At 41.3% G+C, this 57,671-nt stretch carries 61 protein-coding genes and 1 riboswitch (2 of these 62 running past the window's edge); of the genes, 48 read left to right on the top strand and 13 right to left on the bottom strand.

What is annotated here, in order from left to right; all coding sequences use genetic code 11:
- The 10 genes from KVT11_RS06620 to pdxA form a co-directional block, all read left to right on the top strand.
- A protein-coding gene (locus KVT11_RS06620) for an ABC transporter substrate-binding protein (RefSeq protein ID WP_008347105.1) crosses the window boundary here: on the top strand, window positions 1–428 show its 3' portion. Its footprint begins 523 nt before the window's first position; the window shows 428 of its 951 coding nt (coding positions 524–951); its start codon lies beyond the left edge, outside the window; it ends in the stop codon at window positions 426–428.
- A complete protein-coding gene (locus KVT11_RS06615; protein WP_019743893.1) occupies window positions 394–1,452 on the top strand; it encodes a FecCD family ABC transporter permease in 1,059 nt (352 codons plus the stop codon). The genes KVT11_RS06620 and KVT11_RS06615 overlap by 35 nt, the downstream gene beginning before the upstream one ends.
- Window positions 1,449–2,735 (top strand): heme ABC transporter ATP-binding protein, encoded by a 1,287-nt coding sequence (locus tag KVT11_RS06610; protein ID WP_144739540.1) that lies wholly within the window; start codon window positions 1,449–1,451, stop codon window positions 2,733–2,735. Before KVT11_RS06615 ends, KVT11_RS06610 begins: the two co-directional genes overlap by 4 nt.
- A gap of 179 nt (window positions 2,736–2,914) precedes the next feature.
- Entirely contained in the window at window positions 2,915–3,817 is a 903-nt protein-coding gene (gene dapA, locus KVT11_RS06605) for a 4-hydroxy-tetrahydrodipicolinate synthase (protein WP_210552207.1), read from the top strand.
- 4 nt (window positions 3,818–3,821) lie between these two features.
- On the top strand, window positions 3,822–4,994 hold the full coding sequence (locus tag KVT11_RS06600) for an iron-containing alcohol dehydrogenase (RefSeq protein ID WP_210552206.1): 1,173 nt from the start codon (window positions 3,822–3,824) through the stop codon (window positions 4,992–4,994).
- Window positions 4,995–5,065: 71 nt separating this feature from the next.
- On the top strand, window positions 5,066–6,469 hold the full coding sequence (locus KVT11_RS06595) for a sodium:solute symporter family protein (RefSeq protein WP_025207958.1): 1,404 nt from the start codon (window positions 5,066–5,068) through the stop codon (window positions 6,467–6,469).
- On the top strand, window positions 6,469–7,644 hold the full coding sequence (locus KVT11_RS06590) for a sialidase family protein (RefSeq protein ID WP_052320879.1): 1,176 nt from the start codon (window positions 6,469–6,471) through the stop codon (window positions 7,642–7,644). The genes KVT11_RS06595 and KVT11_RS06590 overlap by 1 nt, the downstream gene beginning before the upstream one ends.
- A 146-nt stretch (window positions 7,645–7,790) precedes the next feature.
- A complete protein-coding gene (locus KVT11_RS06585; RefSeq protein ID WP_187349930.1) occupies window positions 7,791–9,575 on the top strand; it encodes a sigma-54-dependent Fis family transcriptional regulator in 1,785 nt (594 codons plus the stop codon).
- Window positions 9,576–9,600: 25 nt separating this feature from the next.
- Window positions 9,601–10,947, top strand: a complete 1,347-nt coding sequence (locus KVT11_RS06580) for a four-carbon acid sugar kinase family protein (RefSeq protein ID WP_210552205.1) — start codon at window positions 9,601–9,603, stop codon at window positions 10,945–10,947.
- Window positions 10,923–11,927 carry a 4-hydroxythreonine-4-phosphate dehydrogenase PdxA gene (gene pdxA / locus KVT11_RS06575; RefSeq protein WP_048003202.1) on the top strand — a complete coding sequence of 335 codons (1,005 nt, stop codon included), beginning with the start codon at window positions 10,923–10,925 and terminating at the stop codon, window positions 11,925–11,927. The genes KVT11_RS06580 and pdxA overlap by 25 nt, the downstream gene beginning before the upstream one ends.
- A 36-nt stretch (window positions 11,928–11,963) precedes the next feature.
- On the opposite strand, the gene KVT11_RS06570 is transcribed toward pdxA, so the two are convergent.
- Window positions 11,964–12,710, bottom strand: coding sequence for an SDR family NAD(P)-dependent oxidoreductase (locus KVT11_RS06570; protein WP_041091885.1), 747 nt, complete (start codon window positions 12,708–12,710; stop codon window positions 11,964–11,966).
- A 186-nt stretch (window positions 12,711–12,896) separates the two neighbouring features.
- Between KVT11_RS06570 and KVT11_RS06565 the strand changes: the two genes are divergently transcribed.
- The 7 genes from KVT11_RS06565 to liaR all read left to right on the top strand — a co-directional run bounded on the left by KVT11_RS06565 (window position 12,897) and on the right by liaR (window position 18,377).
- Window positions 12,897–13,466, top strand: a complete 570-nt coding sequence (locus KVT11_RS06565) for a cob(I)yrinic acid a,c-diamide adenosyltransferase (RefSeq protein WP_210552204.1) — start codon at window positions 12,897–12,899, stop codon at window positions 13,464–13,466.
- A 365-nt stretch (window positions 13,467–13,831) separates the two neighbouring features.
- Window positions 13,832–14,227, top strand: coding sequence for a hypothetical protein (locus tag KVT11_RS06560; RefSeq protein ID WP_035701334.1), 396 nt, complete (start codon window positions 13,832–13,834; stop codon window positions 14,225–14,227).
- A gap of 15 nt (window positions 14,228–14,242) precedes the next feature.
- A complete protein-coding gene (liaH, locus tag KVT11_RS06555) occupies window positions 14,243–14,908 on the top strand; it encodes a stress responsive protein LiaH (protein WP_035701331.1) in 666 nt (221 codons plus the stop codon).
- Between the two features lie 111 nt (window positions 14,909–15,019).
- Window positions 15,020–15,889 (top strand): LiaG family protein, encoded by an 870-nt coding sequence (gene liaG, locus KVT11_RS06550; protein WP_048003425.1) that lies wholly within the window; start codon window positions 15,020–15,022, stop codon window positions 15,887–15,889.
- 30 nt (window positions 15,890–15,919) lie between these two features.
- Window positions 15,920–16,684 (top strand): cell wall-active antibiotics response protein LiaF, encoded by a 765-nt coding sequence (gene liaF, locus KVT11_RS06545; RefSeq protein ID WP_007500301.1) that lies wholly within the window; start codon window positions 15,920–15,922, stop codon window positions 16,682–16,684.
- The gene (gene liaS / locus KVT11_RS06540) at window positions 16,681–17,745 is read left to right on the top strand and encodes a two-component system sensor histidine kinase LiaS (RefSeq protein WP_007500303.1); all 1,065 of its coding nucleotides are present in this window, start codon (window positions 16,681–16,683) and stop codon (window positions 17,743–17,745) included. Before liaF ends, liaS begins: the two co-directional genes overlap by 4 nt.
- Window positions 17,742–18,377, top strand: a complete 636-nt coding sequence (gene liaR, locus KVT11_RS06535) for a two-component system response regulator LiaR (protein WP_007500305.1) — start codon at window positions 17,742–17,744, stop codon at window positions 18,375–18,377. The genes liaS and liaR overlap by 4 nt, the downstream gene beginning before the upstream one ends.
- A 42-nt stretch (window positions 18,378–18,419) precedes the next feature.
- Here liaR and KVT11_RS06530 read toward each other — a convergent pair whose 3' ends face one another.
- From KVT11_RS06530 to KVT11_RS06515, 4 genes are read right to left on the bottom strand one after another with little or no spacing between them, the layout of a single operon-like run.
- Window positions 18,420–18,788 carry a hypothetical protein gene (locus KVT11_RS06530; RefSeq protein ID WP_007500307.1) on the bottom strand — a complete coding sequence of 123 codons (369 nt, stop codon included), beginning with the start codon at window positions 18,786–18,788 and terminating at the stop codon, window positions 18,420–18,422.
- 40 nt (window positions 18,789–18,828) lie between these two features.
- Window positions 18,829–19,947 (bottom strand): Ger(x)C family spore germination protein, encoded by a 1,119-nt coding sequence (locus KVT11_RS06525; RefSeq protein WP_008347083.1) that lies wholly within the window; start codon window positions 19,945–19,947, stop codon window positions 18,829–18,831.
- Entirely contained in the window at window positions 19,944–21,038 is a 1,095-nt protein-coding gene (locus tag KVT11_RS06520; RefSeq protein WP_008347081.1) for a GerAB/ArcD/ProY family transporter, read from the bottom strand. Before KVT11_RS06520 ends, KVT11_RS06525 begins: the two co-directional genes overlap by 4 nt.
- Window positions 21,025–22,449, bottom strand: a complete 1,425-nt coding sequence (locus tag KVT11_RS06515; protein WP_206115725.1) for a spore germination protein — start codon at window positions 22,447–22,449, stop codon at window positions 21,025–21,027. Before KVT11_RS06515 ends, KVT11_RS06520 begins: the two co-directional genes overlap by 14 nt.
- A gap of 113 nt (window positions 22,450–22,562) precedes the next feature.
- Between KVT11_RS06515 and KVT11_RS06510 the strand changes: the two genes are divergently transcribed.
- Together KVT11_RS06510 and fumC are read left to right on the top strand one after the other, a co-directional pair.
- Window positions 22,563–22,730: a YvzF family protein gene (locus tag KVT11_RS06510; protein ID WP_017359274.1), complete on the top strand. Its 168-nt coding sequence runs from the start codon at window positions 22,563–22,565 to the stop codon at window positions 22,728–22,730.
- A gap of 87 nt (window positions 22,731–22,817) precedes the next feature.
- A complete protein-coding gene (fumC, locus tag KVT11_RS06505; RefSeq protein WP_017359275.1) occupies window positions 22,818–24,212 on the top strand; it encodes a class II fumarate hydratase in 1,395 nt (464 codons plus the stop codon).
- A 113-nt stretch (window positions 24,213–24,325) separates the two neighbouring features.
- Here fumC and KVT11_RS06500 read toward each other — a convergent pair whose 3' ends face one another.
- Window positions 24,326–25,204 carry a TetR/AcrR family transcriptional regulator gene (locus KVT11_RS06500; RefSeq protein WP_017359276.1) on the bottom strand — a complete coding sequence of 293 codons (879 nt, stop codon included), beginning with the start codon at window positions 25,202–25,204 and terminating at the stop codon, window positions 24,326–24,328.
- 191 nt (window positions 25,205–25,395) lie between these two features.
- Here KVT11_RS06500 and spxO point away from each other — a divergent pair, with 191 nt between their 5' ends.
- Complete coding sequence (spxO, locus tag KVT11_RS06495) at window positions 25,396–25,560, top strand: anti-adapter protein SpxO (protein WP_008347070.1); 165 nt, start codon at window positions 25,396–25,398, stop codon at window positions 25,558–25,560.
- Window positions 25,561–25,581: 21 nt separating this feature from the next.
- On the opposite strand, the gene KVT11_RS06490 is transcribed toward spxO, so the two are convergent.
- On the bottom strand, window positions 25,582–26,913 hold the full coding sequence (locus tag KVT11_RS06490; protein ID WP_007500323.1) for a HAMP domain-containing sensor histidine kinase: 1,332 nt from the start codon (window positions 26,911–26,913) through the stop codon (window positions 25,582–25,584).
- Window positions 26,910–27,584: a response regulator transcription factor gene (locus tag KVT11_RS06485; RefSeq protein ID WP_008347066.1), complete on the bottom strand. Its 675-nt coding sequence runs from the start codon at window positions 27,582–27,584 to the stop codon at window positions 26,910–26,912. Before KVT11_RS06485 ends, KVT11_RS06490 begins: the two co-directional genes overlap by 4 nt.
- Before the next feature lie 337 nt (window positions 27,585–27,921).
- On the opposite strand from KVT11_RS06485, the gene KVT11_RS06480 reads away from it, so the two are divergent.
- Window positions 27,922–29,292 (top strand): S1C family serine protease, encoded by a 1,371-nt coding sequence (locus tag KVT11_RS06480; RefSeq protein ID WP_217608990.1) that lies wholly within the window; start codon window positions 27,922–27,924, stop codon window positions 29,290–29,292.
- Between the two features lie 244 nt (window positions 29,293–29,536).
- Here KVT11_RS06480 and KVT11_RS06475 read toward each other — a convergent pair whose 3' ends face one another.
- Window positions 29,537–30,379 (bottom strand): oxidoreductase, encoded by an 843-nt coding sequence (locus KVT11_RS06475; RefSeq protein WP_025207949.1) that lies wholly within the window; start codon window positions 30,377–30,379, stop codon window positions 29,537–29,539.
- A 113-nt stretch (window positions 30,380–30,492) separates the two neighbouring features.
- On the opposite strand from KVT11_RS06475, the gene KVT11_RS06470 reads away from it, so the two are divergent.
- The 3 genes from KVT11_RS06470 to KVT11_RS06460 all read left to right on the top strand — a co-directional run bounded on the left by KVT11_RS06470 (window position 30,493) and on the right by KVT11_RS06460 (window position 32,239).
- Complete coding sequence (locus tag KVT11_RS06470; protein WP_170916856.1) at window positions 30,493–30,939, top strand: YusW family protein; 447 nt, start codon at window positions 30,493–30,495, stop codon at window positions 30,937–30,939.
- 145 nt (window positions 30,940–31,084) lie between these two features.
- Window positions 31,085–31,915, top strand: coding sequence for an ABC transporter ATP-binding protein (locus KVT11_RS06465; RefSeq protein WP_008347057.1), 831 nt, complete (start codon window positions 31,085–31,087; stop codon window positions 31,913–31,915).
- A 72-nt stretch (window positions 31,916–31,987) separates the two neighbouring features.
- On the top strand, window positions 31,988–32,239 hold the full coding sequence (locus tag KVT11_RS06460; protein ID WP_050826597.1) for a YusU family protein: 252 nt from the start codon (window positions 31,988–31,990) through the stop codon (window positions 32,237–32,239).
- A gap of 232 nt (window positions 32,240–32,471) precedes the next feature.
- On the opposite strand, the gene KVT11_RS06455 is transcribed toward KVT11_RS06460, so the two are convergent.
- Genes KVT11_RS06455 through KVT11_RS06445 form a run of 3 tightly spaced genes read right to left on the bottom strand, consistent with a single transcriptional unit; the run spans window position 32,472 to window position 33,231 of the window.
- Window positions 32,472–32,819 carry a spore coat protein gene (locus tag KVT11_RS06455; protein WP_008347053.1) on the bottom strand — a complete coding sequence of 116 codons (348 nt, stop codon included), beginning with the start codon at window positions 32,817–32,819 and terminating at the stop codon, window positions 32,472–32,474.
- Window positions 32,820–32,831: 12 nt separating this feature from the next.
- Window positions 32,832–33,083, bottom strand: a complete 252-nt coding sequence (locus KVT11_RS06450; protein ID WP_060698253.1) for a hypothetical protein — start codon at window positions 33,081–33,083, stop codon at window positions 32,832–32,834.
- Window positions 33,084–33,093: 10 nt separating this feature from the next.
- Window positions 33,094–33,231: a YuzL family protein gene (locus tag KVT11_RS06445; RefSeq protein ID WP_008347049.1), complete on the bottom strand. Its 138-nt coding sequence runs from the start codon at window positions 33,229–33,231 to the stop codon at window positions 33,094–33,096.
- A 199-nt stretch (window positions 33,232–33,430) separates the two neighbouring features.
- Between KVT11_RS06445 and KVT11_RS06440 the strand changes: the two genes are divergently transcribed.
- The 22 genes from KVT11_RS06440 (at window position 33,431) to KVT11_RS06335 (ending at window position 54,002) form a co-directional block, all read left to right on the top strand.
- A complete protein-coding gene (locus KVT11_RS06440) occupies window positions 33,431–35,818 on the top strand; it encodes a 3-hydroxyacyl-CoA dehydrogenase/enoyl-CoA hydratase family protein (RefSeq protein ID WP_210552202.1) in 2,388 nt (795 codons plus the stop codon).
- A 12-nt stretch (window positions 35,819–35,830) separates the two neighbouring features.
- Entirely contained in the window at window positions 35,831–37,006 is a 1,176-nt protein-coding gene (locus tag KVT11_RS06435) for an acetyl-CoA C-acetyltransferase (RefSeq protein ID WP_019743167.1), read from the top strand.
- Between the two features lie 14 nt (window positions 37,007–37,020).
- Window positions 37,021–38,802, top strand: coding sequence for an acyl-CoA dehydrogenase family protein (locus tag KVT11_RS06430; protein WP_017359285.1), 1,782 nt, complete (start codon window positions 37,021–37,023; stop codon window positions 38,800–38,802).
- Window positions 38,803–38,912: 110 nt separating this feature from the next.
- Complete coding sequence (locus tag KVT11_RS06425; protein ID WP_008356673.1) at window positions 38,913–39,269, top strand: arsenate reductase family protein; 357 nt, start codon at window positions 38,913–38,915, stop codon at window positions 39,267–39,269.
- Window positions 39,270–39,335: 66 nt separating this feature from the next.
- Window positions 39,336–39,719: a glycine cleavage system protein GcvH gene (gene gcvH, locus KVT11_RS06420; protein WP_008347039.1), complete on the top strand. Its 384-nt coding sequence runs from the start codon at window positions 39,336–39,338 to the stop codon at window positions 39,717–39,719.
- A 44-nt stretch (window positions 39,720–39,763) separates the two neighbouring features.
- Window positions 39,764–40,000: a YusG family protein gene (locus KVT11_RS06415; protein WP_008347037.1), complete on the top strand. Its 237-nt coding sequence runs from the start codon at window positions 39,764–39,766 to the stop codon at window positions 39,998–40,000.
- 131 nt (window positions 40,001–40,131) lie between these two features.
- Entirely contained in the window at window positions 40,132–40,476 is a 345-nt protein-coding gene (locus tag KVT11_RS06410) for a toprim domain-containing protein (RefSeq protein ID WP_008347035.1), read from the top strand.
- Window positions 40,477–40,487: 11 nt separating this feature from the next.
- Window positions 40,488–40,790 (top strand): thioredoxin family protein, encoded by a 303-nt coding sequence (locus KVT11_RS06405; RefSeq protein WP_007500346.1) that lies wholly within the window; start codon window positions 40,488–40,490, stop codon window positions 40,788–40,790.
- Window positions 40,791–40,910: 120 nt separating this feature from the next.
- The gene (locus tag KVT11_RS06400; RefSeq protein WP_008347033.1) at window positions 40,911–41,252 is read left to right on the top strand and encodes an SCP2 sterol-binding domain-containing protein; all 342 of its coding nucleotides are present in this window, start codon (window positions 40,911–40,913) and stop codon (window positions 41,250–41,252) included.
- A gap of 102 nt (window positions 41,253–41,354) precedes the next feature.
- Window positions 41,355–41,463, top strand: a riboswitch (SAM riboswitch).
- A 155-nt stretch (window positions 41,464–41,618) separates the two neighbouring features.
- On the top strand, window positions 41,619–42,644 hold the full coding sequence (locus KVT11_RS06395; RefSeq protein WP_017359288.1) for a methionine ABC transporter ATP-binding protein: 1,026 nt from the start codon (window positions 41,619–41,621) through the stop codon (window positions 42,642–42,644).
- Window positions 42,637–43,305 (top strand): methionine ABC transporter permease, encoded by a 669-nt coding sequence (locus KVT11_RS06390; protein WP_025207943.1) that lies wholly within the window; start codon window positions 42,637–42,639, stop codon window positions 43,303–43,305. The genes KVT11_RS06395 and KVT11_RS06390 overlap by 8 nt, the downstream gene beginning before the upstream one ends.
- 14 nt (window positions 43,306–43,319) lie before the next feature.
- Window positions 43,320–44,141 (top strand): methionine ABC transporter substrate-binding lipoprotein MetQ, encoded by an 822-nt coding sequence (gene metQ, locus KVT11_RS06385; protein WP_007500351.1) that lies wholly within the window; start codon window positions 43,320–43,322, stop codon window positions 44,139–44,141.
- Between the two features lie 103 nt (window positions 44,142–44,244).
- Window positions 44,245–44,613, top strand: a complete 369-nt coding sequence (locus KVT11_RS06380) for a carboxymuconolactone decarboxylase family protein (RefSeq protein ID WP_003212803.1) — start codon at window positions 44,245–44,247, stop codon at window positions 44,611–44,613.
- A 215-nt stretch (window positions 44,614–44,828) separates the two neighbouring features.
- On the top strand, window positions 44,829–44,966 hold the full coding sequence (locus KVT11_RS06375) for a YuzK family famiily protein (RefSeq protein ID WP_210552480.1): 138 nt from the start codon (window positions 44,829–44,831) through the stop codon (window positions 44,964–44,966).
- A gap of 210 nt (window positions 44,967–45,176) precedes the next feature.
- On the top strand, window positions 45,177–45,962 hold the full coding sequence (sufC, locus tag KVT11_RS06370) for a Fe-S cluster assembly ATPase SufC (RefSeq protein ID WP_007500355.1): 786 nt from the start codon (window positions 45,177–45,179) through the stop codon (window positions 45,960–45,962).
- An 18-nt stretch (window positions 45,963–45,980) separates the two neighbouring features.
- Window positions 45,981–47,294, top strand: coding sequence for a Fe-S cluster assembly protein SufD (gene sufD, locus KVT11_RS06365; protein WP_017359290.1), 1,314 nt, complete (start codon window positions 45,981–45,983; stop codon window positions 47,292–47,294).
- Entirely contained in the window at window positions 47,294–48,514 is a 1,221-nt protein-coding gene (locus tag KVT11_RS06360) for a cysteine desulfurase (protein WP_007500359.1), read from the top strand. The genes sufD and KVT11_RS06360 overlap by 1 nt, the downstream gene beginning before the upstream one ends.
- Window positions 48,504–48,950 (top strand): Fe-S cluster assembly sulfur transfer protein SufU, encoded by a 447-nt coding sequence (gene sufU / locus KVT11_RS06355; RefSeq protein WP_008347017.1) that lies wholly within the window; start codon window positions 48,504–48,506, stop codon window positions 48,948–48,950. Before KVT11_RS06360 ends, sufU begins: the two co-directional genes overlap by 11 nt.
- Window positions 48,951–48,967: 17 nt before the next feature.
- Window positions 48,968–50,365 carry a Fe-S cluster assembly protein SufB gene (gene sufB / locus KVT11_RS06350; RefSeq protein WP_007500362.1) on the top strand — a complete coding sequence of 466 codons (1,398 nt, stop codon included), beginning with the start codon at window positions 48,968–48,970 and terminating at the stop codon, window positions 50,363–50,365.
- Window positions 50,366–50,771: 406 nt separating this feature from the next.
- Complete coding sequence (locus KVT11_RS06345; RefSeq protein WP_046526625.1) at window positions 50,772–51,374, top strand: DUF3885 domain-containing protein; 603 nt, start codon at window positions 50,772–50,774, stop codon at window positions 51,372–51,374.
- A 146-nt stretch (window positions 51,375–51,520) separates the two neighbouring features.
- A complete protein-coding gene (locus KVT11_RS06340) occupies window positions 51,521–52,087 on the top strand; it encodes a TetR/AcrR family transcriptional regulator (protein WP_116306182.1) in 567 nt (188 codons plus the stop codon).
- A 58-nt stretch (window positions 52,088–52,145) separates the two neighbouring features.
- Window positions 52,146–54,002, top strand: a complete 1,857-nt coding sequence (locus KVT11_RS06335) for an alpha/beta fold hydrolase (RefSeq protein ID WP_116306180.1) — start codon at window positions 52,146–52,148, stop codon at window positions 54,000–54,002.
- 77 nt (window positions 54,003–54,079) lie between these two features.
- Here KVT11_RS06335 and KVT11_RS06330 read toward each other — a convergent pair whose 3' ends face one another.
- Window positions 54,080–54,724, bottom strand: coding sequence for an FMN-dependent NADH-azoreductase (locus KVT11_RS06330; RefSeq protein ID WP_116306178.1), 645 nt, complete (start codon window positions 54,722–54,724; stop codon window positions 54,080–54,082).
- 83 nt (window positions 54,725–54,807) lie between these two features.
- On the opposite strand from KVT11_RS06330, the gene KVT11_RS06325 reads away from it, so the two are divergent.
- Window positions 54,808–55,740: a helix-turn-helix transcriptional regulator gene (locus KVT11_RS06325; protein WP_116306176.1), complete on the top strand. Its 933-nt coding sequence runs from the start codon at window positions 54,808–54,810 to the stop codon at window positions 55,738–55,740.
- A gap of 183 nt (window positions 55,741–55,923) precedes the next feature.
- Window positions 55,924–57,671, top strand: partial view of a DUF6270 domain-containing protein gene (locus tag KVT11_RS06320; RefSeq protein ID WP_116306174.1) — the 5' portion only. It continues 259 nt past the right edge of the window; the window shows 1,748 of its 2,007 coding nt (coding positions 1–1,748); it begins with the start codon at window positions 55,924–55,926; its stop codon lies beyond the right edge, outside the window.

Here is a 57,671-nt window from a genome sequence, read left to right as displayed (position 1 = left end):
AGCTTGTAGATGAGATGAAATCAAAACTGAATGACATCAAAAAACAAGCAGAATCCATCTCCAAAGACAAACAAAAAACAGTTTTTGTCGAAGTATCAGGTGCGCCTGAAATTTATACAACAGGTAAACAAACGTTTATGGACGAAATGTTGTCTGTCATTCATGCAAAAAATGCTGCTGGCGACCAAACAGGCTGGGTGCAAATGACGGAAGAATCAATTATTAAACGAAATCCTGATGCCATCGTTACGATTGATGGCGCAAGTTTAGCTGATCTGAAAAAAAGAGACGGCTGGAAGGCGATCAAAGCAGTCAAAGAAAAACAAGTCTTTCAATTGAATACGGATCTGGCATCACGACCGGGACCGCGATTGGTTGAAGGAGTGGAGGCTCTTGCGAAAAGCATCTATCCTGACACGTTCAAATAAAATCATCATCGCATACACAGCAAGTGCTTTACTTCTTGTGGTGAGCATTGGAATGGGAATCTCATTTGGCAGCTTAGGGATTCCCATTCCTTCTATACTTCGGATCTTTGTTCATGAAGTATTTGGAATCGAGGCCGGAACCATTGATGCAATTGACCGCAATATTATGATGAATATCCGGCTGCCGAGAGTGATATTAGCGGCGTTAGTCGGAGCAGCTCTGGCGTTATCTGGTGCAGCCTTTCAAGGTTTATTAAAAAATCCTCTCGCTGACCCTTATACACTTGGGGTATCTCAAGGGGCATCTGTGGGGGCTGTAGCCACATTGTTTTTCAGTTTGCAGTTTCCTTTGCTTGGCAGTTTTACACTGCCTTTTTTGAGTATGACAACAGCGCTTGTCACACTATGTCTCGTCCTCTTTTTTGCCCGTCTGGTTCACCGAGGAATGAGCATTTCTTCTTTAATTTTGACGGGGGTCATCTTCAGCTCTTTTTTAGGAGCGCTCATTTCATTAATGATTGCGTTAACAGGTGATGATTTAAAAGAGATTATTCATTGGCTTCTAGGCAGTGTGTCTATGAGAGGTTGGCGATATATTGCTCTTTTCCTTCCTTTTTTCCTCATTGGTACATTTGCACTCATCCTGATGGGAAGAGATTTAAATGTGATGACATATGGCGAAGAAAAGGCAAAACTGTTAGGGGTTCATGTGAAACGGAGCAAATATGTGGTGTTGCTTGCTGGTTCGATTCTGACTGGCAGTGCGGTGGCTGTGTCAGGAACGATCGGATTTGTCGGACTGGTGATTCCACATTTTATCCGTCTTTTATCCATTACGGATCATCGTCATTTGCTGCCTTTGTCGATGCTGAATGGTGCTTCCTTTCTCGTTTTAGCAGATGTGCTCTCCCGTACGATCATTGAACCGACTGAATTGCCTATTGGCATCATTACAGCGTTAATTGGTGCACCTGTCTTTGGCATCATCCTCATCCGCAGATATAGAGGAGGGACGCATCTATGATTCAAGTGAAGGAAGTTAGAGGAGGATATGGTGAAAAAGAGGTCATTCACGGCGTGAGTTTTGAAGTGGAGCGAGGGGAATTCCTCGGCATCCTTGGTCCAAATGGGAGCGGTAAGACGACACTGCTTAAAATGATCGCAGGTATTTTAGCACCTGAGAGCGGCCAAGTAACACTAAGTGGTCATCCAGTTCAATCCTACCGGCCAAAGGCACTTGCGCAAAAATTGGCGGTTCTCCCCCAGAAGACCGATCAAGCCTTTTCATTTACAGTGGAAGAAACGGTCCAGTTTGGGCGTTATCCTTATCAGAAAGGATGGCTACAATCTGTTACAAAAGAAGATATCGAGATTGTCAGCAAGGTGATGGACCAAACAGATATTGCTCAATTTAAGGATCAATCCATCCATGAGTTAAGCGGAGGAGAACAGCAGCGGGTTTACTTAGCTCAAGCGCTGGCTCAGTGCCCTGATTATTTATTGCTGGATGAACCAACCAGTTTTCTTGATTTAGCTTATCAAAAAGAGTTACTCGATTTGATTAAACAAGAGACCGCTTCCTCTAACTTAACGGTGATCGGTGTGCTTCATGATGTGAACATTGCCAGTTTGTATTGTGACCGTCTGCTTTTGCTGAATGAAGGAAAGACGGACATGCTGGGAGAACCGCATCATGTGTTGACCACCGAACGGGTGAACCGGGTGTATGAAACAGATGTAACACCTCTCCAACATCCACTGCGGGCAAACCCTCAGCTGGTAATTGAACCTGCGTCCATCTCTGAACATTCAAGGCTGAACTTAGCGGATCGGTGGAAAACATATGGCGCAAACGGAATGACATTTTCTACTCATCAGCCATTGCGCATCCTTTCATCACATGAGAAAAGCGGGGGTTTCTTTTGGACACGGTCCCTTGGAACGGGAACTGAAGCACTCCATGACATGCTGGATGATGAGGAAGGGTACTTATTTCTTGGTCAATCTGATGGGCCGAAGCAATACGCCGCTGAAGATGATGATGAAGATGTCCTTCTTTATGGGATGTATCAAGAAGGAGAGCTGTCCGTTTGGCTTGTGCTGAAAGGAACGATATCAGATGGTGCGTCTGTCCAGCTAATGGGCGAGCTGATGCACTTCATTAAACAAGAGACAAGTATCCAGGTACATCATCTTTGTATCGCTGCTGCCAATGCAGAAGAAAAGGAGCATACTGCTCATTTACATGAAAGAGTCAGACTGAAAGTGAAGCATCTTCTTCATACATTGAATGCTATGAAAAAGTGAACCGGCTGGTTCACTTTTTTTGTTGAAAACATCAACATCTACTTATGTCATCCACTGAATATTTGAAAAAAACGAAAAATATGTTGCTAAATAAATCATATTACTTTTATAATAAGAATCATGAAAGCGTTTTAATAATTAATTGTTTAAAAATGCAACAACCGGAAGGGGAGGATCATTTGAACATTCAAGGAATCATTCCAGCTATTTTGACACCGCTTACAGAAGAAGAGCATTTTCATCCAGAAGTGACAAAGCAACTTATTGATCATTTAATCGACTCAGGTGTGCACGGCATCTTTGCTTTAGGGACAAACGGCGAATTTCATTTGTTTTCAGAGGAAGAAAAGCTTCAAATTGCTGAAACTGTTGTAAAGGCTGCGGGCGGCAGGGTGCCTGTATACATGGGAGCAGGTGAGAATAGCACTAAGGCAACCATTAAGCTGTCAAACATGTTCGCAGATTTAGGCGTAGATGTCTTGTCGGTTATCACCCCTTATTTTGTTGCGCCATCACAAGAGGAGCTGTATGAGCATTTTCGTCATATTTCAGAAAATGTGACCATCCCCATCTTACTTTATAACATTCCATCAAGAACAGGTGTGTCACTTGCGCCAGAGACGGTTTCAAGGCTCAGCGTCCTACCGAATGTGTTAGGTATTAAAGACAGTAGTGGAGATATTGCCAATATCAAAGCGTATCTCGATGTCACAAAGGATGAAGAGTTTGTGGTGCTTGCAGGAACGGATTCCCTCATTTTAGAGACATTGAAGCTAGGCGGAACAGGTGCAGTGGCGGCAACGGCAAATGTGCTTCCCAAAACCGTCGTTGGCATTTATGAATCGTTTCTGCAAGGAAATCTTGACCAAAGTGAGCAATTTCAGCAGCAGCTGCAGCCGTTAAGAGCCACATTCACATTAGGAACGTTACCAGCACCTTTGAAAAAAGCAGCTGAACTTTCGGGGATTCCTGTAGGTCCGCCAAAAAGCCCGGTCAAAGCATTATCCGGCGAAGCTTTAGAAGCTGTGGTGAACATGATGGAGAATTATCGGATACAAGCAAAAGCAGCAAAGGAGTCGTGAAGAGATGACAATATCACAATATCACTTTCAAACGGCATCACACATTGTTTCTGGCGCTCACTCTCTAGAGCTCCTTGGGGAGAAGCTAGAGCTATTAGGACTTAGCAAGTTGAGATCCATTTTTATTTTAACGCAGCCATCCATCGTATCTCTTGGTTACGCAGATCAAATCAAAACAGAACTTGCGAAAAAAGGGATTGCGAGTGAGATCAGCACAGAGATTAAGCCTGAACCAACGGAAGAAAATATCGAGGACGTCTTCCAGACATTTTTAAAAGGGGAGCATGAAGCCGTTATTGGGATTGGTGGCGGGAGTGTGCTGGATGCGGCCAAAATATTAGCCGTTCTAAAGACGAATGATCAGCCAATTTCTGATCTCGTTGGCACGAACCTTGTTAAAAAAAGAGGAGTTCCAACGATTCTCATTCCAACAACCTCAGGTACGGGATCAGAAGTGACACCAAACGCGATTGTTACCTTTCCGGAAAAAGAATTAAAAATTGGCATGGTCAGCCCATACCTTTTGCCTGATCTTGTGATCTTAGATCCCTCACTGACACTCAAATTGCCAAAAGCCATTACCGCAGCTACAGGGATGGATGCGTTTACGCATGCGCTTGAATCGTATATTTCAAATAAAGCCAATCCATTTAGTGATATGTTTGCACTCGAATCGATGAGGCTCATTTCAGGAAGTATTCAGGAGGCCTATCATCACGGGGATAACATGAAGGCAAGGGAAGATATGCTGATTGGTGCCATGTATGGGGGAATGGCGCTCACAAGTGCCGGAACTGCTGCGGTTCATGCAATGGCTTATCCGTTAGGGGGGAAATTCAAAATGTCACACGGTGTCGCTAATTCCATGCTGCTTCCTCATGTCACGGCGTTTAATGCAGATCATATCAAAGATCGACTTGAAGATATTGCTAGAGTGATAGGGATCGAAGAGAAAGGCTCAAAGCATACGCTTGCGGAGCAAGTGATTCGTCAAATTGAAGAGTGGACAGCGGATTTACACATTCCTCAACAACTCAAAGCCTTCGGTGTGTCAAAAGAAGATGTACCGGCACTTGCTGAAGCTGCTTCAGAGGTGAAGAGATTAATGGATAACAACCCGAAGCCGATGTCTGTCTCTGATATTGAACAGGTCTACATGAAACTGCTCCACATTTAACACTTCATACGTCACTGGGATGGGACATGAGAAGTTGCTTCATACGGCTTGCACACAAAGGGGGATTTTAAGTGAATGTCTTAAGTAGTTCTGTCATCACATTTATTTTAATCGTCATTATTCTCTATATTCTGTTTACGACCTGGCTGACGATGCGTTTCCGTAGTAAGTCTAACTCAGAATTTAACAATGCCGCTAAGTCACTTCCAGCTATTGTGGTCGGTATTTTGTTAATGAGTGAATTCATTGGGACGAAGTCAACTGTCGGAACAGCTGAATCTGCTTTTACACACGGACTTTCCGCTTCATGGTCTGTTATCACAGTTGCTATTGCTTTTTTTATTTTTTCCTTTTTCTTAGTGGGAAAGTTTTATCGAACAGGACAATACACGATTTCAGGTATTATTGATCAAAAATTTGGGAAATCAACAAAGCTTGTTGTCTCTGTCATTATGATTGCAGCCCTGCTCTTGGTGAATCTAGGAAACTATTTAAGTGGTTCAGCTGCCATTGCATCCATTCTTGGTCTTCCTTTAATGACCTGTGCCATCATCACGGCGGTTGTGAGTACATTTTATTTTACTTTCGGAGGAATGAAGGGGGTTGCATGGGTCACGATCCTTCATTCAATTGTGAAGTATGCGGGGATTTTAATTACACTAGGGGTAGCCCTTTATTTAACAAAAGGCTTTGAGCCAATGAAACAAACATTACCCGACCATTTCTTTACATGGGATGGGACCATCGGTTGGGGAACGATTGGAGCCTGGTTTATAGGAAACATGGGGGCCATTTTTGCGACGCAGTTTATCATTCAAGCGATCACCTCGTCGAAAAGTGAACGAGAAGCGAAAAAATCGACCCTGTATGCAGCACTCCTTTGTTTGCCGCTTGCCATTGCGATCGGGATCATCGGTGTCGCAGCCCGTTATTTGTATCCAGACATTGATCCTATTTATGCTTTCCCTGTCTTTTTACAGCATATGAATCCGATTTTGAGCGCTATTGTGGCAACATCGCTTGTCGCATCCATTTTTGTTGGTGTCTCGACGGTTGCACTTGCTACAACCACGTTGATTATTGATGACTTTTATGTACCGAAAAAGAAACCATCACCAGAGCAGCGTATGAAGGTGACTCGGTATGTAGCTGTCATGGTTGGGATTGTGCCGCTTGTGGGGGTCGCACTTGCACCAGAGTTGCTGTCACTTTCCTTTTTTACACGAGCACTTCGAACATCGATTGCAGTTGTAGCAGCAATGGGCTTTTACTTGCCATACTTTAATTCAAATAGAGGAGCAACCATTGGTCTTGCCGCTTCAGGCATCGCCACGACGGTGTGGTATTTACTCGATAATCCATTTGGAATCGATAATATGTATGTGGCCATTATCATTCCTTTCCTAGTTCTGGTGATGGATCGATGGATCAGCCCGCCAGCTAAAAAGGATCAATCACTGAAAGGAGAATTATGATGACAAATGAAGACATCATGATCAAAATAGATGGAAAATTGCGACAAAATGAACAAGACGCAGCTAGAAAAGAAGCCTTTTTACCAACAGATTGCGTGCAAAACCATGCGGCTAATCTCATCGAACTGGATAATGGAGATTTGCTGTGTGTATGGTTTGGCGGTACGCAAGAAGGAATTCCTGATATCTCTATCTATATGTCAAGGCTCAAGCAAGGAAGTAATCAATGGACGAAGGCTGTGAAGCTGTCTGATGATTCTACACGATCTGAACAAAATCCAGTTCTTTTTCAAGAGAAAGATGGCAGGCTGTGGCTGCTTTATACAGCACAACTTTCTGGCAATCAAGATACAGCTCTTGTGAGATATCGTTTATCGGAGGATAGAGGAGAGACTTGGGGAGAGATTGGTACTTTATTTGATCAGCCGGGGACGTTTATACGACAGCCTATTGTTGTATTGGATAATGATGATTGGCTCCTTCCGGTGTTCTATTGTAAAACGATTCCTGGCGTAAAATGGACAGGAAACCGTGATGTCAGTGCTGTGAAGATTTCCTCAGATCAAGGGAAGACCTGGGAAGAGGTCACTGTGCCCAACAGTACTGGCTGTGTTCATATGAATATCGGAAAATGTGCGGATGGTTCCCTGCTTGCTCTCTTTAGAAGCCGGTTTGCTGATTCGATTTATATGAGCCGTTCAGTGGATCATGGACGGACATGGTCTGAGCCAAAAGCAACAGAGCTGCCAAACAATAACTCATCCATTCAATTTACGGTGCTCCATAATGGTCATCTTGCCCTCGTTTATAACCATATCAATGCGGATGATCAAACAGAAAGAAGGGCGTCCTTATATGATGAGATTGAGGATGAAGGCGATACACGCACGGCCATTGATACGGAGGCACGTCCAGCCTTTTGGGGAACACCTCGTGCGCCAATGACACTTGCCATCTCGACGGATGATGGTGCGACATGGCCCATCAGACGTAACCTTGAAATTGGTGATGGATATGCCATGACAAACAACTCAAAGGACAAATTGAATCGAGAGTATTCCTATCCATCCATCACAGAAGGAAAAGATGGTAGTCTGCACATTGCGTTTACTTTTTACCGGCAGGCCATCAAGTATGTGTGTGTGAAAGAAGAATGGACTCATCACACGTCTTAACCGCAAGGGATCAGTGTTTCCGTGAATTGTAACCCTCATTTTCTTCATTTATAATTGATGTTTGGAGGGTTGTCCCAATTTGCTAACATTTGGACTCCCTCAACGTATGTCTCACGATGAAGAGATAAAAAATGGGGGTCCTTTTCATGAATATAAAAGTATTAGGTATTGCGCCGTATAAAGGATTAGGCGATGTATTAATCGACCTTGCCAAAGACGAAAAAAGCATCACATTCCAGCTTGAAGTCGGAGATCTTAGGTCTGGTGTTGCACTGGCAGAACAGGCCGAGGCTCAAGGAATGGATATTATTATGAGCCGCGGGGGGACAGCTGCGCTTATTCAAAAACACGTCAACATTCCAGTGGTGGATATCCCTGTGTCAGGCTACGACTTGCTTCGTGCCCTGACGCTGATTAAAGATTACCAAGGGAAAAAAGCAGTAGTTGGATTTGAAAATATTACACAAGGTGTACGCACCATCGGAGAGTTATACGGGATCAAAATTGATATTTATACAATACAGCAAGAGGAAGAAGTGTGGGATCTTTTACAGCAGTTACAGGAGCAAGGGACACAGGTTGTACTGGGTGATGTGGTTACAGATAAAGCGGCCAAGGAGTTGGGGATGCAAAGCATGCTCATTACCTCAGGACGTGAATCTGTCAAAGAAGCGTTTCATCAAGCAAAACAAATGTACCGTTTATATAAAGAGGCGACAGCTGAGCAGCGCCTCTTTCGTGAAATGATTGACCAAGAGTCAAAAGGGATGCTGATCATTGATCAGCACAATCAGCTTTATTTTATCAATCAGCAAATGAAAGAATGGACAGAAAAAGGGTTATTTGCACCGTTTACGTCTCATGTTGATGTGATGGATTGGTGCCCGGCGCTTGAACCAGCAGTAAAAGCAGTTCGAGAAGGAAAACAAAATGGATATTCTCAAATCTCCTTTCAGCAGCAAGTGTGGCATGTCAAAGGAAGCTTATTATCTAAAGGTGAGCTACTTTTGACGATTGAGAAGCCTTCTGCTGTGATTAATAGGGAGGGGCAGCGTATATGGACGCTGGCTGCACCTGTTCATTCAGCACATCCATTTGCTCTTTTTACTGAGCAGAGTTCAAATATGAAAGATGTGATTAAAAGGGCAAAGGCGTTCAGCCAAACAGATCGATCGATTTGTCTCTATGGTGAACAAGGAACTGGTAAATCAAGCCTTGCTTTTGCTATTCACCAAATGAGCGAGAGGAAAAATGAGAGCTTTATGACGGTGCATTGCAGCCGTTTGACTGAATTAGATGATGTAAACATAATTCCGGTGCATCAAAAAGGGACGATCTTTTTGAAAGATATTGATCGTGTCCCAATGGCTATGCAGCCCCTCATGGCCGAGCGGCTTATTCATCATCAGCAGAACATTCGCTGGATGGCTGCATCTACAGTTGATTTGTTCAAATTGATGCAATCTGGGGCGTTTCATGAAGACCTATATACGTGTTTGCAGGAGCTCGTCATTCATGTCCCGCCGTTATCTGAACGGGCAGAAGATATTGAGGATATGAGCAGGTTATTTATAGCTGAATTAAATTCTCTTTATGGGACGCAGGTTGTTGGGCTGTCAGCAGATGTGATTGCCGCCTTTCAAAACGAGCGATTTAGAGAAAATGTCCGGCAGTTCAAGCGGATTATGGAGGAACTGGTGCTGACAACAAAAAGTGGATATATCACGTTGAGTAAAGCAAAGCCGGCAATTGAGCAACTTGCTTCTGAGAATGAAGAAAAACAGCTGTCCAGCTATTTACATGGCACGCTTGACGAGATTGAAAGACGAATCATTCGGACGGTACTGGAAGAAGAAAATATGAATCAATCAAAAGCAGCAAAGCGGCTGAATATTAACCGCACGACGCTGTGGAGAAAGTTAAAGGAATAATATGCAATGAGACCGAGGTGTCTAAATGACAAACGATCTATTAAAAAAAGGAGCGAACTTAGAGCAAAAGGTGATCATTGTGGCTGATGATTTAACAGGCGCAAGTGATACAGGTGTTCAATTTGTGAAGGCCGGTTTAAAAGCCTCTGTGCTGTTCCAGCCGTCATTTGAGGATATGAGCCGGTACAAGGAGGAAGATGTATTGATTGTCGATACAGACTCACGAAGTATGTCTTCTGAAAGAGCGTATAATGAGGTCAGTCAAGTGGTCCAGCCGTTTCTACAAGGGGGTTCACACCTTTTCTTTAAAAAAATAGATTCAACGTTAAGAGGAAATATAGGAATAGAGCTTCAGGCACTAATGGATCTTGGCCGGTTTGATGCGGCAGTCATTGCCCCCGCTTACCCCGATGCGAATAGATCTACGGCCTATGGGATTCATTATGTGGAGGGTGTGCCTGTTCATCTATCAGAAGCAGCGAAGGACCCAAAAACGCCTGTCCTGACATCCAGTATTTCAGACTTAATTGACGAGCAGACAAACATCAAGCCAAAACATCTTTCGCAGCAAGCGATCTATTCAGAGCTAAACGAAACGAGTCATGACGTTTCATCTTTATTAAAACATGGTCATCAATGGTTTGTGTGTGATGCAGAAACGAACAATGATTTAACACAGATCGTTGATTTGTTTATGAAGATCAATCAAAGAGTGCTTTGGGTCGGGTCAGCCGGACTCGCTGGCGCATTATCATCCTATGTCGCGAAACACCGCAATCTTTCTCATGCAAAAAAGCATGAATCTGTTCTCATCGTTTCAGGAAGTGCTTCTCAAAAAACAAATGAGCAGTTTGCTTTTTTAAGAGAAAAACACGATTGTCTCGAGGTGAAAGTGAACCCGTTGAATGTATTAAACGGCCGTGAAGCATGGGAAAGGAAATCAGTCATGGATCAGCTGCTCATGCGTCAGGATGAAGATATTCTCCTTTATACAGACGCAAGGCCAGAAATGGTTGAACAGATGTTGGCATACGGTGAAGCGAATGGCATGACAAGACAAGAAGTAGGAAGTACCTTATCTGTCTGTCTTGGTAAGATCACAAAAGACATTGTTGAATTAACAGGGGTGAAACGCCTTTTTTTAACTGGTGGAGATACGGCGCGTGCGATATGCCATGAGCTTGGAGCAGGCGGGATTCAGCTGTTGAAAGAAATTGAACCCGGCATCCCGCTTGGGCGGCTCGTTGATACGAGTGTATATGCGGTCACAAAAGCAGGGGCATATGGTCAAAAAGATTCTGTGCTCCATGCGGTTGAAGTGTTGAAAAACATAGAGGGGGTAGACGAATGGCAAAACCAATCATTGCTGTAACGATGGGAGATGCTTCTGGGGTTGGTCCTGAAATTATTTTAAAAGCCTTCCAGCAAAGCCGTTTACATGAAGAAGCCGTTCTATTTGTCATTGGAGACACCCATATATTAAATAGGGCGAAAGATTTTGTGAATACAGATGTGGAGATTGTCAGTATTAAAGAACCGGAGGAAGCGGAACAAGTAAAAGCTGGTGCCGTTCCTTGTCTTGATCTTCATCTATTAACAAGCGATATTCCAGTAGGAGAGATTTCAAAAGAAGCAGGGAAAGCCGCTTTTCGATATCTTGAAAAAGCCATTACACTTGCGAATGACTGTAGAATTGACGGCATTTGTACAGCACCGTTAAACAAGGAAGCACTTCATAAGGCTGGTCATATGTATCCAGGGCATACAGAAATTTTAGCTGACCTGACAGGTACGGACGATTATGCCATGATGCTGGCAGCTCCTAATTTAAAAGTGGTGCATGTGACGACACATATCGGATTAATGGATGCCATCTTAAAAATCAATCCTGAGCGTGTATACACAACGATTAAACTGGCTCATGATACCCTCGTTCGGTCTGGTATCCCTGCACCTAGAATTGCTGTGTGCGGGATTAATCCACATGCCGGGGAGAATGGTCTGTTTGGAAACGGAGAAGAAGAGGAGAAGATCATTCCAGCGGTAGAACGAGCACAGGATGAAGGGGTTCAAGTATTTGGCCCGCTACCAGCTGATACACTGTTCTTTAGGGCGACAAGAGGCGACTTTGATATCGTTGTGGCGATGTATCATGATCAAGGGCATGGACCAATCAAGGTGCTTGGCTTAGAATCAGGCGTTAATATCACAGTTGGATTGCCTATAATCCGTACAAGTGTCGATCATGGGACAGCATTTGATATTGCAGGAACAGGAAAGGCTGATTCTGCGAGTATGGAAGAAGCCATTCGGCAGGCAATCATGCTTTCTGGTACGAGAGAGAACCGATAGTAAAAGTGAAAGAGCCTTCCAATGGAGGCTCTTTCTTTAGTTCATATACGTTCCGCCATTCATATTGATGGTTTCCCCTGTGATGAAATCTGACTGATCAGAGGCTAAAAAGGTGACGGCGTTTGCGACTTGCTGCGGTGTTCCAATTGTTTTCAGAGGAATTCTTTCTAAAACAGATCTACGGTATTCATCACTCCACTGTTTGCTCATGTCTGTCTCAATTGGCCCAGGACAGACAGCATTTACATGAATGTGATGTGCTGCTAATTCTTTGGCAAGATGCATCGTTAAGTAATTGATACCTGCCTTTGAAACGCCGTAAGCAGGTGATGCATTGTGATGAGGGGTTTTGCCAGTAGTTGAACTCATGTTGACAATCTTCCCGCCTTGCTGTTTGATCATGTCAGGAATGACTGCTTGACACATGAGAAACGTACCCGTCAAATTAATATCAATTAGTCTTTTCCATTCATCAACAGATGTATCGACTGTTGATTTCCGCAAATTGATCCCAGCATTATTGACCAATATATCAATCTGTCCGAAATGTTCTTTCGCCTTCTCAACGAGGGAGGCAGCTGTCTCTGGTAAACTCGCATCACCAGCGACATAAACAGCGCGTGGTTCTTCTTTATTCATAGAGGAGCAAACGTCTTGCAATAGTACTTCATTCGTTCCGTTCAGCACCACTTTAGCTCCTTTAGAGACAAATGCCTCCGCAATGGCGCGGCCAATCCCTCTGCTTGCACCAGTAATAATTGCTACTTTGTTTTGTAAAGTCATCTATCATCCCGCCCATCTATCATAATTAAAAAGCGCTTTCATTTATTATAAAATGTGATGTTTCATCATTCAACATATAAAGTGGAAATGAAGAGGTTTTGGATAAAAGTGTTTCATAATAAAACAAATACATCTTTTCCACTTCAGGGTATACTAAAAGGAACAAGCAATAGAGGGGGAAAACAGGTGAAACTTTATACAAAAACCGGAGATCAAGGTCAAACAGGCTTGATTGGCGGACGGGCTGATAAAGATGACGCAAGAGTAGAAGCGTACGGTACATTAGATGAGGCGAATAGTTTGATTGGACTTGCCCAGGCAAACTTGAGGCAGCATGGCGAATTGTTTCAAGATGTTCTGTCAGAGCTGATGGTCATACAGCATGAACTGTTTGACTGCGGCGGTGATTTAGCAGCGGTGAAACCACCGAAAGAAGGCAAGTTAACAGAAGAATCTGTGACAGTCCTTGAAAAGCGAATGGACGTGTATGTAGAAGAAGCCGCACCGCTGACTAAATTTATTTTACCTGGCGGCCAGGAAGGCGCTGCCCTCTTACATGTGGCTCGAACAGTTGTCAGGAGAGCCGAGCGGCATATTGTGACACTCGCAAAGCAGGAGGAAATTCCAGCAGTTACGCTCACATATGTGAACCGTCTATCCGACTATTTATTTGCTGCCGCCCGTATTGTGAATCATCGGCTTGGTGAAGCAGATGTTGAATATGAACGAAGTGCCAACGTGTTTCGTTCCAAATGAGGAAAAGCACTCTTCTAGTCGAAGAGTGTTCAGCGTGTAGGCAAACCCTCGCATTCTTTGTCAGTCCTGCGTGCCGGTGCTCACGAATGTCCAATTCGCTCCGCAAAAGTAACTGTTCTTCCTAGACTGCAAAGGTTTTCTATCACACTGAAAAGAAGACAAAGAGCTAAAATAAAGTTCATTTTAGCCCTTTGTCAATAATCTGAGCACTCTTCTAGTCGAAGAGTGCTTTTTCTATAGATTCAACCGCTCAGTCTGAGCCATGTTACGACTCTGGTCGCAACCAAAGATCAATCTACGACACGTTTTGCCGGCTTCCTTTTTTGACTATAGTTAAAGCAAGGAGCAAGAAAGGAGGCATGAAGATGAAAATCACAAGTAAAACCATCATCGGTTCAATCCTGATGTTTATCGGTTTATCCATCTTCTTTGGTGGTTCATTGGGCGGGCTGATCCCGACTTTGATTGGGGCCTGGCTCATTTATGTAGGTGTCAAAAAATATGATAAAGGCAGTAAAACAACAGGGGTCATACTCACTATTATCGGTGTATTGCTCGTCGCACAGTCGCTGCCATTTTTACTCGGAATCGCATTTGCTGGAGTACTTCTCTACTTTGGCTGGAAGATGATCAATGGTGAATCTGCAAAGGAATCATCCGGCAGAACAACATATATGGAGCCAAACACGGCACCGAACATGGAAGAATCTATGCACACGTCATTTGATCAAGAATGGGAAGATTTTTTAAAGAAAAAATAAAGGGAGGAATATGAAATGGTATTAAGAAGAGTACGTGATATGTTTGTTGCAACAGTCAATGAAGGCTTAGATAAATTGGAGAATCCGCGTGTCATGCTGAATCAATATGTTCGTGATATGGAGGACGATATTGCCAAAGCGAAACATGCGATCATTAAACAGCAAACCATTCAGCAAGGTTTCTTGAGAAAAGCAGAAGAAACAGAAGCATTTGCTGATAAGCGAAAGAAACAGGCGGAGCTGGCGTTTCAGGCAGGAGAAGAAGAACTTGTACGGAAAGCACTGACTGAAATGAAGTATTTTGAAGAAAAGCACAACGAATATCAAGAAGCCTATCAGCAATCTGTTAAACAGCTGAAAGAGCTGAAAGAACAGTTGCAGCATCTAGAAACAAAACTGCGTGATGTTAAAGACAAGAAGCAAGCGCTGATTGCAAGAGCCAATGCCGCACAGGCAAAGCAGCATATGAATGAATCTATGAATAAGGTTGATAGTGAAAGTGCTTATAAAGAATTTCTACGCATGGAGAATCGTATAGAGGAAATGGAGACAAAAGCGGGCAGCTATGCACAATTTGCCGATCAGGGTGCTTATGCTCATCTTGATTACGCTGATGAGGTTGAAAAGGAATGGCAAAAGCTTCAACGATCAAAGCAGCCTGAGAAACAGCCGGCAAACTAATGGAAATGTGTCAAAACGGAAGAAAAACAGGATTTTTCTTCCGTTATTTGATTTCTTTCTGTTTCGCTTTTCCTTATAATAAAAAGGTCAAAGGATAAAGGGATGGTATAAATGAAACGGTTCATTGGTCTAATTTGTATACTTGTTGGTGTTTTTTTGATGATTGGGATGCTTTTCAAAAATGGAGATCTCTTTCATTTGAGCTTTTCTCGTGATAAAGCGGTCACAACAGCTTCAGCGAAAAAGGATGAGGTTGAACAATTAGATATCTCTCTTTCTGGATTTCGCATCAAGGTGAAGCCGGAAGATCGTTCGGATATTTCTGTGATGGTTGTGAATGGAAAAGGGAAAATGTATGCGGAACAAACAGGCGGAACATTCAAAGTCCGTGCTGAAAATAAAGGATTTTTGTTTTTCTCTGCATTTGAAAAAGGAGAACTCTTAGTCAAAATTCCAACAGGTTATCATAAAGATGTGAAAATAACAGGTGGAATCGGCGTGAGCGAAGTAAATGGCGAAGGAAAGCTGTCTCTTCAAGATGTGACGCTCAAATCAACGAGCGGAAACCTCACAGCTGAGAACTTCTCAGCAAATCGAGTGGAAATCAAGGCGACTTCTGGCAGACTCTCAGTGTCTCATATTGATGCGAAGGAAAGTGATATTGGTGCCACTTCTGGTCGTGCTGATATTCAAGATGTAAAAGGAAAGCTGCAATTAGGCATGACAAGCGGCAGGCTGACAGCAAGCTTTGATACAATTGATTCACCAGTCGACTTTCACATGACATCAGGCAGTGCGAAATTGAACTTGCCAGATGAGGGAGATTTCAAAGTCCAAGTGAAAAAAACGAGTGGACGTATTGATCATTCGTATGGTTTTGACCAAGCGGATAGTGAAGGCCGAGGTTTTACAGGCACGCATGGGAAAGGGACACACTTAGTCGATATTGAGATGACAAGCGGAAACTTAAAATTGCGGTAAACAAACGTAAAAAGGAAGGAGGCGAGTCAACTGCGTTTTTCTAGAAATCAAATTTTAGGCATCATTGTGGTGATTTTCGGTATTAATCTTTTTCTCAAAATTATTGGGATTGGGGCAGACCTATTTTGGCCAGTGTTTTTTGCTCTAGCTGGTTATTGGCTGCACTCTCGATCTAAACGTTGGCTCGGTTCGGTTTCCTATATTTTTGCAGGCTTTCTCTTCTTGAAGTTTCTACTAAATATCACGTTTAGTTTGACTGGGTATTTATTTGCTGCCTTTTTGATCTATGCGGGCTATCGTTTATTGAAAAACAAACCTGTTTTTGATGTCGATAAAAAGGAATCATCAGACGATGGAAAGCCTTCACTGAAAGTCAATCTTGAAAAAGAGGGCGATCAGAAGAAAACAAAAAGCCAGACAAAGCCGCGCAAAGAACATGATTTCTTCATCGGTGAAGTCAGGCTGATGAAAAAACCATTTCAATTAAGCGATTTGACCATTTCAGGTTTTATTGGCGATGTCAAAATCGACTTATCAAAGGCAATCATTGCTGAGGAAGAGAGTACGATCGTCATTAGTGGACTCATCGGAGATGTCGATATTTATGTACCGCAGGATATTGAAGTGTGTGTGAGTGCTTCGGCGGCGATTGGTGATATGAAAATCATTGATGAAAAAAGAAGCGGGTTCGGCAGTAAAGTGTATGTCATGACAAATGATTATGATGAGAGCAAGCGAAAAGTGAAAATCTCCATTTCTCTCCTGATAGGGGATGTGGATGTGAGGTACTTATGAGGAAACTGCATTTAGGCATCCAGTGGCAATCTGTTCGTCTTGCAGTCGGTATCTCGCTTGGTGTTGTCATCATGACGACACTCCCGATGTTTTTTTATTACCAGCTTGATCCCATGATTTTACTGTCTACGCGGTGGTTCGGCATCCCGTTTTTTTGTATTTTGCTCATTATTAGTCTCGCCATTGGTGTATCAGCGGGGCATGTGTTTGGCTATCAGCATAAGAAGCGGCTGGATCAGCTTGTAGAGTCGATTTTGAAGTTTGAAAATGGGAATTTTGCCTATAGACTGCCTTCTCTAGGTGATGATGAAATTGGTTTGGCGGCAGATCAATTAAATGAAATGGCGAAACGAGTGGAAGGGCAAGTAGCCTCCTTACAAAAGCTCTCAAATGAGCGAGCTGAATGGCAGGTTCAAATGAAAAAATCGGTTGTCTCAGAAGAGCGTCAGCGTCTAGCGCGTGAGCTGCATGATGCAGTCAGCCAGCAGCTATTCGCCATTTCGATGATGACGTCTGCGATTCTTGAAGGGATGAAGGAAAAGGATGAAAAGATTTTAAAGCAAATGCGTCTTGTGGAACGAATGGCTGGCGATGCACAAAATGAGATGCGTGCACTCCTTTTGCATTTAAGACCGATCACCCTTGAAGGAAAAGACTTGAAAAAAGGCTTGATTGAGCTACTCAATGAATTTCAGGCAAAGCAGCCAATTGATATTGATTGGGAAATAGAAGATGATGCTCCGCTGTCTAAAGGGGTGGAGGACCATCTGTTCCGAATTGTGCAAGAAGCCCTTTCCAATGTGTTTAGGCATGCAAAGGCGACAAAGGTGACAGTACGTCTGCTTATTCGGAACCGTCAAGTTCAATTGAAAATTATCGACAACGGGATTGGTTTTCAAACAGATCATGTGAAGACTGCTTCCTACGGACTTGAATCGATACGAGAAAGAACAAGTGAAGTAGGCGGTGTCGCAGAGATTATGTCATTTGAGGGAAAAGGCACACAAATTGATGTGAAGGTTCCCATTTTTGATGAAGGAAAAGGAGAGAACGTTCGATGATTCGAGTGCTTTTAATTGACGATCACGAAATGGTGAGAATGGGTCTTGCTGCTTTTTTAGAGGCACAGGCGGATATTGAAGTCATCGGTGAAGCGTCAGATGGACAAAAAGGTGTAGAACTAGCGGTTGAATTAAAGCCAGACGTGATTTTAATGGACCTTGTCATGGAAGGCATGGATGGCATCGAAGCAACGAAAAGAATTTGTCAGGAAATAGAGGATGCCCGGATTATTGTACTGACGAGCTTTATTGATGATGATAAAGTGTATCCAGTGATTGAGGCTGGTGCTTTAAGCTATCTTTTAAAAACATCGAAAGCAGGAGAAATTGCTGATGCCATCAGGTCTGCAAGTATCGGCGAACCAAGGCTTGAATCAAAAGTAGCTGGAAAGGTCATGAACAAACTCCGCCATTCATCAAATGGGTCCATTCTGCACGATTCGTTAACCGCAAGAGAAATGGAAATATTAAAGCTGATTGCCGATGGGAAATCGAATAAGGTCATTGCTGAGGAATTGTTTATTACCATCAAAACAGTCAAGACGCATATTACCAACATTCTTTCCAAGCTTGATGTAGAAGACCGCACACAAGCGGCCGTGTATGCACATCGCCATAAGCTGATTCAATAAAAAAACAGCTTTCAAATGAAAGCTGCTGGAACATGCACAAAATTAGTCCTTCTGTCCTGTGATTGGACGTTCGGATAGTTGATGGAGCTCAGGAACTGGAAAAGCCTCCTGCTCCTCGGCCGATTTGTCTTCCAGGGTTTTCTTCATCTCGGAAAGCAGCTTGACGCTTTCCTTTGCCACTGCAGCTTTTTTCTCTTGCAAATCAATGATCTGTGAAAGTCCAACAAATAAACCGCCTCCAATCAGAAGGAGCGCAGGGGTTTGTCCATAATAAATCACGATCAAAAATGTGCTTGAAAAGCTGTCGGCTTCAATGAAGAAATCTTCTTTTGATTGCATGAATACCACGACTAACAGAAGTATTCCTAGAATCAAAAATAGAATGCCGGCCGAAAGTAAAGCTCGTTTCATGATTGACACCCTTTTTTTCTTACCATTTTAACATACTCTATTAGGATTGTGTTGCGCCCTTAGTCCCGAAGTCACGGATTTTCACATTTACCTTGTAACGAATATCCGATTCACTAAAAATGTCATCCCAATGTTTTGCTTCTTTTCGGAATTCCTTCGGATAGGCAATACTCGCTTTTTGATAAAATCCACAAATATCTGCTTTGATCTCATGCTGTAATTCCCCGATAAAATCTTTTACATTTTCCTCAAGTCGATGTGCCACGACTTTCTCAATTTCTTGGAGGTATTTTTCATTAAATGAATTTTCCCGTTCATTCCAATCCTCAGACAATCTTCCATCAAGCTCCACTGACACATCAAATTCATATTTGCCACTGGCTGTTTTATGGGTGTCAATGTTGTGTTTGATTTTAAAGATCTCAAAAGAATAAATGCTATGTTCATATTGGAATTCAATCACTCCGCCTGTTGCATCTCCAGTCAGCAGGTTGTAGGACTGCACCGCTAAAGGAGAGATGTTGGTGAGAAATCGTTTGTTCTGAATAATCGAGGCACCATCCAGCATTAATTTGCCCTGACTGACACTGACTTTCGGAATGGCAAAGGATACGTTGTTTTGCATAGCAGAAGAAATATCTCCTAAGGAAACGGGCTTGAACATACGAATGGTCGTTTTTGTATTCGAAGAAATATCGTATAAGGTGGAAGCGGCAGGCTGGCCGTCGTCATTGATTTTCAGCATATCTCCAGGCTTCTCAGAGGCCATAAAGACAAGGCTTCCTCTTCGTGTTTCATTGTCCCGAATGAATTGATTGATGACCAAATCGAAATTATTTTCATTGATAAGGTCTTGAGAAAACAAATAAACCCTCAGCTGCTGAGCAAAAATGCGGTGTGTTTTTAGGGCCGTTGTACGAAAAATTTGGTGTATGGAATCACCGCTTGTCTCAATAATCTTCGTCGGATCTTTCACGCTTGATTCTTGCTCAATTTTTTGCGGAACGAGCACCTGCATAGACAGCTTCAATTTATGTCCGTCATCTCCTTTATCTACAGCAAATCCAATTGCCATGTTGAGCTCCTCGATATTTGTACTATCCCAGCACCCGCATAATAGAATCAGTGAGAAGAGCGCAAGAACCGCTTTCTTTTTCATGCTGTTTTCCGCCTCCTTTTGAAAAATACGATGATAAATAAAAGAAACGGGAGTATACCAAATAGAAGAAAGAACAAGTTGTTTACGTAGGTTAAATAGTCTCGGACCGTATCAACATCTTTTGGGAAAAGAGCGGCAAAGAAGATCACAATGCCCATCAAGGCGAGCGCGATTTTTTTAGGGAATTTAGTCAATTTGATGACTCCTATCGTAGCAAAAAACGTATATCCTACAAAGCTCGTATAAAGCTGGACAAGCCAAACAATCAGCAAAAAGGATTCAATCCGTTCAATAAAAATCCCCTGAATATCAAATGATTGAAATAAGGCAATGGTCGGCCACGTCAGAGTCGCCGTTTCTTTCACCGTGAGCGCACCAACCACAAGAATATAGGTGAAAATATAGATGATCGCAGGAATCAAAAAGCCGATGGAGCCATATGCAAAAGTGTGTTTTTGCGTATTCATATAGGCAGGCATGAAAAGCATCATTTCAATGCCGACAAACGAAATGGCCGAAGCATTCAAGGAATTGAAAACAGGGGAAATGCCCTCTCCTAAAACTGGCCGTAGGTTATCGAGCTTAAACTCTTGTACACTAAGTCCGTAGGCTACAAATAAGATGATGAGTGTGACAATCAGAAAAAAAGGGCACAGCCGGGCAAAATCTCCAATCCCCCCAATCACAAGGTAAAAACCAACCAAAATAAAGCTGATCATCGTCACGGCTACCGGTGTGTTTTGAAGTAGAAAGAATTTCACCATCTCAGACATGGCTCGTACTTCATAGCTGGCAACGCCGAGAAAGTAAATAATAATCAACAGGTTGGCAAGTGAGCCAATCCATTTCCCAAGTCCTTCTTTTGTATAGTCATAGTAGGAAGAAAAGGAGACCTTTTTCATCATGAGCACATTGACAAAAATGAACACAATGTATATCACACTCATGAGTAAGAGTGCAATCCAGCCGTCAGGTGTAGGCGCAGCTTGAGCCATTGATCTTGGCAGAATCATCATACTTGCACCTAGTGTGGTATTGGCGATAATGGCACTTGCCTGATAGCTTGTGATCGACTCTTTATGATTGACCATGTCGTTCCCCTTTCTTTTGATTTTTCAAAGGCAATCTGATGATGGAATTGTCCTCATTTTTATAACTGAACACAAAATCTGGTGAAAAATATGGGGTGCCAAAGCTTTTTTGTCTTGTCAAATGAGTGAGTAAGACGAGCATAAACAGGACAAGTCCATATAAACCGAATGCAGCTGCAGTAAACATGGACACAAAGCGAAGGACACGAAATGATATCCCCATTCCATATTGAGGAAAGGTAAAGGATGCAAGTGCAATGACGCTGACAATAATGACCATAATGGAGCTGACGATATGGGCTTGTACGGCTGCCTGCCCAATGACAACACCGCCCACAAGTCCGATTGTTTGTCCAAGTGGATTAGGAAGCCTTAACCCAGCCTCTCGCAGCAGCTCAATGGTCATTTCCATGATGAGTGCTTCCACAATAGGAGGAAAGGGGACATTCTCTCGTGTGCTTGAGATGGAAATAGCTAAAGTTGTGGGCAAAAGACCTTGATGGAAGGACACAAGGGCAATATAAATGGCTGATAAAAACAATGTGAGAAAGATGGACGTAAAACGTAGCAAACGAATAAGAGAGGCGGCGATCCATCTTTCATAATAATCATCAGGTGACTGCATAATCGTCGCGAGGGAAGCAGGCACAATTAAGATAAAAGGCGAATGATCGACAAAGATGGCGACGCGCCCATTGTTTAAAGCAGATGCCACTTTATCAGGCCGTTCTGTGTTTTGAATTTGCGGAAAAGGAGAATACACATTGTCTTCAATGAGCTCCTCAAGAACGCCTGAGTCTTGAATATCATCAATGGTGACTTGTTTGAGGCGTTTTTTTACCTCTTTTAAAACAGAGGGCTCAACGATACCATCAATGTACATGATCGATACTTGGGTGTATTTCTTTTCGCCGATTTTCATGTCTACTGTTTTGAGATCAGGGTTTTTCAAACGCTGTCTGACGAGAGCTAAGTTCGTGTTGATATCTTCAATGAAACCAATCTTTGGTCCTCTTACGACGGTTTCAGATGTAGCATCTCCTAAATTGCGTTTCTTCGTTCCATGTGTTTCTAAAATATAAGCGTGCTGAAATCCATTAATCAGTACGACACAATGTCCTTGAAAAATGGCATCTACCAGCTCTTCAGAGGTTTCCACCGTACGAGTTGTCATCATTGATAAATTGGATTCTAGCTTCTCTTTTGTTAGAGTTGCATGATCTTGCAATAGCAGTTTTAAGAAGGTTTGAATCTGCATCGCTTCGTTCATTTCTTTAATGTATAAATAGTAGACAACCTGTCCATGAGGCAATGTTTTTTTCTCATGGATCAAATCATCCATGTCCTTTAACTGAGGGAGAATGGCAGAGAGATTATCGTATAAGTGCTCTTTCAATGGAGTTTGATTCAAATGGATCACCCGCCTCAATTTCTTTTTCTTAGCATTACCTGCTTGAAAAAACAATATTCTGTGTTACATTATTTTGTGGTATATGAAAGAATCACGGTGTTGGAGGAAAGAAGATGGCGCAAATTCGTTTAGCAGGAACAAAAGAGGAGATCGACCTTATTCTACAGTCGTTTGACAAGCATTATGAGGTGACTTATACGTCAAAAGATTACGGAAAAACAAATCCAAAATACAAATATTCCAAAGATGTTCGTGTTTATATTGAACTAAAATTAAAATAAAGATAAAATTTTAATTGAAAACGCTTAAAGGATTTTCGTTTTTTGTATAGAATAGAGTTGAGTGATGAAGCTATGGAGGGATACATAATGACAGAATTTAGAATCGAAAAAGATACAATGGGCGAAATCAAGGTGCCACAGGACAAGTTCTGGGGTGCACAAACACAACGAAGCAAAGAAAATTTCAAAATCGGTTCTGAGAAAATGCCAAAGGAAGTTGTGAATGCGTTTGCAATTTTGAAACGTAGCACAGCGATTGCGAACGAACGTCTAGGCAACTTAGAAAGTGAAAAAGCAGAAGCGATTGCTGCTGTATGTGATGACATCATCAGTGGAAAATATGACGAGCATTTCCCACTTGTTGTATGGCAAACAGGAAGTGGAACACAAAGTAACATGAACATGAACGAAGTTGTTGCAAATAGAGCAACTGCTTACTTGAAAGATAAAAATAGTGAATTCAGCATTCACCCGAATGATGATGTCAACCGCAGCCAAAGCTCAAATGATACATTCCCAACGGCTATGCACGTGGCAGCTGTTTTAGCTGTGTACAAAAAGCTATTGCCTGCGATTGACCAGTTAAGAGCGACGCTTGATGAGAAAGCAAAAGCATACCAAGAGATCGTGAAAATTGGCCGTACGCATTTGCAAGATGCAACACCTCTTACAGTGGGCCAAGAGATTAGCGGCTGGGTGTACATGCTTGATCGTTCAAAAGAAATGATTTTAGAATCTACTGAAAAAATGAGAGAACTTGCCATTGGCGGAACAGCTGTTGGTACGGGAATTAACGCACATCCTGAGTTTGGTAAATACGTGGCAGAAGAAATCAGCCAGTTAACAGGTCAAACGTTCAATTCTTCACCAAACAAATTCCATGCGCTGACAAGCCATGATGAAATCACATATGCACACGGTGCGCTTAAAGCACTTGCAGCTGACTTAATGAAAATTGCCAATGATGTGAGATGGCTTGCAAGTGGTCCTCGTTGCGGAATTGGTGAATTGATCATTCCTGAAAATGAGCCAGGCAGCTCCATTATGCCAGGAAAAGTCAACCCAACTCAAAGTGAAGCTTTAACAATGATTGCCGCACAAATCATGGGGAATGATGCAACAATCGGTTTTGCCGCAAGCCAAGGAAACTTCGAGCTGAACGTATTTAAGCCGGTCATCATCTATAACTTCTTGCAGTCAGTTGAATTGCTTGCTGATGGTATGAACTCATTCCATGACAAGTGTGCCGTTGGAATTGAACCAAACCTAGAAACGATCGAGAAAAACCTAAACAATTCATTGATGCTTGTGACGGCACTCAACCCGCACATCGGATATGAAAATGCAGCGAAAATTGCGAAGCTTGCGCACAAAGAAGGATTAACGCTAAAAGAAGCTGCCCTTCAATTAGAATTATTAACAGAAGAGCAGTTTGAAGAGTTTGTGAAACCAGAAGAAATGGTGACACCGAAAGCAAAATAAGACACCAGAGGCCTCTGTGCCTCTGGTTTTTTTATGGAAACTTCCTGAAATCACAGAAAAGAAGTTTGATTGTTTGTCACAATCATAAACCCAGGGCAAGCAAGCCCTGGGTTTTATAAATGATCTTCTTTTAGAATGCGTAATAAGGAGCCGGAGACCGGCTGAAGCGGTGTGTATAATTTCAATTGATAAAGCATGCCTTTGACGATGACTTGTCTTGGTTTTTGTTTGTTTAACTCGTTTTCTAAAATGCCAAGCGCTTCAAATAAATCTGGCTCGTCTTTCACTTCATAATGTGCTTCTGCCAGCTCTCTTAATTCTTTTAATAGAGATTCTGTGAGCGGGTCAAATGATCGTTCATAAATCGGGCCGAACCAGTCGCTTGCTTGGTCCACAGAAATGAGTGGATGGTCATTGCGCTTCATCATACCGCCCATTAGATCATCGATACGGTGAATCATTGTTGCGGCAAGCTCCTCTGCTTCGAGCTGAAAATCATATAAAATGGCAAGCTCAAAGTAAACGTGACTCATGCCCTCAATCGTTAAACATAGATCAGCCATATAAGGAATGGCCGCATCTCCATACACTTGCTTAATGTTATCAATGTGCAACTGAATCGTCGCAAGTCGAATTTGCTTTGCGAGCTGTTGCGTTTCTTCGTTCAATGGGAGCGCCCTGTCGCTTAGCTGCATTTTAATAAAATCTTTTTGCTGCAAAATATTATCGTAATAGACAGTGAGCTGTTTCCGGTAGGCCTCTTTTGGTGTGCCGCCCTCTGTTTGAACCTCATGAATCCGGGTAAATACCTTATCGTAATAGTAATGCAAGATCGAAATAAGTAGTGCTTCCTTCGATTTGAAATAAAGGTAAAACGCACCCTTTGACATGTGGCATTCATCCGCAATTTCCTGAACAGACGTTGTATTATAGCCTTTGCTGGCAAATAACTTCATACCAGCCTCAATAATCATTTTTTCTTTCTTTTTCAATATGAATGTCATCCTTTCTTACCGAGCGACAAATGTCTTAGGAAACGTGCGCAAAGAGATGTGACTTATCGGTCATAAACGACAAAACTTTTCAAAAATTAATCAGATTGTAACTTGTTTTTTACAGTGTAATTCTTTATATTATAAAGTAAGGTGACCAACCGGTCAAAAATGTGAAAGGATGATGTTCCATGAGAGAAATTGATGATATGATTAGACGCTTGAAAGCAAAAGGAATTCAAGTAGAAAAAGTCAAAATGCCGAAAGAGACAACCATTGAAAAGAAATGGATGTATCAAGCTGGCAAGAAGATCAAAGCCACATACCGTGATTTCAATGGGTATTCATTCATCTAAAAAAAGACTGCGGTGTAAAACCTACAGCCTCTTCTTTGGAACAGTGATCGTATAGCGTACACCTAGTTCATCATTTTCAATTGATATGGACGCTTGATGCATCGAAAGAATTCGTTTGACAATGCTTAATCCAATGCCGAATTCGCCCTTTTTTCCCTTACTAAAAGGTTCGTATAGGCTGGATAGCATGTGTTCTTCAATTGGAGGGCCATCATTACGAATGACGATGCGAATTTGATCCTCTTCCTGCTTCATATGAATATCAATTTTATTTTTTGCGTAGCGAAGTTGATTTTCTAATACATTTTCAAATAATTTGCTCCATTGTTCTGGATCGCCTTCAAGTGCAGCCTCATCATCTAAGTCCACGTTCCACTGCAATTCATTTTTCGACCAGCGTAAACGGTCAACCACTTCCAGCATTGTATTACTCACAAGGAAGGGAGAATGCGCCGGATGTTGTTTTGATAAATAATCAAGCTTTGTTAAATACAGCAAATCTTTGATTTTCTTCTCAAGCTTTTCCGCTTCGCCTTCAATCACTTCCACCGTTTGTTCAAGATCTCCTTTAGGGAAAATTCCATCTTTAATAGACTGCGTATAACCGCGGATGACCATCACAGGTGTTTTTAAGTCGTGTGATATATTTTGCAAAAGCGTTCGTTCTGTTTCATCCTTTTGAATGAGCTTTTGTCTCATTTCTTCAATCGTATGCCCCAGCTTGCCAATTTCATCTTGCCGGTCAACCATCACAGGATCGTCCCAGTCTTCTTGTGCAATGCGCTTGACGTGCTTTTCAAACGCGACGATTGGACGTGATAAGTAGCGGGCGAGCCAAATCGATGGAATCCAGCTTAGTAAAATAACAGTTCCTAAGATGAAAATCAGCTGTTTAAACAGTGTAAAGGACAAGTCATCTCGATAAGAATCGGGTGCATATGACAAGAGAATATATTGTGTATTGCCAGTTGAGACTTTTTTGATCACAAAAAAGATATGCTGGCCATTCACTTCTTCAGAATAGCGTTTTGTTGCGCTTTTTTGTTTTTTAACAAAGGACTGCACTTTTTCAATAAAGGCATGCGGGAAAAACTGAGCCATTTGATTTAATTCATCTGACGGAATCAGAATGTGCTGAACCGAGCGGTTTTCTGGTGTCGACTTTGGTGAGCCGTCTCGATTCAGAGGGTATTCTGTTAACACTTGCTGCTCGTTTTCGATGTTTTTATAAATTTCATTCGTAAAGAAGCTGCGTAATGTATTTGAAAATAAAATGATCAGGACAATCGAGATGGTGAGTAAAATGCCAGAGATGACAACCCAAATTTGAAAAGCGAGTGGTTTGTTCTTCATCCTTTTAGCATCCTATAGCCAAATCCATAAATGGTCTCGACTTTTAAGTCAGGCATTTTTTTTCGCAGCCGTCTGACAAGATCATCGACCACACGATCTGTCCCGAAGTAATCGTGCCCCCAGATCTTGACGAGGATATCTTCCCGGGAAAAGGCATGTCCTTGATGATGGGTAAATAAGAGCAGCAAATCAAATTCCTTAGACGTTAAGTTAATCAGCTGATCTCCTTCATACACCTCTCTTACGTCCTCGTGAATGATATAGGAAGAAACGGGTGTGACGCTTTGCTGAGGTGTGTCACTGTTTTTATATACAAGCTCCAGCAGCTTTTGCACGCGGATGATCAGCTCGCGCGGAAGAAAGGGTTTCGCAATATAATCACTGCTCCCGAGTTCTAAGCCAAGCACACGATCAATATCTGCATCACGTGCCGAAATAAAAATGACCGGTACGTCAGGCGAGGCTGCTTTGATTTCTTTAATGAGTGTGTAGCCGTCCGTATCAGGCAGCATAATATCTAAAATCCATAGATGCGGTGGCTTGTTCATGGCCGCGCGTGCCGCTTCTCCGGTTAAAAAAGAGGACACATTCCAATTTTCACTCTCTAAATATTTGGTTAACAGTTCATTTAAATTCTGCTCATCTTCAACTAAATAAATGGTGTACGACAAAGTCTTCCACATCCTCTCAACGTCATTATAACGGGATACAAAGGCGGCATGTCAACAATCACACGCTTTTTTCACAATTTCACATATTCTTCTCATTATTATCCCATAATGTTTGTTTATGATAAGCTCAAGGGAAAAAAGGGCATAGACAAAAGGCTAATGAATAGGTGCTTTTCACCAATGTGCACACCTTGCTTTTTTTCTATGAATAAGTATTATATAATTTGACATATTGTCATAAAGAATTTTTCAATGATATTGCCATTAAGAGGACATGAGTCCTGTCTAGACATATGAATGAAGCATTTCATGAAAATGATGCAAAGGAGTGCAAGCGATGGATTTCCGAAGAGAAGATGAAGAGAAAAAAATGAATGATCAAGAACACACACATCAAGAGAATGAGAAACAAATAGAAGAACCAGAAAAAGAGAAAGAACTCGTTTTTCACCATCATGAAAACGAAGCATCTGCCTCTCAGGAGAGGGTGACAAATGGGTCTCCTCAAGTGATTGATGACCGTTCGTCTAAAAAGGAGAAAAAACGAAAGGCTGCATGGCTAAGTCCGATTCTTGGAGGGATTATTGGTGGCGGTCTTGTGCTTGGCATTACACCGCTTTTACCGCAGTCACAAGATACAGCGGCAAACACTCAAACCCAAACAGCATCAAGCGAACCGGCTTCATCTGAAAATTTCTCAACAAAACAAATCACCAATGCGACGAATGTTGCTGATATGGTAGAAGATTTAGAGCCGGCGATTGTAGGGGTCTCAAACTATCAATCTACACAAAACTCGTTCGGTCTTAGCGGTGATTCAACTGAAGCAGAAGCTGGAACGGGTTCTGGTGTCATCTTCAAAAAAGATGGAAAAAAAGCATACATTATCACCAATAACCATGTAGTCGAGGGTGCCAATAAATTAAAGGTCACACTATACGATGGGAAAACAAAAGATGCGAAGCTTGTCGGCAGTGACGTAATGACAGATTTAGCTGTCGTGGAAATAAATGCTGACGGCATTGATAAAGTTGCAAGTTTTGGAGATTCTTCTAAGCTACGTGCTGGAGACAAAGTCATTGCAATCGGGAACCCGCTCGGTGCGCAGTTCTCTGGTACAGTAACAGAAGGGATTATTAGTGGTCTCGATCGTACCGTTGAAGCCAATACATCATCTGGAACTGTTGAGATGAATGTACTTCAAACAGATGCAGCCATTAACCCTGGAAACAGTGGCGGTCCGCTGATCAATACAGACGGTCAAGTCATCGGCATCAACAGCTTGAAAATTAGCGAAAGCGGAGTAGAATCACTCGGATTTGCGATCCCAAGTAACGATGTAAAACCGATCGTAGATCAGCTGTTGAAAAATGGAAAAGTCGAACGTCCTTACCTTGGCGTACAAATGATTGACCTTGAGCAAGTGCCTGAAACGTATCAGGAAAATACACTTGGCCTATTTGATAAACAAATCGGTAAAGGCATCTATGTAAAAGATGTTTCAAAAGGATCTCCTGCACAAAAAGCAGGCTTGAAGTCTGGAGATGTCATCATCAAGTTCAAAGGAAAAGATGTAGCGAACAGCTCACAGCTGAAAGAAATCCTTTATAAAGAAACAAAAATTGGCGATAAAACGACAATGACTGTCATTCGTGATGGAAAGAATAAAAATCTTGATATTACCCTTGGGCAGTCTGATAACGAATAAAAGAAAACAGGTGGATAAAAGATCCACCTGTTAGATTGTTGACAAAGGGCTAAAATGAACTTGATTTTAGCCCTTTGTCTTCTTTTTTTCAGCGTGATAGAAAACCTTTGCAGTCTAGGAAGGACGAGTACTGGCACGGAGCGAATTTGACATTCGTGAGCACCAGCACGCAGGACTGACAAAGAATGCGAAGGTTTGTCTACACGCTGACAGGTGGATAAGCGATCCACCTGTTTTTTTGTGCCTATTTTTTTGAGGATAGTGTCCGTAAAATAATGTTTTCCCATACATTCCAAGGCAGGAGCTGCTTTGCTATGAATGAAAGCCGAACACCTTTCCCAACAAGATACCTTAGCTTCTTTAGCCGCTTCTTCTCTGCAAGCGAAACCACAAGCTCTGCAACTTCGTCTGGATCTCCATAGTTGTTTTTTTGCGCCTCTATATAGGCCATCATGTTTTCATAAATAGTTGTGTATTTAGAACCTGCTGCGGGCGGTGTCATTTGCTCATTCATGGAGGTGTTCCAAATGTTCGTTTGGAAAGAACCCGGCTCAATCAAAGCGGCTTGAATGCCAAACGCAGCCAGCTCAATTCGCAAACTCTCTGTATAGCCCTCTAGCGCAAACTTTGACGATACATATGGAGAGAGTGCGGGCATTCCCATGAGTCCGCTGATACTGCTCATATTCAATATTTTTGCACCGCTCGTCATCAACGGAAGGACTGCTTGTGTCATTTCCATCACACCAAAGACATTCACTTCAAATTGCTCTCGGTACTGATCAACAGGCACCTCTTCAGCAAAACCAGCATAGGCCGTTCCCGCATTGTTCACAAGCAGGTGAATGGGAGCATAGGCATTAAGCCTTTTCTGAAATGCTTGAATGGACTGTGTATCTGTCACATCTAATGCTTCAATATGTATTGATTCGGATAAAGCGGCGTTCTTTACTTCTTCGGCAAGCTTTTTCGCATTGGTTTCCTGTCTTACGCCAGCAATCACAGTGTACCCTTGCTGAGCGAGGCGCAGTGTGATGAGCTTTCCGAAACCGCTGTTGGCACCAGTCACAATGGCTGTTTTATTCATCATCCGGTTCTCCTTTTTGTTTTAATCTACCATAGTCTGCTGTTTTATTGAATAACGAAAAGGGGCTTGGAGAAGAATAAAAAACGATGCTATGAAATAGGAGGAAACACATGATGTGCTGGAAGAAGGCGGGACTGCTAGGAGTGCTGTTCTTTATGCTGTCTGGCTGTCGTTCAATCGAACCAATACAACATCCACATGAAGCAGAAGCTGAAAGTCTGTCAGCTGTTCAAATGAAGGAACTGCCATTTCAGCATTTGCAATTGCACGTACAATATGGACAAAAAAGCGAATTATATGAAGCTACCTATCGTCAAGCTGGTGGAAGAGAAGAAGCACTAATTCGAGATCATATGAATGGTGTCCGCTATGAAGGGGAAGAAGCTTTACGTGAAATGAAGATGAAGCTCAATGATATGTCGATTCCTAGTGCAAAGCTGAATGAAACATATGTCAATGAATTATTATCTGCTTTTAATTTAGATGATGATTATCAGCGAATACGAGTCGATATGAAGCTCGAAGATGGGACGAAACGCGCGTTCGAAAAGACAAAGTAAACGAGACTTTCTCATTTTTTAATTGAAAATGATTTTCAAGATCACTTAAATCTGATACACTAAATTGAGATAAGTGATCTTTGACGTCTACATAGACGATATTCAATATAAAAAATTTGGATGAGAAAAGGAGCGTTTGAGCGGAATGAGTGCCATTTCTACTGAAGGTTTAAGCTTAGGTTACGGAGAAACAATGATCATAGACGAACTAAATGTGTCAATCCCTAAGGGTGAAATCACAGTATTTATTGGCAGCAATGGATGCGGTAAATCCACGCTACTTCGCTCTTTGGCCCGTCTCATGAAGCCAATGGGTGGTTCTGTCCTGCTTGAAGGTCATTCCATTGCCAAATTACCAACAAAGGAAGTGGCGAAACAGCTCGCCATTCTTCCGCAAGGACCGGAAGCGCCAGAAGGATTAACGGTACATCAACTCGTCAAGCAAGGGCGATATCCTTATCAAAATTGGCTGAAGCAATGGTCAAAGCAAGATGAAGAAGCGGTAAATCGCGCACTGAAATCAACGAAGATGGAAGACCTTGCTGATCGAACGGTTGATTCATTATCAGGTGGACAAAGGCAGCGTGCATGGATTGCGATGACATTGGCACAGGAGACGGATATTATTCTATTAGATGAGCCAACAACGTATTTAGACATGACGCACCAAATTGAAATCCTTGATCTTCTTTTTGATTTAAATGAAAAAGAGCAGCGCACGATTGTCATGGTTCTGCATGACCTCAATCTCGCTTGCAGATATGCGCATCACCTTGTGGCCATTAAAGACAAGTCAATTTATGCAGAAGGAAGACCGGAAACTGTCATTAACTGTGATCTTGTGAAAAATGTCTTTGATATGAACTGCCAAGTAACAACAGATCCTTTATTCGGAACACCGTTATGTATTCCGCACGGCAGAGGACGCTGTATTGTCCAACAGGCACAAGCTGAGACATTTCTTGCTGCAAGATAATCGTATGTGAAAAGCCTGACATCTGTTACACGCAGAGTCAGGCTTTTTTCTGAAAAAAGGAGCGGAATACAAATGGGAAATGAATTAGATGAAAAGCTCGAAGGCCTGCTTGATAAATATACAGAGCTGCTGCTTGGTGAAACGAATGAGGAACTGAAAAGAGATGTCTCGCAGTGGATCATCTATTCTCATATTGCCAAAAGCATGCCGCCTTTAGCCAAGCATTTTAATGACATGTATCCAGAGGCAAAAGAAGACATCAAAGAAATGATTCAGCGGATCAAGCAATTAAATGAAGCTCATCGTGCCAATAAAGACCGTTAAAAAACTGCCAGTACGAGCTGGCAGTTTGAGATTGTTGACAAAGGGCTAAAATGAACTTTATTTTAGCCCTTTGTCTTCTTTTCAGCGTGATAGAAAACCTTTGCAGTCTAGGAAGGACGAGCCCTGGCACGGAGCGAATTTGTCATTCGTGAGTACCAGTGCGCAGGACTGACAAAGAATGCGAGGGTTTGTCTACACGCTGAAACTGCCAGTACGAGCTGGTAGTTTTTCTTTATGACATGGGTGATGATCCGTACGGTGATTGATCTGTCAGTGTTTGCTGGAATTTCTGGTGTGCCTGCTGGAGCTTTTGCTGTTCAGCAGCTTCGACAGAGTACCAGCCATATTTGAACATGACATCATATAAATGTCTTTGCGTTTTTTGTGTTTCTAGCGCAATTCGCTGAATATCTTGGTAAAGAGATTCATGGCTGAATTCATTGAGCGCTGTGTTATATCCGTTTGTCATATATTTTTCAGTCGACAACAGGTCTGTGACAAAGTCGCGATCGTTCATGTTCGTAGTGGTTGGAACCGGCGTTTGTGGATTCCCGATTTTTTGTTGGTTTTGCTGTTCCATGTCTGTTACCTCCTATTGCATAAAGCCAGAAGACTGGCCTTGCCCTGAGCTGCCTAAATGCTGAAGAATTTGTGTGTAATGCTGATGATGCATTTGGCCAACTTGATTGAGTTCTTGTTTCAATGTTTGATCCTGACAATGCTCGGCCATAAAATGAGCCTTTTTCATGGCGATCAAATTCCAGTTCAGCATATCCTCTAGGTACAAGGAATCTTTTACTGAAATCACCTGTGGGGGCATATTCATTTGCTGGTTGTTCAAGATGTGTTCCTCCTTACGATTTCTTTTTATATTGCTGATTTTGACTGGTCTTTTTACCACCTAGGTCTGCTTCTTGTGATGGACCTGCGTTTCCTTTCACACTTGCAGCACTTACGCCTGCTTTTGATGGGTTCTTTTGCAAACGAGACATGTGGACATCACCTCCATTCTTACAATTCCCCCTCGTCTTTAATTCATACGCTGTAAAGAAAGTCGCATGAGAATGTGTAAATTTTTGAAATCTGCTATTGAACTGTTTCGGAAAATCTTTTAAGATAAAGAAAGAGGCATTGCTTTTTTTTGGACAAAAAATGAATGACTGTTCATTCAAAATGTTTAGGGGGATATTTATGGGCAAACATATTCGCAAGGCGGCTGTCATTGGTTCAGGTGTCATGGGCTCAGGCATTGCTGCACATCTAGCCAATATCGGGATACCAGTAACATTGCTAGATATTGTGCCACATGAACTGACAAAGGAAGAAACGGCAAAAAAGCTAACGCTTGATCACCCTAGTGTTCGGAATAGATTAAGCCAAGACGCAATGAAAAAATTGTTAAAGCAAAAGCCAGCACCTCTTACTTCAGCCAAAAACCTATCATACATCACACCCGGAAATCTCACAGATCACCTTTCCTTAGTACACGATGCTGACTGGATCATTGAAGTCGTGACTGAAAAGCTCAGCATTAAACAACACGTATTCTCTCTCATCGACGAACACCGCAAAGAAGGCAGCATCGTATCCAGCAATACATCCGGTATTTCTGTTGAAAAAATGGCAGAAGGCCGATCAATTGATTTTAAACGCCACTTTTTAGGCACTCACTTTTTTAACCCAGCTCGTTATTTAAAGCTGTTAGAAGTAATTCCTATTCAAGAAACAGATCCAGAAGTACTCTCATATATGAAAACATTTGGTGAAGATGTACTTGGCAAGGGTGTGGTCGAAGCAAAAGATACACCGAACTTTATTGCCAACCGAATTGGCACTTATGGGCTTCTTGTCACAGTGCGTGAAATGCTTGAGAACAAATACACGATCGGAGAGGTCGATTCTGTCACAGGTCCTCTTATTGGCAGACCGAAAAGTGCGACCTTCCGCACACTTGATGTGGTGGGGCTCGACACATTTTCTCATGTAGCCCGCAATGTGTATGAACAGGTAGAAGGAAAGGAAAAAGATATTTTTCAGCTGCCTGAGTTTATGGAAAGAATGCTTGAAAAAGGGTGGATCGGCAGCAAGGCAGGGCAAGGGTTTTATCAAAAAAATGGGAAGACCATTTTAGAGCTTGATCCTGTCACACTCACATACGGAGAACGGACAAAGCTGAAGGATCCGGGCATTGACATTGCCAAGCAGCAAAAGGGGACAAAAGCGAAATTGAAAGCGCTTATTTATCAAGACGGCCGTGCTGGGCAATTGCTTTGGAATATGACCGCACCTGTTCTTCTTTATTCAGCTCAACTAAAAGGCGACATTGCGGATGATATTCAGTCCATCGATAACGCCATGAAATGGGGATTTGGCTGGCAGCATGGCCCGTTCGAGCTGTGGGATGCGATTGGCGTGAAAAAAGCCGTCAGTCGAATGGAAGCGGAAGGGCACAGCATCCCGACCTGGGTGCGAGATATGCTTTCACAAGGACATGACACATTCTATCAAGAAAATGCCGAAGGAGACCGTGCATTTTATCAGAATGGTGCTTATGAACAGGAAAAGGGAAACGACAAGAATATTTCGTTAGCTAGATTGAAAAAGAAACACGATGTCATTTTTAAAAATACAGGTGCAAGCTTGATCGATATCGGGGATGATGTTGTCTTGCTTGAATTTCATTCGAAAAGTAATGCCATTGGGCTTGATGTCATTGATATGATCAATCGTGCTGTAGATGAAACGGAAAAGAATTATAAAGGGCTGGTCATCGGTAACCAAGGAAAGAACTTCTGTGTTGGTGCGAATCTCGCCTTAATTTTAATGGAAGCACAGGACGACAACTTCTTTGAAATTGATTTTGTCATTCGCAGGTTCCAGCAGGCGATGATGAAAGTGAAGTATAGTGACCGTCCAGTTGTGGCTGCACCATTTGGTATGACACTTGGCGGAGGGACGGAGCTTTGTCTACCAGCAGCCGCTATCCAAGCGTCCAGTGAAACGTATATGGGGCTTGTCGAAGCGGGGGTCGGACTCATACCGGGCGGAGGCGGAAACAAAGAACTCTATATTCGCCATCTGCAAGGAGCGGAAAAGCCATCAGCAACTGCGATCCAAGATGCTACGCTACAAACCTTTGAAGCCATTGCGATGGCAAAGGTATCTACATCAGCAGAGGAAGCGCGTGATATGAAGATGCTCCGAGTGAATGACCGGATCAGCATGAATGGTGATCATTTAATCCATGATGCGAAACAACTCGTTCTTTCTCTTGATGAAGCGGGTTATCGTGCACCTCTGAAGCGAAAGGTGCCCGTGATGGGGGAAACAGGCTACGCAGCAATGGTGCTGGCTGCTGAAAACATGAGATTGTCTGGATACATTTCAGACCATGACATGACCATTGCGAAAAAACTAGCACATGTCATTTCTGGCGGCAAATTGCCATTTGGTACAGAGGTGGATGAACAATACTTATTAGAGCTTGAAAGAGAAGCCTTTTTAAGTCTTGTAGGGGAAGTCAAATCTCAGGCACGCATGCAGCACATGCTCGTTAAAGGAAAACCTTTACGTAACTAGGGGGGAGTCAAAATGAGAGAAGCAGTGATTGTAGCTGGCGCAAGAACACCAGTAGGGAAAGCCAAAAAGGGATCATTAAAACATGTCAGACCTGATGATATGGGCGCATTGTGTGTAAAAGAAACGCTAAAGCGTGCCGGTGATTATGATGGAACAATCGATGATTTAATCATCGGATGTGCGACACCAGAAGCAGAGCAAGGGCTGAATGTGGCCCGGAATATTGGGGCATTAGCAGGTTTGCCATATACAGTACCTGCTATTACCATTAACCGCTATTGCTCTTCTGGTCTGCAGTCAATTGCTTATGCAGGTGAACGAATTATGCTTGGGCAGGCAGAAACCATTTTGGCCGGAGGCGTCGAATCGATGTCGCAAGTCCCAATGATGGGTCACTCCATTCGTCCAAACGCTCTTTTGACAGAGCAAGCGCCTGAATACTATATGAGCATGGGCCACACAGCGGAGCAAGTGGCGCAAAAGTATCAGGTCACAAGGCAAGATCAAGATGCTTTTGCGGTGAGGAGCCATCAAAAGGCAGCAAAGGCACTTCAAGAAGGGAAATTTTCAGATGAAATTGTTCCCGTTGATGTGACAGAAAGACGGGTAGGAGAGCAGAATCAACTAGAAGAACGCCAATTTACGTTCTCACAAGATGAAGGTGTCAGAGCGGGCACAACAGAGGAGGTTCTCTCAACGTTACGACCTGCCTTCTCAACAAAAGGCACAGTGACTGCAGGAAACTCTTCGCAGACGAGTGATGGAGCGGCATGTGTCATGATGATGGATCGCGAAAAAGCATCTTCTCTTTCTCTTCAGCCGCTCGCCAAGTTCAGAGCGTTTGCTGTTGGTGGTGTACCACCTGAAGTCATGGGAATTGGGCCGGTTGAAGCCATTCCGCGTGCGCTGAAAATCGCTGGTCTAGAGCTGAAGGACATCGGGCTGTTTGAATTAAATGAAGCATTTGCTTCTCAGGCGATTCAAGTCATTCGTCATTTAGGGATCGATGAAGAGAAGGTAAATGTCAACGGCGGCGCCATTGCATTAGGACATCCGCTAGGCTGTACAGGAACGAAACTCACGCTGTCCCTCATTCATGAAATGAAACGGCGAAATGAACAATTTGGTATTGTGACGATGTGTATCGGCGGGGGCATGGGAGCAGCAGGCATTTTTGAATTGATCTAAAGGGGGAAAACAGGATGAAAGCAATGGAAGAAGTAAAAAAGGGTGGCAGTTTCTTAATTGATGAGACGAATTATGAGCATATCTTTACACCAGAGGATTTCTCTGATGAACATCAAATGATCGGGAAAACAACAGAAGATTACATTTTACAAGATGTCGTTCCGCACATCGATCAAATTGAAAATCATGAATTCGAGCATTCTGTTCGTCTCTTGAAAAAGGCTGGAGAGCTTGGCCTGCTTGGTGCTGATGTTCCTGAGGAATTTGGCGGGCTTGGGCTAGATAAAATCAGCTCAGCCATCATTACTGAAAAATTTGCAAGAGCAGGCAGCTTCTCTCTTTCTTACGGCGCCCATGTTGGGATCGGTTCTTTGCCGATCGTGCTGTTCGGCAATCAAGCGCAAAAGGAAAAGTACCTGCCAGGACTCGCCTCTGGAGAAACAATTGCGGCCTATGCCCTAACAGAGCCAGGGTCAGGTTCTGATGCGCTAGGTGCGAAAACAACGGCAGTCCTGAATGAAGCTGGAACACATTATGTCCTCAATGGGGAAAAACAATGGATCACAAACTCCGCATTTGCCGATGTGTTTGTCGTGTATGCGAAGATTGATGGTGAACACTTCTCTGCTTTCATCGTAGAAAAGGATTTTCCTGGAGTCAAAACAGGACCTGAAGAGAAAAAGATGGGCATTAAAGGGTCATCGACGAGAACGTTAATCCTTGAAGATGCCGAAGTGCCAAAGGAGAATTTGCTTGGTGAAGCAGGCAGAGGTCATGTCATTGCCTTTAACATTTTGAACATTGGACGCTATAAGCTGGCTGTAGGGACAATCGGAGCATCAAAACGAGTCATTCAATTATCGGCAGAGTATGCCAATCAGCGCAAGCAGTTTAAAACACCAATTTCTCAATTTAGCTTAATTGGCGAAAAAGCAGCCAACATGTCGGCAAAGCTTTATGCCATGGAAAGTGCTGTATACCGCACAGTCGGGTTATTTGAACAAAGAATGGGTCTGTTAAGTGACGAGGAGCAAAAGGATGGGAAACAAATTGCGCAATCCATTGCAGAATATGCGATTGAATGCTCTCTTTGTAAAGTGCTTGGCTCTGAAACGCTCGATTATATTGTGGATGAAGGTGTGCAGATTCACGGCGGATATGGTTTCATGCAAGAATACGAAGTCGAAAGAGCCTATCGCGACTCACGAATTAACCGTATTTTTGAAGGAACGAACGAAATTAACCGATTGCTTGTGCCAGGCACCTTCTTGAAGAAAGCGATGAAAGGAGAGCTTCCGCTTCTTCAAAAAGCGCAAACCCTACAGGAAGAGCTAATGATGATGATGCCGGAAGAGCCGGGTGATCAGCCGCTTGATCAAGAGAAATACTTACTTGCCCATGCGAAAAAGATCGCCTTGATGGTGGCAGGTATGGCCGCCATGAAATATGGGAAAGCATTAGACAAAGAGCAAGAAATCCTTGTGAATATAGCAGATATCGTCAATGAACTCTTTGCTGCTGAGTCGGCGGTCTTGCGTACGGAAAAAGCAATCGCAGCATCAGGCACAGAAAAAAATGCACAAAAGCTTGCGTATACACAAATTTTCACGCAGGAAGCCTTTTTAAAAATTGAAGCTCATGCGAAAGAATCATTGATTGCCATGGAAGAAGGAGATTCACTCCGTATGAGTCTGTCAGCCCTTCGCAAGCTGACAAGATTCACGCCAATGAATGTCATTGCGAAAAAGCGTGAGGTGGCGAAACGAATCTTTGAAGCAGAGAAATATATCGTATAAGACGGCTGAAAAGGTGCGGATATCATGCCGCACCTTTTTGTAAGCATACATTTAGGTTTTTCATATGTTTTGTGATAAAATGTTGTCACTATTTGCAGGAGGTGAAAATGGTGGCTTTAGATTTTTACGAATACCCATCTTGCGGTACATGCCGAAAAGCAAAGAAATGGCTGGAAGAACACAATAAAGACATCAACAGCATACATATCGTCGAAGAGACGCCTGATAAAGAAACATTAAAAGCCCTTTACGAAAAAAGCGGTTTAGAGCTGAAGAAATTCTTTAATACGAGCGGTCAGAAATACAGAGAGCTGCAGCTGAAAGATAAACTTCCTGCAATGTCAGAGGACGAGCAGCTTGAATTACTTGCGTCTAACGGAATGCTAATCAAGCGTCCAATTACAACAGACGGCAAACGAGTGACAGTTGGATTTAATGAAGATACATTTAAAAGCGTCTGGAAATGATGTAACTTTCATTCAGATTGTGGTATCTTCAATATAGATTGTAAGAAAAGACTGGAGGGGTATGAAATGAGCACACCAAAAGATTTACGTTATTCAGAAGAACATGAATGGGTCAAAGTAGAAGGAGATAAGGTGCGTATCGGTATTACGCATTTTGCTCAATCTGAGCTAGGGGATATCGTGTTCGTTGAGCTTCCTGAAGTAGGAGACAAAATCACAGCGGACGAGCCTTTCGGAAGTGTAGAATCAGTCAAAACAGTTTCTGAACTATACGCACCGATTAACGGCACAATCGTTGAAGTGAACGATGAGCTTGATGACAGTCCAGAGTTCGTCAACGACTCTCCATACGAAAAAGCTTGGATGATCGTAGTAGAGCCAGCGGATGCGTCTGAAATCGAGAACTTAATGACAGCTGAGCAATATGAAGAAATGACAAAAGAAGACTAATTCATGTGAAATTGGACACTCTACCTTTATGGGGGGTGTCCAATTTGTCTTTTCAAAAAGAACAGGTGGATATAACAGAGCATGTCACTGGACGATTCAAAGAGAGCGGCATGGTGCTTTACCATCAAAACGAAGAGATTGGCACGATGATTAGTGAAAATCAATATGAATTAAAATCAGGTTATTCCTATGATCAAAACCGTTTTTATCGTCTGTCAGATACGTTGACCCATGGGACTGAAAAATATGTAGACTGTGACGATGAAAATGGCTGGTGCTAATCACAGATAAGGCTGTAGTGAGTGAATGCTACAGCCTTTTTGTTGATCAAGTGCCCAATCTTTACAACCCGAATGAAAGATTGTAATCTAAGGAAGAAGTGAATCAACGTCAAAAGGGCCAGGTGATCGTGATGAATGTCGAGATAGAAAAGGTCATCATTGTAGAAGGTAAATCAGATAAACAGAAGCTAAAAGAAGTCATAAGTGAACCTGTTACCATCATTTGCACCAATGGCACGATCAGTACATCGAAGCTGGATCAGCTTGTGGACGATTTATTCGGGAAAGACGTTTACATATTAGCAGACAGTGACGATGCTGGCGACAAACTGCGGAAGCAATTCCGAAAAGAATTCCCTGAAGCACTGCATCTTTTTGTCGACAGAACGTACCGCGAAGTGGCCGCTTCACCGTCAGCCCACATTGCATCTATTCTATTAGCTGCAAACATTGATGTTCATTCGAAATATTTATAAGGGTGACGTATATGAAAGAGATTGAAGAGCATGAATTCAAGGAGATAGAGGACGATTTATTTCTTTTGTACTTATATACACCATTTTGCGGAACATGCCAGCTGGCAAAGAAGATGCTGGCAGTGGTTGATGCCATGCAGCCGGAAGTTCCTTTTTATGAAAATAACTTAAATTACTCGCCAAGTTTTGCAAAAGCATTTGAGATCGAAAGTGTCCCTTGCTTTCTCCTGTTTAAAAAGGGTGAAATCGTGCAAAAAGGCTATGCCTTTCACTCCGTTCCATATCTTCACGAAATGATTGAAACCGCTAAATAAAGCGGTTTTTTGTCATATTTCAAGCAATTCATTTGAAAATTTGTCGAGCTATTTATAAAGGACAAGCCGATGTTTGTAGAGAAATGTTATGTATAACCAAATGACAGGGAGGTTATACATGTGGAAAATGTGAAAGCCCATGGAAGTGCAGGGCAGCGATTATTGTTAAAGCCGTTGCTCTCATCATCATCCTTGAAGATTACATTTGAGGCGGAAACGGACTCTTGTACATTGATTGTGGATGAACGTGGTGAAGTGAAGAAACTACCTGCAATTGAGTTATCGGATCTCATCTTTTATGGTGAGCGAAAAGAGATTTTGCAATTATTAGATGGAGACATGTCCTTACAGCAGCTGATCAGCAGAGGACAAGTGAAAGTGAAAGGCTCATTTCGAGCTCTTCTAAGACTAGAAGCGGTACTTTGGCTGACGAACGGTTTTTTTCGAAAAATGATAACGTAGTCGTTTACTTGGAAATTAGCGATTTACAGCGTTGACATATCTCAGATAGCATGATATTCTACGTTAGTAAAAACATGAACATCACATAAAACAACATATTTTCTCTTATTAAGAGAGGTGGAGGGACGTGCCCTATGAAACCCGGCAACCGTCAGCATAGCTGAAATTGGTGCCAATTCACTCAAAGCCGCAACGCTTTGAAAGATGAGAGAAAGGCGTATTTGATATAAAAGGCCTTTCTGCTTGCGTTGCAGTTAGGTCTTTTTTACTGACCTTGCGTCAGGCTAGAGTCATAACAGTCGGAAGAATAATTGAACGTATGTGATGGCAACCTATAGATTCAGCAAGAAAGCAGGTGAACAGACTGTGATCCATTTACAGAATGTATCAAAAACGTATCTTTCAAAAAGCGGAAATGTTGATGCCGTGAAAGACGTCAACTTGGATATCGATAAAGGTGAAATATTCGGAATTATCGGGTATAGCGGCGCTGGGAAAAGCTCCTTGATTCGCCTATTAAACGGTCTGGAGTTGCCAACAGAAGGAATCGTTGAAGTGGCAGGCAACCGGATCAATGAAGTATCGAATGCGAAACTTCGGAAAGCAAGACAAGAAATCAGCATGATTTTCCAACACTTTAACTTGCTCTGGTCAAGAACAGTGAGACAAAATATTATGTTCCCGCTCGAGATCGCAGGTGTACCAACGTCAAAACGGAGAGCTCGTGCAAACGAACTGATTAAATTGGTCGGTTTAGAAGGAAAAGAAAATGCATATCCTTCTCAGCTCAGCGGCGGGCAAAAGCAGCGTGTAGGGATTGCGAGAGCATTAGCGAATGACCCAAAAGTTCTGCTATGTGACGAAGCCACTTCTGCGCTTGATCCACAAACAACGGATTCCATCCTTGAGCTTTTAGCCGATATTAATAAACGACTAGGACTCACCATTGTATTGATCACACATGAAATGCACGTCATTCGCAAAATTTGTCATCGTGTGGCAGTGATGGAGAATGGCCGTATTGTCGAAGAAGGCGAAGTATTACGTGTCTTCAGACAGCCGAAAGAAGAAATGACGAAGCGATTCGTGAAACAGCTTGCTGAACCAGAAGAAGCAAAAGAAACGATCGAGCACGTCCTAGAGAGAGTAAAAGAAGGTCAGGTCGTCAGGTTGTCCTTTATTGGAGATTCTGCCGAACAGCCGTTGATCACGGAAATCATTCGATCCTTCAAGGTCGATGTGAACATCCTGCAAGGAAAGATTTCTCAAACGCAGGAAGGCGCGTTTGGAACACTCTTTATCCATATTAATGGAGACGAGAACGAAGTTGAAAAAGCCATCGCCTATATCCAAAGCAAACAGGTTGAAATCGAGGTGATGACACATGTTTGAGAAATGGTTTCCGAACGTTGATCTAGAGGTTATTTGGAACGCGACGGGTGAAACGGTGTATATGACACTCATTGCATTAGCGTTTGCTTTTGCTATCGGCATCATCCTTGGGCTGTTGCTCTTTTTGACAAGTAAAGGCGGTTTGTGGGAAAACAAACCAATTAATGCTGTCATCGGCGCAGTAGTCAACATTTTCAGATCGATTCCCTTTATCATATTAATCATTCTATTATTAGGATTTACTAAACTAATTATGGGCACGATATTAGGTCCAAATGCAGCATTACCAGCCCTTGTCATTGGCTCAGCCCCTTTCTACGCACGTCTTGTCGAAATTGCACTGCGTGAAGTAGACAAAGGAGTCATTGAAGCAGCACGATCTATGGGAGCAAAAACGTCGACCATTATTTTCAAAGTATTGCTTCCAGAATCACTGCCAGCCCTTATTTCAGGAATTACTGTAACAGCGATTGCTCTGATTGGCTCTACTGCGATTGCAGGAGCAATTGGAGCAGGCGGACTTGGTGACCTTGCTTATGTAGAAGGATACCAATCTGGTAATACAGATGTCACACTTGTAGCCACTGTGTTTATTCTGATCATCGTCTTTATCATTCAAATAATCGGTGATTTGATTACAAATAAAATTGATAAACGTTAAGGGAGGAATTATTCATGAAGAAATTGATTTTAAGTGCACTATTTCTAGCATTTGCAGGCATTTTAGCTGCTTGCGGTTCATCAAATAACGCAAGCGATAACAAAACCATCACGGTTGCCGCTTCAAAAACACCACATGCCGAGATTCTTGAAGAAGCAAAACCACTTCTAAAAGAAAAAGGCTACGATCTAAAAGTGAAAGTACTGAGCGATTATAAAATGTACAACAAAGCATTAGCTGAAAAAGAAGTGGATGCGAACTTTTTCCAACATATCCCTTACTTGAACGAAGAAAATAAATCAAACAAAGATTACAACTTAGTGAGTGCTGGTGCCGTTCACCTTGAGCCTTTCGGTATCTACTCTAAGAAATACAAATCAGTAAAAGATATTCCAAACGGCGGCACGATCATCATGACAAACAACGTAGCTGAGCAAGGACGTATGCTTGCCCTATTACAAAATGCTGGTGTGATCAAGCTTGATCCAAAAGTAGATACAATCAACGCAACAGTCAAAAACATCAAAGAAAACCCGAAGAACCTAAAATTCAAAAAAATCGCTCCTGAACTAACAGCGAAAGCTTATGAAAACAGTGAAGGCGACGCTGTATTTATCAACGTTAACTATGCGATCCAAAATAAATTGAATCCGAAAAAAGATTCAATCGAACTTGAGCAAACGAAAAACAACCCGTATGCAAACATCGTCGCTGTTCGCAAAGGTGACGAAAAATCAGAGAAGATCAAGGTATTAATGGAAGTTCTTCACTCTGATAAAATCAAAGAATTCATCGACAAAAAGTATGATGGTGCAGTATTGCCTGTATCTGAATAACAACTTGTAAACCTCGCTTCATGAAAGCGAGGTTTTTTTGTGTATTTTTTCAAATCTCGCTCATAATAAAAACGAACAAATGACTTGAAGGGATGGAATGAAGATGAATGAACAACATATGAGCGGATCGATGCAACAATCACTGACGGATTATAAAACGGCAATGGGTGAATTTCAGAAGAAAATGCCGGTGTTTGGCAAGAAATTTAATGAATTTACGGAGCAGTGCTTTCAGAGCGATTCCTTAACACAAAAAGAAAAACAAATGATTGCCCTTGGCATCAGCATTCATGCACAAGATGAATATTGCATGATCTATCATACAAAGGGAGCGCTCGACCAAGGCGCAACAGAAGAGAATTTGCTGGAGGTCGTCAGTGTGGCGGCAGCGTTTGGCGGCGGTGCTGCGCTAAGTCAAGGCATCACAGTTGTTCAGCAATGTATTGATGAATTTGGAGGACAGACGCATTAAGGGAAGGATAAGATGGTATTTTTCCAAATCAGGGAGTTGAGTCGTTCTCAGCCGGTTGTGTGAGAAAATATGCCAGCATAGCGTGTTATATCCCTTTTGAGTGAAGCAGCATGCCTTTGATACAATGAAGCTACACTCAAAGAAGGGAATGGTTTATTATTTGTTCGGACCAGAGTACACTGGGATTGGATTATACCGCCGAGATGGAAAAGGCCATGCATCAATCTCATGGCATGAGTTATGCAGAGTACGAAAGAGACCATGACTTACGAATGAAAGTAGAACTTAAACGAGAGAAGTCCTATCGAGATGAGAAAAGACAGCTCGCAAAAATGAATATACGAGGCTATTGATAGCTAAGGGGCGGGGAGAATAGTTTCCCGTCCTTTCTTTATGAAAACAGTCTTTTCGACATAAATCCTTTTATCTACCTGTATTTTTTGTTAGAATTTTGAGAGCATCCTCTCACGCTTGTCGTGAATGTGTTGTATTCACTTTTAATTTGTTATAAAATTAGAATGAGAATAAATTGAGAATAATGATTATTTTGGAGGTATCGATATATGACTGCTTCGACATTAACAATTAAGGACTTGCACGTTGAGATTGAAGGGAAAGAAATCTTAAAAGGTGTAAACCTAGAAATAAAAGGTGGAGAATTCCACGCAGTAATGGGACCAAACGGTACAGGTAAATCTACTTTATCTGCTGCAATCATGGGCCACCCTAAGTATGAAGTGACAAAAGGCAGCATTTTGCTTGATGGCGAAGATGTTCTTGAAATGGAAGTAGATGAGCGCGCTCAAGCGGGTCTTTTCCTTGCAATGCAATATCCATCTGAAATTAGTGGTGTAACAAATGCAGACTTCCTTCGTTCGGCTATTAACGCACGCAGAGAAGAAGGCGATGAAATCTCTCTCATGAAATTCATCCGCAAAATGGACGAAAACATGGAATTCCTTGAAATGGACCCAGATATGGCACAGCGCTACCTAAACGAAGGTTTCTCAGGCGGGGAGAAAAAACGTAACGAAATTCTTCAATTAATGATGATTGAACCAAAAATCGCCATCCTTGACGAAATCGACTCTGGTCTTGATATCGATGCACTGAAAGTTGTTTCTAAAGGGATTAATAAAATGCGAGGCGAAAGCTTCGGCTGCTTAATGATCACTCACTATCAGCGCCTATTGAACTACATCACACCAGATCACGTTCATGTTATGATGCAAGGACGTATTGTGAAATCTGGCGGACCAGAACTCGCGCAGCGTCTAGAAGCAGAAGGTTATGACTGGATTAAAAAAGAGTTAGGAATTGAAGACGAAACTGTTGGTCAAGAAGCGTAAGCGTTAGGAGGATTATTGATGACATTAGAAACGAAATTATCAGTAGATCAAGATTATGTCAAAAGCTTCTCCGAGAAGCATCAGGAACCGGCATGGATGAGTTCCCTTCGCTTACAGGCTCTTGAAAAAGCAGAAGACCTTCCAATGCCAAAGCCTGACAAAACGAATATTTCAAAATGGAATTTAACCAATTTCAAACAGCATACAGTTGAAAGTGCGCCATTTGGATCTTTAGAAGAGCTTCCTGAAGAAGTGAAATCTCTTATTGATTTAGAGGACACAGATAAGACAGTCTATATTCAGCGTGATCAAACGCCAGCATACTTGTCTCTTTCTAATGAAGCAAAAGACAAAGGCGTGATCTTCACTGATATCCATACTGCGATTCGCGAACATGGAGACCTAGTGAAGAAATATTTCATGACTGATGCAGTGAAAGTGGATGAGCACAAACTAACAGCTCTACATGCTGCTTTAGTGAATGGCGGAGCTTTCCTCTATGTACCGAAAAACGTAGAGCTTGAAGCACCAATTCAAGCCGTTTATCTTCATGAAAATGACGAAACAACGTTGTTCAACCATGTCATCGTTGTAGCAGACGATCATAGTGCTGTGACATATGTCGAAAACTACATCAGTACGGCAACACCAGAAGAAGCGATCTTCAATATCGTGTCTGAAGTCTTCACAGGTGCAAATGCCCGCGTCACTTACGGTGCAGTGGATAACCTTGCAGAAGGTGTGACAGTCTATGTGAATAGACGTGGTATGGCAAATGGTCGTGACAGTAAAATCGAATGGGCGCTTGGTCTGATGAATGATGGAGACGTTGTGTCTGAAAACATCACAAAGCTTATGGGCGACGGTACATTCGGAGATACGAAATCAGTTGTTGTTGGCCGCGGGAATCAAACGGAAAACTTCACAACAAGCATCATCCACTTCGGTAAAAACTCTGAAGGGTATATCTTGAAGCATGGTGTCATGAAGGATCAAGCATCCTCTATCTTTAACGGAATTGGTAAAATCGAGCATGGCGCAACGAAGTCAAATGCAGAGCAAGAATCTCGTGTTCTCATGCTGAGTGAGAAAGCACGCGGTGACGCTAACCCAATTCTTTTAATCGATGAAGATGATGTAACAGCAGGACACGCTGCGTCTGTTGGGCGTGTTGATCCAATTCAACTCTATTACCTCATGAGCCGTGGGATTTCCAAAGAAGATGCAGAAAGACTTGTCATTTATGGCTTCTTAAATCCAGTCGTCAAAGAACTGCCGATTGAAGGAGTTAAAAAGCAGCTCGTTTCTGTGATTGAAAGGAAAGTAAAATAATGAATATCAAAGACGTTCGTGAGCAGTTTCCAATCCTTCATCAGCAAGTGAACGGACATGATTTGGTGTATTTGGACAGTGCAGCGACATCTCAAAAACCACGAGTTGTCATTGATGCAATGAATGAGTATTACCGGTCTTACAACTCGAACGTCCACCGGGGTGTTCATACCCTTGGCACAAAAGCAACGGACGCATACGAGGGTGCAAGAGAAAAAGTTCGAGCATTCATTGGCGCTTCTTCTGTCCAGGAGATTATTTTTACTAGAGGTACAACAACAGCACTGAACACAGTGGCAATCAGCTATGCTAGAGCAAACCTTAAAGAAGGCGATGAGATCGTCATTACGCATATGGAACATCATGCGAATATCATCCCTTGGCAGCAGGCAGCAAAAGCAACTGGCGCCACATTGAAATATATTCCGTTACAGGAAGACGGCACGCTGTCGCTTGAAGATGTGAAGCAAACCATCACACATCAAACGAAAATCGTTGCTGTCACACATGTCTCAAACGTATTAGGAACCATCAACCCAATTAAAGACATCGCAAAGATTGCTCACGATCACGGTGCAATTATCGTCGTCGATGGTGCCCAGAGCACCCCGCACATGCAAATTGATGTTCAGGACTTGGATTGCGACTTTTTCGCCTTCTCTGGGCATAAAATGTGTGGACCGACTGGCATTGGTGTTCTTTACGGGAAGAAGGACCTTTTGAATAATATGGAGCCTGCTGAGTTTGGCGGTGAAATGATCGACTTTGTGGATCTATATGATTCTACATGGAAAGAGCTGCCGTGGAAATTTGAAGCGGGAACACCGATTATTGCAGGAGCAGTTGGACTCGGAAAAGCGATTGATTTCTTAAATGACATCGGTATGGAGGAAGTCAGCCGTTACGAGCATCAGCTTGCGACTTACGCACTTGAGCGCTTTAAGGAGCTTGAAGGTGCCACGGTTTACGGACCGCAGCACCGAGCTGGACTTGTGACGTTTAACTTAGACGACGTCCATCCTCATGATGCCTCAACTGTTCTAGATACGGAAGGTGTCGCCATTCGTGCTGGACATCACTGTGCACAGCCGCTCATGAAATGGCTTGGTGTATCAGCGACTGCAAGAGCAAGCTTCTATCTGTACAATACAGAAGAGGAGATTGACGAGCTCATGGCAGCGCTCCGTAAGACAAAGGAGTATTTTACGAATGTCTTTTAATGTAAACTTAGACACACTGTACAGACAAGTGATTATGGATCATTATAAAAATCCGAGAAACAAAGGTGTGTTAAACGACAGCATTGTCGTCGATATGAACAACCCTACGTGTGGTGACCGCATTCGTCTCACGATGAAAATCGAAGACGAAAAAGTCATCGATGCGAAATTTGAAGGAGAAGGATGCTCGATTTCGATGGCATCTGCCTCTATGATGACGCAGGCGATTAAAGGGAAAGATATTGAAACAGCTTTGAAAATGTCTCAGATTTTCTCCGATATGATGCTAGGAAAAGAATACGACGATTCCATTGATCTTGGTGACATTGAGGCGCTGCAGGGAGTCGCAAAATTCCCAGCGCGCATCAAATGTGCAACATTATCCTGGAAGGCGCTTGAAAAAGGCGCATCTGCCGAAGATAACGGCAAATCATAAGATTGGAGTGAAAATGGATGGCTAAAAAAATGCCAGATGTTGGTGAATATAAATACGGCTTTTCTGATAAAGACGTTTCCATTTTCCGTTCAGAGCGCGGACTGACAAAAGAGATCGTTGAAGAAATTTCTCGTATGAAAGAAGAGCCTCAGTGGATGCTCGACTTCCGTTTGAAATCTCTTGAGCACTTTTACAACATGCCGATGCCACAATGGGGCGGAGATTTAAATGCATTAAACTTTGATGAAATTACGTACTACGTAAAACCATCAGAACGCTCTGAGCGTTCTTGGGATGAAGTACCAGAAGAAATCAAACAGACCTTTGATAAGCTTGGAATCCCTGAAGCAGAGCAAAAGTACTTAGCAGGTGTATCTGCTCAGTATGAATCTGAAGTTGTGTATCACAACATGAAGCAAGATCTTGAAGATCTAGGCATTGTGTTTAAAGATACAGACAGTGCATTAAAAGAGAACGAAGACATCTTCCGTGAGCACTGGGCAAAAGTCATTCCTCCGACTGACAACAAATTTGCTGCGCTTAACTCGGCTGTATGGTCTGGTGGTTCATTCATCTACGTACCAAAAGGCGTAAAAGTAGATACACCACTTCAAGCATACTTCCGAATCAACTCTGAGAACATGGGTCAGTTCGAACGTACACTGATCATCGTTGATGAAGGCGCACATGTACATTACGTAGAAGGTTGTACAGCTCCAGTTTACACAACAAACTCACTTCATAGTGCGGTTGTTGAAATTATCGTGAAAAAAGGCGGCTACTGCCGTTATACAACGATTCAAAACTGGGCAAACAACGTCTTCAACCTTGTGACAAAACGTACAGTATGTGAAGAGAATGCAACAATGGAATGGATTGATGGAAACATCGGTTCTAAGCTGACAATGAAATACCCAGCGGTTATCCTAAAAGGTGAAGGCGCTCGTGGTATGACATTAAGTATTGCCCTAGCAGGTAAAGGTCAGCACCAAGATGCAGGTGCAAAAATGATTCACCTTGCACCAAACACATCTTCAACGATCGTATCGAAATCGATTTCCAAACAAGGCGGTAAAGTCACATACCGCGGAATCGTTCACTTCGGACGCAAAGCAGAGGGTGCACGCTCAAACATCGAGTGTGACACACTCATCATGGATAACAAATCAACATCTGATACGATCCCTTACAATGAAATCTTAAACGACAACATTTCATTAGAGCACGAAGCGAAGGTATCAAAAGTATCAGAAGAGCAGCTATTCTACTTGATGAGCCGCGGAATTTCTGAAGAAGAAGCAACAGAAATGATCGTCATGGGCTTCATCGAGCCATTCACAAAAGAACTGCCAATGGAATACGCCGTTGAAATGAACCGTTTGATTAAGTTTGAAATGGAAGGTTCTATTGGTTAATACAGAGGGTTGAAAATGATTGATATAAGAGGTTGATGAAGCGTGCCGAATTTGTGCCGATCAAGATGACCTTTTAGTGTATGAGACGAACTTTTTAAGTTCGTCTTTTTCTATTTCATTGGTTACATCTAAGTTGACTATGTATAAAAAAATGTAAAAAATCTTTATTGAATGATACTGGAGTTAAGATTCCTCTTTTCACTAAGAAGGTTAAAGGTAGACAAAAGTGGAAAAATCCTACATCTGGTTGGTCCATTTTAAGAGATTTTGGGAAAGGGAATTCTCATGGAGGAAGTTACTACAAATTAATGAATAAATCCGGAGAGCGTATAGCTACACTAAATAAAAGTGGTCGAGTATGAATAAAATAAGAATTGTACATAAAAGAATGAATGGAGAATGAGATATGGTTCACCTAGATTATTTACAAAGTGAATTCAATATTGATTTAATTAATGATTCCTTTAACGAGTTACCTCTAAGCCTTCATATTCAACTCGAAAAAGACATGTATCAGTTTAATGATCAAGGCCATTTAAATCCTCAATATTTTAATAAGGTTTATAATGTTGCAATAAGTATATTTGATGAACTTTTTGGGGAGAACGATTTATTGTTCGTCGTCACAATTGTTCGAAGCGAGCATTCATTACAGAGGCCGATAGGAGTATATAGTAAGTATTCAAAAAAAATTAATAAATATAGACTCAATGTCAAAAATTCTAAAGATGAGAATGGAAAAGTCATTCAATATTCTTTAGAAACAAAAAAACAGCATATAGAGTACAAGAAAATAATCAAGGCAATATGTAATCAAGATTTTAAAAGTATGGCTCCGAGGTTCAATGACAAATATAGTAGTTATCCTGAAATTTTCTTTATAAATAAAGATTTTATTTATCATATTTATGATGACAGAGGGGCATTCTTATTATTTAAGGATGAGAGAAAGTATGAAAAATTTAAAGCAAAGTATAGTACTTTACTGGTAGGAGAAGATTATAATTAAAAGAAACTCTCTTATTGTTAATTTCCTCATTTGCGTTTGACCGCATTGAGAAAACTTTTTCATCAAACTCTTTTCTAAATGATCATAAATACTTGCAACATATAATTTAGTACTGTATAGTTCTAATCATGACAAAAATAAAATTAATGAATCAAAAACGTGTACTTGAAGTGGCTGCAACATTATTTTTGGAAAAAGGGTTTGCTTATACAAGTATGGATGAATTAGTTCGTGTAAGCAAAGTGTCAAAGTCTAATGTGTACTATCACTTTTCTAATAAGGAAGAATTATTAGAAGGGGTCGTTGATTATTGGATTGATATGTATCAAGCTGCAATGGATGACGTACTGTCTCAGACCCAATTTTCAGTTGAAGATCGTATTCAACTGTTTTTAAAGCAATTATCACAAGGAGTTCAGGCGAGAGAGTATAAGGGCGGCTGTCCATTTATTACTCTTTATATTCAAAGTCCTGCACAGGCCACACAAATAAAAGAAAAAATAGGTCTTTTTTTTACAGGATTACAAAAGAAAGCTTCTCTATTACTGAAACAAGGGGTAGAGAATGGAGAATTCAGAAAGACGATTCATATTGATGAAGTGGCATCACTTTTTATGACAAATCTTGAAGGAGCGTTATTTATTTCAGAAACATTGAAGGATGCCACTGTCATCACAAAAACAGCAGATCATTTATTTAACTTGCTTCGATAAAAGAAGCATTTTTTTTACATCAAATTAGTACTGAATAGTACTAAAAAGGAGATTTCACATGAAAACAGTATTTTTAACGGGTGGAACAGGGTTTATCGGAAAGCAATTAGTCGAAGAATTAGCGAAAGAGGATGTGAACATTCTTCTTTTAGTAAGGTCAAAAAGTAAAGCAACACGCATTTTTCAAGAAAGAGGTATTTTAAATGAGTCAGTGATGCACTTTGTTGAAGGTGATTTGACGAAAGTCGATTTGGGTCTAAGTGCTGAAGATCAGGAGAGGGTATTGAAAACGGATGTGATCATTCACGCAGGAGGCCCTATGGATATTCAAGCGACAAGTAAAGAGGCAGCTTCCGTCTTTTTAAATGGCGCCAAATATATTGGTGAATTAGCTAAAAGTATTCATCAATTGAAGGGCTTGCAGCAATTTATTCATGTTGTCGGTTATATGAGCCCCTTTGATGATCAAAATAGCAAGATTGCCATCGACGTGTTTGAAGAAGGGAACGATTACTTGAAAATAAAAAATCCTTATGAAAAAACAAAGTTTTTAGCAGATCTTTATATTCGTCAACAGGCATCAGCGGTAGGTTATCCGCTTTCTATCATTAATCCGCCAACTGTCGTTGGAAGTAGTCAAACAGGGAGTACAGAGCAAATTGCAGGATTAGGTTTGCTTGTAAAGAGTATGCGAAGAGGGCTCATGCCGGTGATTCCTGGAGGTAAGGACTATCGGTTACCACTTATTTCAAACGATGAGTTTGCGAAGTGTATTGTACAGGTTTTCAAGTTGGAGCAGCCGGTTATTCAAACATATACACTTGTTGAAGACAAAGAGCACGATCAGAACGTTGCTGGACTATTAAGTATGATGTCAGAAAGTATGAATATGAAGGCACCTAGCATCTCTGTCCCAATGCCGCTGATGAAAGCTATCATGAATAGTGGTGTAAGTAAACTCACAAACATTCCTTCTGACGGATTGAATTTTATGACAAAACGAACGTTTTCAAATGTTTCAGTGAAAAAAATAATGGGAGAAGATTGGTTTAAGAAGACGAGTGTCATGACATTTTTCCCTGCTGTAGTAGCTGATCTAGATTATCGAATGATGGATCAACATGGTGAGCAGCATCATTTATTTAAACGAACATTATGCGATAACACGACCCTTTACCAATTACAAGGAGAGGGGAAGCCGTTTATTTTATTACATGGTTTATTGAGTGATGGAGAAGATTTATTTCCTTTAGCAAAAGAGCTTCATGAAAAAACGAGTCAGCCTGTATGGATCTTGGACCTTCCTGGTTTGGGGCGTTCTCCATTTAAACGAGCGAAACATCTTCTAGATATCTATTTAAATGTAGTGAAAAAAGTAATAGAGAAAGCGACGAATGGTGCACATCTAATCGGTCATTCATTCGGTGCGTTTATCTTACTGGAAGCATTGGGACAAGGGTACATAGATAAGGAGTATTCCATCACTTTACTTCAGCCGCCTGTCGCTAAAAAAAATGCTAAATCGCTAAATGTTCCACAATGGATGAACAAATGGTCATTAAAATTAGCAACTCCTAAAATGATAGAGCGTTATGTATTAAGAAATGGTTTGTTTGAAAGCATGGAAAGCATCCCTGAACATTATATTGAAAAAATCAGAAACAGCTTTACTTCTCCTAGAATTTTAAATACGACGGTTCAGCTTAACCATTTATTACGGAAAACCGATCAAGGTGACTTTAAAGAAGTCACAAAGGATCATCTTCACATGATTTGGGGGGAGTATGACAGAGGCTATTCTGCGCCATCGCATCTTGGGAAGGTTGATTTTGTTCCGTATGGCCACCATTTCCCTCTTAGCCACCCGAGTGAAACGGCAGCATTGGTCATCAATAATATTTGTACTAGTAGATAGGAGTCACACCAAAACGAAAAATAAGATTGATGACAAGTGAGCAAAATTTTTCGTTCTGGGTCTTGAAAATATAGAGGTTAACGAGGTGCATAAAACGCATCTAAGGTTTTCGTCATATCATCAGATGCAGATTGTAAGATCACATCTTGCTCTAAAATCGCTGTTCCTTGTGCTCGGACAATATGAAATTGTTGAAAGCCCATCAAGTTTTGGAATATTTCTTTTAGGTAGTAATGTGAAAATTCCAGAGGTGTGTATCGATCGTGATTTGTGAAAATTGAGCCACTTGCTTGAAGCAAAAGTACACGATAATCGTCAGTCATCAGACCAACTGAACCATCTTCTGTATATTTAAACGTTTCTCTCGCAATAAAGATATTATCTATATAATCTTTCATTCGTGACGTCACATTGAAATTATGAACAGGTGATACAATTACAATTCGATGATGTGCTTTGAATTGAGTCAATAGAGCAGATGAAGCAGCGGCGATTTTTTCTTCGGCAGCTGTTAATGATTGTTCAGATGCTTGCTTATCCCAAATTCCTAGCAGCTGGTCTATTTCGATACGAGGAATTTCAGTTCCATATAAATGTAAAATGGTTGGTTCCTCATGAGGAAATCTTTCTTTAAACTGCTTTAAAAATAGTGTTTGCAGTTTGTTTGAATAACTTTCTCGATGAGTGAAATCTGGGTGTGCGTTAATGATTAGTGTTTGCATATACATGCTCCTTTTCTTTTGATAAACTGAGTATAAAATATAAAGGTGACAAAGCATGTCACCTTTTTCAGAAGGAAAATCAAATGAAAAAATCAGAACGCTTAAACCAAGAGCTTATTTTCTTAAGTGATAAATATTCATTTCAATTAAAAGATTTAGAAACTGAATTTGGCATTTCTAAACGTACGGCTTTAAGAGATATGGAAGAGCTAGAGTCCATGGGCTTAGCTTTTTATGTTGAAAATGGCAGACATGGAGGATATCGGCTCGTGAATCAATCTCCATTGGTTCCGATCTATTTTCAAATAGATGAAGTTCAAGCCATTTTTTTCGCTCTTAAAGCCTTAGATCTGTTGTCAGCAACACCATTTAAAAAGTCTTACTCACAGATTCGCCAAAAACTGTTTGCTACAATGTCTGATGAGAGAAAACATCGGATCACGGAGATTTTGGATGTGATTCATTACTATCATGTCGCACCAGTGAGTGAACAACATCATTTGGATTTGATATTGCAGGCAATGATGGAAGATCAAATCGTGAAGATGACATACACTCAATATGAACATAAAAGGATCAGGCTACAATTTCTTGAGTTGTTTTATCGAAATGGGATTTGGTTTACCGAAGCATATGATGTTCAGAATAAAAAGTGGGGCATCTACAGATGTGATTGTATGACGGACTTGATGATCGAAGAAGAAACGAAAGACACTTTTACGAAGGAAGAATTAAAAGCACTGCAGCTCGAATATGAAAAAACCTATCATGATATCTCTTTTAAATGTCGATTAACGGAACAAGGGAAAGAGAAGTTTTTGAAGAATCATTATCCGAATATGAGATTGGAGACCATTGATGATATACCTTATATAGTGGGTGGGTACAACCAAGAAGAATTATCGTATATGACTCACTATTTGATCTCATTTGGGAAACATGTGAAAATTGAATACCCCGATGAATTAAAAGAGAGTTATTTGACTCAATTGCAAGAAATGATGGATCAATATTAAAGTTGAACTTCTACAGAAAAGGCGAACTGCTAAAGTTCGCCTTTTTTCTTTAATAAAAGTTAATGTTAAATTATTCTTTATCATGTAAAATAAAACTAGTTAGGAAAGATTACATATGCTTAAAAGACTGGTTTTAAATCAGTTTTGGACCAAATAATAACCGATATGAGGGGTAATTTCATTATGCATGCAAATATAATATCGTATATTTTTGACAAACAAACTGGCGATATGGAAATGAAAGTTAAATGTGATACATCAAATAATAACATGACATTGCTGTGGCAGAAAAGACAAAGTAGTAGTAATTTGAATTTGTATGGTGGAGTGTACTTTCATAGTTCTATAAATAATGGAATTGCAATCTTTAAAATGAACGTAAATGAAATATTAGATATCTCTACCTTTCATGATAAAGAAATCATTTGGGACTGTTTTTACGTAAATGGAAATGAAAAAGTTGGGGTGAATTTTTCTGAGGTTTATTCTAATTTTGAATATCATATTTTTGAAAGAGATTTGTATAAAGTAGTACCATTTATAACAAAAGGCGCTAAAACGCTGGCGTTATTTATAAGGACTGTAGAGATTAAAAGTAATATTCATCTTTTAGAAATTCAAAAAGATGGGGTAAAAGGAATAGTGGAACTGGAATCAAAGGAAATAGATATCCAACAGTTCCAAACATACTTATGCTTGCGTAAAAGAGATCATAATTCTTTGACAGAATATACACAAGAGGTCTCCACAAAACTTTTTTATATAGATAATAAGTATCAAATTGAAGGCGATTTTAAAGAATTCTTTCATAGTATAACCAACCAAACATCATGGGATATATTTGTGAAAGTCGAAAGTTCCAAAAATAAAATTTATGTGGCAGCAAATTTCGAACAGCTCACTTCTATAAGAATAGATTTTCATGATTTGTTTTATTCTATAAAAGCCTTACAAACTCTTCAACAAAATATAATTACGTTACAAATTAAACAGAAAGAGTTTGCTTCCTTGGTTTCTTCTGTTTCAGAAAATGAAGATGTTTTTTATTTCAAAGGGGATTTACCGAAAATTGGAGGTGAAAAGAGGTACAGCTTAGTTAGTAAACTCCGTGGGAAAGTAGCTGATAACTTTGAATATTTCAATGAATTTGAAAATGAAATATCAACGGATGATAATTTAACTTTTGATATCAAAGTTTCTCTTGCTGAATTGATTCCCAATTTTAAAGACAAGGATATATGGGATTTGTTTATCAGATGTAGACAAGATGGTGAGTTTTGTTATGATATACCTTTATCGTCTAATAGCAAGCAGAAAATAATGTCGACTAATAAAAAAGTTACTTTATTTGTAAATGGTTCACATTCTTATTCAGTTTGGGTAAATGTTGATAGAGGACCTCGAGATAATCTAACAAACATTGCAATATTAGGTACTTGTTATAGTCGAAATGCTTTTAATACATCAGATTTTTTCAATCCATACTACAAAAAACTATACAAATGTTCTTATACTCAGTTCCATTCAAATATTATGAGTATAGTATCTGATCCAGTAGTGTTTGATGAAACTGAATTTCTTGATTGTGGATTAAAACCTTCAGACATTAGTTATATTAGATCAGATTTTCAAAAAGATTTTTTTGAAAACTTATTAGAAAGTAATGCAGACTATTTAATAATAGATTTTTATGTTGATGCTTGTAGAGAAGTCATTCAAATTAAGGGAAATGCAAATATCACATTAAATTACTTACTTCCTCGAACAAAATACTTTAAACAAATTAAAAATAAGCCTGTCATATCTCATACCAATAATGAAATGTATTTAGATTTATGGAAAGAAAAACTTAAAGTATTTGTTCAAAGACTTCTTGAAATAATGCCGGCAGATAAAATAATTTTAAATAGAGGACGGTTAACATCAAAATA

Source organism: Bacillus sp. GbtcB10, from assembly GCF_019091365.1.
Taxonomy (GTDB): Bacteria; Bacillota; Bacilli; order Bacillales; family Bacillaceae; genus Bacillus; species Bacillus altitudinis.
Note: the sequence above shows the minus strand (reverse complement) of the source record. Positions and strands in the feature narration are given on the sequence as shown.

Coding starts and splice junctions, on each gene's coding strand:
- KVT11_RS06610 (WP_144739540.1), top strand. CDS start 1,449: ATGATTCAAGTGAAGGAAGTTAGAGGAGGATATGGTGAAAAAGAGGTC.
- KVT11_RS06600 (WP_210552206.1), top strand. CDS start 3,822: ATGACAATATCACAATATCACTTTCAAACGGCATCACACATTGTTTCT.
- KVT11_RS06590 (WP_052320879.1), top strand. CDS start 6,469: ATGACAAATGAAGACATCATGATCAAAATAGATGGAAAATTGCGACAA.
- KVT11_RS06585 (WP_187349930.1), top strand. CDS start 7,791: ATGAATATAAAAGTATTAGGTATTGCGCCGTATAAAGGATTAGGCGAT.
- KVT11_RS06580 (WP_210552205.1), top strand. CDS start 9,601: ATGACAAACGATCTATTAAAAAAAGGAGCGAACTTAGAGCAAAAGGTG.
- pdxA (WP_048003202.1), top strand. CDS start 10,923: ATGGCAAAACCAATCATTGCTGTAACGATGGGAGATGCTTCTGGGGTT.
- KVT11_RS06570 (WP_041091885.1), bottom strand. CDS start 12,710: ATGACTTTACAAAACAAAGTAGCAATTATTACTGGTGCAAGCAGAGGG.
- KVT11_RS06560 (WP_035701334.1), top strand. CDS start 13,832: ATGAAAATCACAAGTAAAACCATCATCGGTTCAATCCTGATGTTTATC.
- liaH (WP_035701331.1), top strand. CDS start 14,243: ATGGTATTAAGAAGAGTACGTGATATGTTTGTTGCAACAGTCAATGAA.
- liaG (WP_048003425.1), top strand. CDS start 15,020: ATGAAACGGTTCATTGGTCTAATTTGTATACTTGTTGGTGTTTTTTTG.
- liaS (WP_007500303.1), top strand. CDS start 16,681: ATGAGGAAACTGCATTTAGGCATCCAGTGGCAATCTGTTCGTCTTGCA.
- liaR (WP_007500305.1), top strand. CDS start 17,742: ATGATTCGAGTGCTTTTAATTGACGATCACGAAATGGTGAGAATGGGT.
- KVT11_RS06530 (WP_007500307.1), bottom strand. CDS start 18,788: ATGAAACGAGCTTTACTTTCGGCCGGCATTCTATTTTTGATTCTAGGA.
- KVT11_RS06525 (WP_008347083.1), bottom strand. CDS start 19,947: ATGAAAAAGAAAGCGGTTCTTGCGCTCTTCTCACTGATTCTATTATGC.
- KVT11_RS06520 (WP_008347081.1), bottom strand. CDS start 21,038: ATGGTCAATCATAAAGAGTCGATCACAAGCTATCAGGCAAGTGCCATT.
- KVT11_RS06510 (WP_017359274.1), top strand. CDS start 22,563: ATGGCGCAAATTCGTTTAGCAGGAACAAAAGAGGAGATCGACCTTATT.
- fumC (WP_017359275.1), top strand. CDS start 22,818: ATGACAGAATTTAGAATCGAAAAAGATACAATGGGCGAAATCAAGGTG.
- spxO (WP_008347070.1), top strand. CDS start 25,396: ATGAGAGAAATTGATGATATGATTAGACGCTTGAAAGCAAAAGGAATT.
- KVT11_RS06490 (WP_007500323.1), bottom strand. CDS start 26,913: ATGAAGAACAAACCACTCGCTTTTCAAATTTGGGTTGTCATCTCTGGC.
- KVT11_RS06480 (WP_217608990.1), top strand. CDS start 27,922: ATGGATTTCCGAAGAGAAGATGAAGAGAAAAAAATGAATGATCAAGAA.
- KVT11_RS06475 (WP_025207949.1), bottom strand. CDS start 30,379: ATGAATAAAACAGCCATTGTGACTGGTGCCAACAGCGGTTTCGGAAAG.
- KVT11_RS06470 (WP_170916856.1), top strand. CDS start 30,493: ATGTGCTGGAAGAAGGCGGGACTGCTAGGAGTGCTGTTCTTTATGCTG.
- KVT11_RS06465 (WP_008347057.1), top strand. CDS start 31,085: ATGAGTGCCATTTCTACTGAAGGTTTAAGCTTAGGTTACGGAGAAACA.
- KVT11_RS06460 (WP_050826597.1), top strand. CDS start 31,988: ATGGGAAATGAATTAGATGAAAAGCTCGAAGGCCTGCTTGATAAATAT.
- KVT11_RS06455 (WP_008347053.1), bottom strand. CDS start 32,819: ATGGAACAGCAAAACCAACAAAAAATCGGGAATCCACAAACGCCGGTT.
- KVT11_RS06445 (WP_008347049.1), bottom strand. CDS start 33,231: ATGTCTCGTTTGCAAAAGAACCCATCAAAAGCAGGCGTAAGTGCTGCA.
- KVT11_RS06440 (WP_210552202.1), top strand. CDS start 33,431: ATGGGCAAACATATTCGCAAGGCGGCTGTCATTGGTTCAGGTGTCATG.
- KVT11_RS06435 (WP_019743167.1), top strand. CDS start 35,831: ATGAGAGAAGCAGTGATTGTAGCTGGCGCAAGAACACCAGTAGGGAAA.
- KVT11_RS06430 (WP_017359285.1), top strand. CDS start 37,021: ATGAAAGCAATGGAAGAAGTAAAAAAGGGTGGCAGTTTCTTAATTGAT.
- gcvH (WP_008347039.1), top strand. CDS start 39,336: ATGAGCACACCAAAAGATTTACGTTATTCAGAAGAACATGAATGGGTC.
- KVT11_RS06410 (WP_008347035.1), top strand. CDS start 40,132: ATGAATGTCGAGATAGAAAAGGTCATCATTGTAGAAGGTAAATCAGAT.
- KVT11_RS06405 (WP_007500346.1), top strand. CDS start 40,488: ATGAAAGAGATTGAAGAGCATGAATTCAAGGAGATAGAGGACGATTTA.
- KVT11_RS06390 (WP_025207943.1), top strand. CDS start 42,637: ATGTTTGAGAAATGGTTTCCGAACGTTGATCTAGAGGTTATTTGGAAC.
- metQ (WP_007500351.1), top strand. CDS start 43,320: ATGAAGAAATTGATTTTAAGTGCACTATTTCTAGCATTTGCAGGCATT.
- KVT11_RS06380 (WP_003212803.1), top strand. CDS start 44,245: ATGAATGAACAACATATGAGCGGATCGATGCAACAATCACTGACGGAT.
- KVT11_RS06375 (WP_210552480.1), top strand. CDS start 44,829: ATGCATCAATCTCATGGCATGAGTTATGCAGAGTACGAAAGAGACCAT.
- sufC (WP_007500355.1), top strand. CDS start 45,177: ATGACTGCTTCGACATTAACAATTAAGGACTTGCACGTTGAGATTGAA.
- sufD (WP_017359290.1), top strand. CDS start 45,981: ATGACATTAGAAACGAAATTATCAGTAGATCAAGATTATGTCAAAAGC.
- KVT11_RS06360 (WP_007500359.1), top strand. CDS start 47,294: ATGAATATCAAAGACGTTCGTGAGCAGTTTCCAATCCTTCATCAGCAA.
- sufU (WP_008347017.1), top strand. CDS start 48,504: ATGTCTTTTAATGTAAACTTAGACACACTGTACAGACAAGTGATTATG.
- sufB (WP_007500362.1), top strand. CDS start 48,968: ATGGCTAAAAAAATGCCAGATGTTGGTGAATATAAATACGGCTTTTCT.
- KVT11_RS06345 (WP_046526625.1), top strand. CDS start 50,772: ATGGTTCACCTAGATTATTTACAAAGTGAATTCAATATTGATTTAATT.
- KVT11_RS06340 (WP_116306182.1), top strand. CDS start 51,521: ATGAATCAAAAACGTGTACTTGAAGTGGCTGCAACATTATTTTTGGAA.
- KVT11_RS06335 (WP_116306180.1), top strand. CDS start 52,146: ATGAAAACAGTATTTTTAACGGGTGGAACAGGGTTTATCGGAAAGCAA.
- KVT11_RS06330 (WP_116306178.1), bottom strand. CDS start 54,724: ATGCAAACACTAATCATTAACGCACACCCAGATTTCACTCATCGAGAA.
- KVT11_RS06325 (WP_116306176.1), top strand. CDS start 54,808: ATGAAAAAATCAGAACGCTTAAACCAAGAGCTTATTTTCTTAAGTGAT.